Annotated in this window: 63 protein-coding genes, 3 tRNA genes and 2 pseudogenes (1 of these 68 running past the window's edge); 10 read left to right on the plus strand and 58 right to left on the minus strand. The window is 67.4% G+C overall.

Going from position 1 to position 54,785, the window contains the following annotated elements; all coding sequences use genetic code 11:
• The 6 genes and pseudogenes from ADK57_RS36115 to map all read right to left on the minus strand — a co-directional run.
• Positions 1-316 (minus strand): annotated as a pseudogene (locus tag ADK57_RS36115) (DNA-directed RNA polymerase subunit alpha); the annotation flags it as partial.
• A 140-nt stretch (positions 317-456) separates the two neighbouring features.
• The gene (gene rpsK, locus ADK57_RS36120; RefSeq protein ID WP_003956432.1) at positions 457-861 is read right to left on the minus strand and encodes a 30S ribosomal protein S11; all 405 of its coding nucleotides are present in this window, start codon (positions 859-861) and stop codon (positions 457-459) included.
• 64 nt (positions 862-925) lie between these two features.
• A complete protein-coding gene (gene rpsM / locus ADK57_RS36125) occupies positions 926-1,306 on the minus strand; it encodes a 30S ribosomal protein S13 (RefSeq protein ID WP_053753917.1) in 381 nt (126 codons plus the stop codon).
• Between the two features lie 197 nt (positions 1,307-1,503).
• Positions 1,504-1,617 carry a 50S ribosomal protein L36 gene (gene rpmJ / locus ADK57_RS36130; protein ID WP_003998809.1) on the minus strand — a complete coding sequence of 38 codons (114 nt, stop codon included), beginning with the start codon at positions 1,615-1,617 and terminating at the stop codon, positions 1,504-1,506.
• Between the two features lie 58 nt (positions 1,618-1,675).
• A complete protein-coding gene (infA, locus tag ADK57_RS36135; protein WP_003948620.1) occupies positions 1,676-1,897 on the minus strand; it encodes a translation initiation factor IF-1 in 222 nt (73 codons plus the stop codon).
• A gap of 152 nt (positions 1,898-2,049) precedes the next feature.
• Positions 2,050-2,886 (minus strand): type I methionyl aminopeptidase, encoded by an 837-nt coding sequence (gene map / locus ADK57_RS36140; RefSeq protein ID WP_053753918.1) that lies wholly within the window; start codon positions 2,884-2,886, stop codon positions 2,050-2,052.
• Between the two features lie 294 nt (positions 2,887-3,180).
• Here map and ADK57_RS36145 point away from each other — a divergent pair, with 294 nt between their 5' ends.
• The 3 genes from ADK57_RS36145 to ADK57_RS36155 all read left to right on the plus strand — a co-directional run bounded on the left by ADK57_RS36145 (position 3,181) and on the right by ADK57_RS36155 (position 5,309).
• Complete coding sequence (locus tag ADK57_RS36145) at positions 3,181-3,567, plus strand: hypothetical protein (RefSeq protein WP_053753919.1); 387 nt, start codon at positions 3,181-3,183, stop codon at positions 3,565-3,567.
• Between the two features lie 993 nt (positions 3,568-4,560).
• The gene (locus ADK57_RS51685) at positions 4,561-4,815 is read left to right on the plus strand and encodes a transposase (protein ID WP_234390522.1); all 255 of its coding nucleotides are present in this window, start codon (positions 4,561-4,563) and stop codon (positions 4,813-4,815) included.
• Entirely contained in the window at positions 4,812-5,309 is a 498-nt protein-coding gene (locus ADK57_RS36155; RefSeq protein ID WP_234390523.1) for a transposase, read from the plus strand. The genes ADK57_RS51685 and ADK57_RS36155 overlap by 4 nt, the downstream gene beginning before the upstream one ends.
• Here the strand turns inward: ADK57_RS36155 and ADK57_RS36160 are convergent.
• The 27 genes from ADK57_RS36160 to ADK57_RS36290 form a co-directional block, all read right to left on the minus strand.
• Positions 5,266-5,571, minus strand: coding sequence for a hypothetical protein (locus ADK57_RS36160; protein WP_063786063.1), 306 nt, complete (start codon positions 5,569-5,571; stop codon positions 5,266-5,268). The two genes, ADK57_RS36155 and ADK57_RS36160, sit on opposite strands and share 44 nt — an antisense overlap.
• 160 nt (positions 5,572-5,731) lie before the next feature.
• Complete coding sequence (locus ADK57_RS36165; RefSeq protein WP_234390524.1) at positions 5,732-6,931, minus strand: hypothetical protein; 1,200 nt, start codon at positions 6,929-6,931, stop codon at positions 5,732-5,734.
• An 84-nt stretch (positions 6,932-7,015) separates the two neighbouring features.
• Entirely contained in the window at positions 7,016-7,666 is a 651-nt protein-coding gene (locus tag ADK57_RS36170) for an adenylate kinase (protein ID WP_053753921.1), read from the minus strand.
• Positions 7,666-8,979 carry a preprotein translocase subunit SecY gene (gene secY, locus ADK57_RS36175; protein ID WP_053753922.1) on the minus strand — a complete coding sequence of 438 codons (1,314 nt, stop codon included), beginning with the start codon at positions 8,977-8,979 and terminating at the stop codon, positions 7,666-7,668. The genes ADK57_RS36170 and secY overlap by 1 nt, the downstream gene beginning before the upstream one ends.
• Before the next feature lie 244 nt (positions 8,980-9,223).
• A complete protein-coding gene (gene rplO / locus ADK57_RS36180) occupies positions 9,224-9,679 on the minus strand; it encodes a 50S ribosomal protein L15 (RefSeq protein ID WP_007443991.1) in 456 nt (151 codons plus the stop codon).
• Between the two features lie 2 nt (positions 9,680-9,681).
• The gene (rpmD, locus tag ADK57_RS36185) at positions 9,682-9,864 is read right to left on the minus strand and encodes a 50S ribosomal protein L30 (RefSeq protein ID WP_006376032.1); all 183 of its coding nucleotides are present in this window, start codon (positions 9,862-9,864) and stop codon (positions 9,682-9,684) included.
• A complete protein-coding gene (gene rpsE / locus ADK57_RS36190; RefSeq protein WP_007494753.1) occupies positions 9,864-10,469 on the minus strand; it encodes a 30S ribosomal protein S5 in 606 nt (201 codons plus the stop codon). Before rpsE ends, rpmD begins: the two co-directional genes overlap by 1 nt.
• Positions 10,470-10,510: 41 nt before the next feature.
• Positions 10,511-10,894, minus strand: a complete 384-nt coding sequence (rplR, locus tag ADK57_RS36195; protein ID WP_053753923.1) for a 50S ribosomal protein L18 — start codon at positions 10,892-10,894, stop codon at positions 10,511-10,513.
• A gap of 3 nt (positions 10,895-10,897) precedes the next feature.
• A complete protein-coding gene (gene rplF, locus ADK57_RS36200; protein ID WP_053753924.1) occupies positions 10,898-11,437 on the minus strand; it encodes a 50S ribosomal protein L6 in 540 nt (179 codons plus the stop codon).
• A gap of 24 nt (positions 11,438-11,461) precedes the next feature.
• Positions 11,462-11,860 carry a 30S ribosomal protein S8 gene (gene rpsH / locus ADK57_RS36205; protein WP_007494756.1) on the minus strand — a complete coding sequence of 133 codons (399 nt, stop codon included), beginning with the start codon at positions 11,858-11,860 and terminating at the stop codon, positions 11,462-11,464.
• A gap of 214 nt (positions 11,861-12,074) precedes the next feature.
• Complete coding sequence (locus ADK57_RS36210) at positions 12,075-12,260, minus strand: type Z 30S ribosomal protein S14 (RefSeq protein WP_003948630.1); 186 nt, start codon at positions 12,258-12,260, stop codon at positions 12,075-12,077.
• Between the two features lie 5 nt (positions 12,261-12,265).
• Complete coding sequence (gene rplE / locus ADK57_RS36215) at positions 12,266-12,823, minus strand: 50S ribosomal protein L5 (protein WP_053753925.1); 558 nt, start codon at positions 12,821-12,823, stop codon at positions 12,266-12,268.
• Positions 12,823-13,146, minus strand: coding sequence for a 50S ribosomal protein L24 (rplX, locus tag ADK57_RS36220; RefSeq protein ID WP_053753926.1), 324 nt, complete (start codon positions 13,144-13,146; stop codon positions 12,823-12,825). Before rplX ends, rplE begins: the two co-directional genes overlap by 1 nt.
• Before the next feature lie 2 nt (positions 13,147-13,148).
• On the minus strand, positions 13,149-13,517 hold the full coding sequence (rplN, locus tag ADK57_RS36225) for a 50S ribosomal protein L14 (RefSeq protein WP_003998823.1): 369 nt from the start codon (positions 13,515-13,517) through the stop codon (positions 13,149-13,151).
• A gap of 104 nt (positions 13,518-13,621) precedes the next feature.
• Entirely contained in the window at positions 13,622-13,909 is a 288-nt protein-coding gene (gene rpsQ, locus ADK57_RS36230) for a 30S ribosomal protein S17 (RefSeq protein WP_053753927.1), read from the minus strand.
• Positions 13,909-14,133: a 50S ribosomal protein L29 gene (rpmC, locus tag ADK57_RS36235; protein WP_003998824.1), complete on the minus strand. Its 225-nt coding sequence runs from the start codon at positions 14,131-14,133 to the stop codon at positions 13,909-13,911. Before rpmC ends, rpsQ begins: the two co-directional genes overlap by 1 nt.
• The gene (gene rplP / locus ADK57_RS36240) at positions 14,133-14,552 is read right to left on the minus strand and encodes a 50S ribosomal protein L16 (protein WP_004927269.1); all 420 of its coding nucleotides are present in this window, start codon (positions 14,550-14,552) and stop codon (positions 14,133-14,135) included. Before rplP ends, rpmC begins: the two co-directional genes overlap by 1 nt.
• Before the next feature lie 5 nt (positions 14,553-14,557).
• A complete protein-coding gene (gene rpsC, locus ADK57_RS36245) occupies positions 14,558-15,382 on the minus strand; it encodes a 30S ribosomal protein S3 (RefSeq protein ID WP_053753928.1) in 825 nt (274 codons plus the stop codon).
• The gene (gene rplV / locus ADK57_RS36250) at positions 15,382-15,729 is read right to left on the minus strand and encodes a 50S ribosomal protein L22 (RefSeq protein WP_053753929.1); all 348 of its coding nucleotides are present in this window, start codon (positions 15,727-15,729) and stop codon (positions 15,382-15,384) included. The genes rpsC and rplV overlap by 1 nt, the downstream gene beginning before the upstream one ends.
• 41 nt (positions 15,730-15,770) lie before the next feature.
• On the minus strand, positions 15,771-16,052 hold the full coding sequence (gene rpsS, locus ADK57_RS36255) for a 30S ribosomal protein S19 (protein WP_003948639.1): 282 nt from the start codon (positions 16,050-16,052) through the stop codon (positions 15,771-15,773).
• Positions 16,053-16,064: 12 nt separating this feature from the next.
• Positions 16,065-16,901 carry a 50S ribosomal protein L2 gene (rplB, locus tag ADK57_RS36260; protein ID WP_030039757.1) on the minus strand — a complete coding sequence of 279 codons (837 nt, stop codon included), beginning with the start codon at positions 16,899-16,901 and terminating at the stop codon, positions 16,065-16,067.
• Positions 16,902-16,939: 38 nt separating this feature from the next.
• Positions 16,940-17,359, minus strand: a complete 420-nt coding sequence (gene rplW / locus ADK57_RS36265) for a 50S ribosomal protein L23 (protein ID WP_053753930.1) — start codon at positions 17,357-17,359, stop codon at positions 16,940-16,942.
• Positions 17,359-18,015 carry a 50S ribosomal protein L4 gene (rplD, locus tag ADK57_RS36270; protein ID WP_030039755.1) on the minus strand — a complete coding sequence of 219 codons (657 nt, stop codon included), beginning with the start codon at positions 18,013-18,015 and terminating at the stop codon, positions 17,359-17,361. Before rplD ends, rplW begins: the two co-directional genes overlap by 1 nt.
• A 7-nt stretch (positions 18,016-18,022) precedes the next feature.
• Positions 18,023-18,667, minus strand: coding sequence for a 50S ribosomal protein L3 (rplC, locus tag ADK57_RS36275; RefSeq protein ID WP_053753931.1), 645 nt, complete (start codon positions 18,665-18,667; stop codon positions 18,023-18,025).
• A 16-nt stretch (positions 18,668-18,683) separates the two neighbouring features.
• The gene (rpsJ, locus tag ADK57_RS36280; protein ID WP_003948644.1) at positions 18,684-18,992 is read right to left on the minus strand and encodes a 30S ribosomal protein S10; all 309 of its coding nucleotides are present in this window, start codon (positions 18,990-18,992) and stop codon (positions 18,684-18,686) included.
• Between the two features lie 532 nt (positions 18,993-19,524).
• Positions 19,525-20,037 (minus strand): hypothetical protein, encoded by a 513-nt coding sequence (locus ADK57_RS36285; protein WP_053753932.1) that lies wholly within the window; start codon positions 20,035-20,037, stop codon positions 19,525-19,527.
• Between the two features lie 43 nt (positions 20,038-20,080).
• Positions 20,081-21,301, minus strand: a complete 1,221-nt coding sequence (locus ADK57_RS36290; protein ID WP_053753933.1) for an acyltransferase family protein — start codon at positions 21,299-21,301, stop codon at positions 20,081-20,083.
• 248 nt (positions 21,302-21,549) lie between these two features.
• On the opposite strand from ADK57_RS36290, the gene ADK57_RS36295 reads away from it, so the two are divergent.
• On the plus strand, positions 21,550-22,536 hold the full coding sequence (locus ADK57_RS36295; RefSeq protein ID WP_063786065.1) for a hypothetical protein: 987 nt from the start codon (positions 21,550-21,552) through the stop codon (positions 22,534-22,536).
• Between the two features lie 68 nt (positions 22,537-22,604).
• Positions 22,605-22,988, plus strand: coding sequence for a phage holin family protein (locus tag ADK57_RS36300; protein ID WP_063786067.1), 384 nt, complete (start codon positions 22,605-22,607; stop codon positions 22,986-22,988).
• Between the two features lie 93 nt (positions 22,989-23,081).
• Here ADK57_RS36300 and tuf read toward each other — a convergent pair whose 3' ends face one another.
• The 16 genes and pseudogenes from tuf to ADK57_RS36380 all read right to left on the minus strand — a co-directional run bounded on the left by tuf (position 23,082) and on the right by ADK57_RS36380 (position 42,610).
• A complete protein-coding gene (gene tuf / locus ADK57_RS36305; RefSeq protein ID WP_053753935.1) occupies positions 23,082-24,275 on the minus strand; it encodes an elongation factor Tu in 1,194 nt (397 codons plus the stop codon).
• 144 nt (positions 24,276-24,419) lie between these two features.
• Positions 24,420-26,549 (minus strand): elongation factor G, encoded by a 2,130-nt coding sequence (gene fusA, locus ADK57_RS36310; protein ID WP_053753936.1) that lies wholly within the window; start codon positions 26,547-26,549, stop codon positions 24,420-24,422.
• 39 nt (positions 26,550-26,588) lie between these two features.
• Positions 26,589-27,059 (minus strand): 30S ribosomal protein S7, encoded by a 471-nt coding sequence (gene rpsG / locus ADK57_RS36315; protein WP_005481264.1) that lies wholly within the window; start codon positions 27,057-27,059, stop codon positions 26,589-26,591.
• Between the two features lie 2 nt (positions 27,060-27,061).
• Complete coding sequence (gene rpsL, locus ADK57_RS36320; protein ID WP_003948652.1) at positions 27,062-27,433, minus strand: 30S ribosomal protein S12; 372 nt, start codon at positions 27,431-27,433, stop codon at positions 27,062-27,064.
• Between the two features lie 378 nt (positions 27,434-27,811).
• A complete protein-coding gene (locus ADK57_RS36325; protein ID WP_234390525.1) occupies positions 27,812-28,354 on the minus strand; it encodes a DUF1707 and DUF4190 domain-containing protein in 543 nt (180 codons plus the stop codon).
• 132 nt (positions 28,355-28,486) lie between these two features.
• Positions 28,487-32,386 carry a DNA-directed RNA polymerase subunit beta' gene (locus tag ADK57_RS36330; RefSeq protein ID WP_053753938.1) on the minus strand — a complete coding sequence of 1,300 codons (3,900 nt, stop codon included), beginning with the start codon at positions 32,384-32,386 and terminating at the stop codon, positions 28,487-28,489.
• A gap of 94 nt (positions 32,387-32,480) precedes the next feature.
• Positions 32,481-35,966, minus strand: coding sequence for a DNA-directed RNA polymerase subunit beta (rpoB, locus tag ADK57_RS36335; protein WP_053753939.1), 3,486 nt, complete (start codon positions 35,964-35,966; stop codon positions 32,481-32,483).
• A 614-nt stretch (positions 35,967-36,580) separates the two neighbouring features.
• Positions 36,581-36,967: a 50S ribosomal protein L7/L12 gene (gene rplL, locus ADK57_RS36340; protein WP_053753940.1), complete on the minus strand. Its 387-nt coding sequence runs from the start codon at positions 36,965-36,967 to the stop codon at positions 36,581-36,583.
• Positions 36,968-37,078: 111 nt separating this feature from the next.
• A complete protein-coding gene (gene rplJ, locus ADK57_RS36345) occupies positions 37,079-37,609 on the minus strand; it encodes a 50S ribosomal protein L10 (protein ID WP_053753941.1) in 531 nt (176 codons plus the stop codon).
• 282 nt (positions 37,610-37,891) lie between these two features.
• Positions 37,892-38,733 (minus strand): annotated as a pseudogene (locus ADK57_RS36350) (LppX_LprAFG lipoprotein).
• A 96-nt stretch (positions 38,734-38,829) separates the two neighbouring features.
• Positions 38,830-39,666, minus strand: a complete 837-nt coding sequence (locus ADK57_RS36355) for a hypothetical protein (protein ID WP_053753942.1) — start codon at positions 39,664-39,666, stop codon at positions 38,830-38,832.
• A 120-nt stretch (positions 39,667-39,786) separates the two neighbouring features.
• On the minus strand, positions 39,787-40,512 hold the full coding sequence (rplA, locus tag ADK57_RS36360; RefSeq protein WP_053753943.1) for a 50S ribosomal protein L1: 726 nt from the start codon (positions 40,510-40,512) through the stop codon (positions 39,787-39,789).
• Positions 40,513-40,588: 76 nt separating this feature from the next.
• Positions 40,589-41,023, minus strand: coding sequence for a 50S ribosomal protein L11 (gene rplK, locus ADK57_RS36365; RefSeq protein ID WP_020135826.1), 435 nt, complete (start codon positions 41,021-41,023; stop codon positions 40,589-40,591).
• Between the two features lie 171 nt (positions 41,024-41,194).
• Entirely contained in the window at positions 41,195-42,064 is an 870-nt protein-coding gene (gene nusG / locus ADK57_RS36370; protein WP_053753944.1) for a transcription termination/antitermination protein NusG, read from the minus strand.
• 77 nt (positions 42,065-42,141) lie between these two features.
• Positions 42,142-42,429: a preprotein translocase subunit SecE gene (secE, locus tag ADK57_RS36375; protein ID WP_053753945.1), complete on the minus strand. Its 288-nt coding sequence runs from the start codon at positions 42,427-42,429 to the stop codon at positions 42,142-42,144.
• A 108-nt stretch (positions 42,430-42,537) separates the two neighbouring features.
• Positions 42,538-42,610 (minus strand) — tRNA-Trp (locus ADK57_RS36380).
• Between the two features lie 283 nt (positions 42,611-42,893).
• Between ADK57_RS36380 and ADK57_RS36385 the strand changes: the two genes are divergently transcribed.
• Together ADK57_RS36385 and ADK57_RS36390 are read left to right on the plus strand one after the other, a co-directional pair.
• Positions 42,894-44,120 (plus strand): pyridoxal phosphate-dependent aminotransferase, encoded by a 1,227-nt coding sequence (locus ADK57_RS36385; RefSeq protein WP_053753946.1) that lies wholly within the window; start codon positions 42,894-42,896, stop codon positions 44,118-44,120.
• 133 nt (positions 44,121-44,253) lie between these two features.
• Positions 44,254-45,285, plus strand: coding sequence for an adenosine deaminase (locus ADK57_RS36390; RefSeq protein ID WP_053753947.1), 1,032 nt, complete (start codon positions 44,254-44,256; stop codon positions 45,283-45,285).
• A gap of 56 nt (positions 45,286-45,341) precedes the next feature.
• On the opposite strand, the gene ADK57_RS36395 is transcribed toward ADK57_RS36390, so the two are convergent.
• From ADK57_RS36395 to ADK57_RS36430, 8 genes are all read right to left on the minus strand, one after another.
• A complete protein-coding gene (locus tag ADK57_RS36395) occupies positions 45,342-46,427 on the minus strand; it encodes a UDP-N-acetylmuramate dehydrogenase (protein ID WP_267890800.1) in 1,086 nt (361 codons plus the stop codon).
• 599 nt (positions 46,428-47,026) lie between these two features.
• Positions 47,027-48,457: a DHA2 family efflux MFS transporter permease subunit gene (locus ADK57_RS36400; RefSeq protein WP_053753949.1), complete on the minus strand. Its 1,431-nt coding sequence runs from the start codon at positions 48,455-48,457 to the stop codon at positions 47,027-47,029.
• A 104-nt stretch (positions 48,458-48,561) separates the two neighbouring features.
• Positions 48,562-49,131 carry a TetR/AcrR family transcriptional regulator gene (locus ADK57_RS36405; protein ID WP_199830762.1) on the minus strand — a complete coding sequence of 190 codons (570 nt, stop codon included), beginning with the start codon at positions 49,129-49,131 and terminating at the stop codon, positions 48,562-48,564.
• A gap of 131 nt (positions 49,132-49,262) precedes the next feature.
• Positions 49,263-49,691, minus strand: a complete 429-nt coding sequence (locus ADK57_RS36410; protein ID WP_053753950.1) for a MaoC family dehydratase — start codon at positions 49,689-49,691, stop codon at positions 49,263-49,265.
• 4 nt (positions 49,692-49,695) lie between these two features.
• Complete coding sequence (locus tag ADK57_RS36415) at positions 49,696-50,148, minus strand: MaoC family dehydratase N-terminal domain-containing protein (protein WP_053753951.1); 453 nt, start codon at positions 50,146-50,148, stop codon at positions 49,696-49,698.
• A gap of 86 nt (positions 50,149-50,234) precedes the next feature.
• Positions 50,235-50,399 carry a 50S ribosomal protein L33 gene (rpmG, locus tag ADK57_RS36420; RefSeq protein WP_003948671.1) on the minus strand — a complete coding sequence of 55 codons (165 nt, stop codon included), beginning with the start codon at positions 50,397-50,399 and terminating at the stop codon, positions 50,235-50,237.
• Positions 50,400-50,487: 88 nt separating this feature from the next.
• A tRNA-Met gene (locus ADK57_RS36425) sits at positions 50,488-50,560 on the minus strand.
• A 46-nt stretch (positions 50,561-50,606) separates the two neighbouring features.
• Positions 50,607-50,679: transfer RNA gene (locus ADK57_RS36430), tRNA-Thr, on the minus strand.
• A gap of 264 nt (positions 50,680-50,943) precedes the next feature.
• On the opposite strand from ADK57_RS36430, the gene ADK57_RS36435 reads away from it, so the two are divergent.
• Entirely contained in the window at positions 50,944-52,206 is a 1,263-nt protein-coding gene (locus ADK57_RS36435; protein ID WP_053753952.1) for a hydrolase, read from the plus strand.
• A 98-nt stretch (positions 52,207-52,304) separates the two neighbouring features.
• Complete coding sequence (locus tag ADK57_RS36440; protein WP_053753957.1) at positions 52,305-52,961, plus strand: NAD(P)H-binding protein; 657 nt, start codon at positions 52,305-52,307, stop codon at positions 52,959-52,961.
• A gap of 102 nt (positions 52,962-53,063) precedes the next feature.
• Here the strand turns inward: ADK57_RS36440 and ADK57_RS36445 are convergent, their stop codons facing one another.
• Positions 53,064-53,276 carry a hypothetical protein gene (locus tag ADK57_RS36445; RefSeq protein WP_030043139.1) on the minus strand — a complete coding sequence of 71 codons (213 nt, stop codon included), beginning with the start codon at positions 53,274-53,276 and terminating at the stop codon, positions 53,064-53,066.
• A 171-nt stretch (positions 53,277-53,447) separates the two neighbouring features.
• Here ADK57_RS36445 and ADK57_RS36450 point away from each other — a divergent pair, with 171 nt between their 5' ends.
• A protein-coding gene (locus ADK57_RS36450; RefSeq protein WP_053753953.1) for a tetratricopeptide repeat protein crosses the window boundary here: on the plus strand, positions 53,448-54,785 show its 5' portion. The gene runs 2,883 nt beyond the window's last position; the window shows 1,338 of its 4,221 coding nt (coding positions 1-1,338); the start codon lies at positions 53,448-53,450; its stop codon lies off the right edge, out of view.

Raw genomic sequence — 54,785 nt, forward strand, 5'->3', positions numbered from 1 at the left:
TGACCAGACCCGGGCCCTGCTTGCGCAGGTACATCACGACCGGCTCGTCGTGCTCCGAGGAGACGACCAGCTGCTTGATGTTGAGGATCAGGTCGGTGACGTCCTCCTTGACGCCCGGCACGGTGGTGAACTCGTGCAGAACGCCGTCGATCCGGATGCTGGTGACAGCAGCGCCGGGGATCGAGGAGAGGAGCGTACGACGCAGGGAGTTGCCGAGGGTGTAGCCGAAGCCCGGCTCCAGCGGCTCGATCACGAACCGGGAGCGGAACTCGTCGACGACCTCTTCGGTCAACGAGGGACGCTGAGCAATCAGCATGTTGCGATCCTTCAGTCAGGGGCGCCCGCTATTTGACGCCCTGCTCACCGGGTGTCAGCCCGATGTTGCTGCTTCTGCAAGGGTACGGGCGGCACGCCTCCGAAGAGCCGTACCGCCCGCAACCTCAAGACAACCGAGCCTCAGACGCGGCGGCGCTTGGGCGGACGGCAGCCGTTGTGCGGGGTCGGCGTGACGTCCTGGATCGAGCCGACCTCGAGGCCGGTGGCCTGGAGGGAGCGGATCGCGGTCTCACGGCCGGAGCCGGGACCCTTGACGAACACGTCAACCTTGCGCATGCCGTGCTCCTGCGCGCGGCGGGCGGCCGACTCGGCGGCCATCTGCGCGGCGAAGGGGGTGGACTTGCGCGAGCCCTTGAAGCCGACGTGGCCGGCGGAGGCCCAGGAGATCACGTTGCCCGAGGGGTCCGTGATCGAGACGATCGTGTTGTTGAACGTGCTCTTGATGTGCGCGTGGCCGTGAGCGACGTTCTTCTTTTCCTTGCGGCGCACCTTCTTGGCAGCGCCCTGACGACCCTTGGGGGGCATCTATAACTCCTACGGGAGGTGGTCGGTCCTACAGCGAAGACCGCTGATGAGCGTCCGCTGAGGACTACTTCTTGCCCGGCTTCTTCTTACCGGCGATGGCGCGACGCGGGCCCTTGCGGGTGCGGGCGTTCGTGCTGGTGCGCTGACCGCGGACAGGCAGACCGCGACGGTGACGGAGACCCTGGTAGCAACCGATCTCCACCTTGCGGCGGATGTCGGCCTGGACCTCGCGACGGAGGTCACCCTCGGTCTTGATGTTGTTGTCGACGTACTCGCGGATCGCGACCAGCTGCTCCTCGGAGAGGTCGCGAACCCGGGTGTTCGGGTCGATGCCGGTCTCGGCCAGCGTGAGCTGGGAAAGGGTCCGGCCGATGCCGAACACGTAGGTCAGGGCGACCTCCACACGCTTTTCGCGCGGGATGTCAACACCGGAAACGCGTGCCATTCAATGGCTCCAGTTGATCTTCGGAGGTCTTCCACAGAACCGAACCCCAGCCGCCGTACCAGGTACGAACTGGGTCCCCGGCCTCCGAACCGGGGGTGTCAGGCGATCACTCGTGATCCCTGGGTCCTGCGTATGAACATGTTCAGCTCGCGTCGCGCGAATCTCTGCGATATCGATGCAGAGGGATAGGTCGTGCGTCAGCCCTGGCGCTGCTTGTGGCGCGGGTTCTCGCAGATGACCATGACCCGACCGTGACGGCGGATCACCCTGCACTTGTCGCAGATCTTCTTGACGCTCGGCTTGACCTTCATGGGGTGAGGTTCTCCGGGTCAGTGCCACCACCCCGCCGAAACGGGGCAAAGGCAAGATCTACTTGTACCGGTAGACGATCCGGCCACGCGTCAGGTCGTACGGAGACAGCTCCACCACGACCCGGTCGTCAGGGAGGATACGGATGTAGTGCATACGCATCTTGCCGCTGATGTGTGCCAGGACCTGGTGGCCGTTCTGGAGCTCGACCTTGAACATGGCGTTCGGCAGAGACTCGACGACAGTGCCCTCGATCTCGATGGCACCTTGCTTCTTGGCCACGCTTCGCCCTTCGAATCGACTACCTTGATCGACTCCCTTTGCGTCCCTTACGGGCGCATGCGGACATGCGGGTGCACGAGAGCCGACGAGTCAGTCTACGACAGCGCACCCGGAAAGACGAATCGAGGAAGTGTGCCCCATAGCAGAGATCATTAAGCGAGCGGGTCCGGAGCAGCCGTGATCCCGTACTCGGCAAGCTTCGCCTTGCCCCCGTCAGGCGCCGTCAGCACCAACGGCCCAGCCTCGGTCAGCGCCACCGAGTGCTCCCAGTGCGAGGACCATGTGCCGTCGGTCGTGATGACCGTCCAGTCGTCCTCGAGCACGTCGGTCTTGGGCGTCCCCAGCGAGACCATCGGCTCGATCGCGAGGCAGAAGCCGGGGACCAGCTTCGGCCCCTTGCCCCGCTTGCGGTCGACGTAGTTCAGCAGGTGCGGGTCCATGTGCATCTCGGTGCCGATGCCGTGGCCGCCGTAGTCCTCGATGATCCCGTACTTACCGCCGCCCGGCTTCGGCTGGCGGCGGATGTACGTCTCGATGGCCCGGGAGACGTCCACGAGCCGGCTGCCCTGCTTCATCGCCGCGATCCCGGCCCACATGGACTCTTCCGTCACCCGGGACAGCTCAAGGAGCTCCGGAGCGTGACCGGACCCCACGAAGGCCGTGTAGGCGGCGTCACCGTGCCAGCCGTCGACGATCGCGCCGCAGTCGATGGAGATGATGTCGCCGTCCTTGAGGACCACGTCCTCGGACGGGATGCCATGGACCACGACCTCGTTCACGGAGGTGCAGATCGTCGCCGGGAACCCGCCGTACCCCAGGAAGTTCGACTTCGCCCCGTGCTCGGCGAGCACCTTGCGCGCGACCTCGTCCAGGTCCTTCGTGGACGCCCCCGGCACGGCGGCCTCCCGCGTGGCCGCGTGGATGGCGGCGACGACCAGCCCCGCCTCACGCATCTTGGCGATCTGGTCGGGGGTCTTGATCTGCACCATCTGGGCTGCCGCCTCCTGCCGCGGGTTTTACGTCTACCCCCGCCACGATACGCGTCCACGCGAGCCGAAGCCGGGGTGACGGCCACCCCGGACAGGCCTAGCGCGGCCGGCCCCCGGTCGGCCCGCCAAGGTCACCGCGGCTCCAGTCACACCCGCACCTTCAACAACAAAAGTCGTTGACGAACCCAACTGGCCATTCTAGCCTCGCAGTTACCACCTGGCGATGTCGGGTGCCACCACTCAGCTCCATACACTCCGGACCGGATACACGGTCCGCAAAAACGGGGGTATTAAGTGATCAAGAGAACTCTGTCCCGCCTGGCCTCGGCCGGTGCCGCCGCCGCTCTGATCGGCCTTGCCGCAGCCTCGCCCGCCATGGCCGACGACGAGGGGCCCCTCTGGTACAGCAACCGGGGCACGGTGACGTTCAACGACGATGGTGACGACATCACGGTCTGCGACAAACTGGCTGATGGCTACGGCGTCACGGGGTACCTGGAGAGACTCAACAGCAGTGGCACCGGCCTGGTTTGGGTCATCAAGGAAGAGGACGGCGGAGACGCCGGCTGCGACCGGTCCGACAATGGCTACGACATGATAGGCAACGTCTCGCACGGTCTGGCCATCTGCTGGAACGGCAATGGCAACTGCGTCCGCTCGAACTGGTACTTCGACGAGTAGGCCCGTTCGGCACCGAGAGGTGTGAGGTCTCTACGGAGACCTCGACAGTGAGACGGTGCGCCAGAAGCTCCGGCCGGTGCAGACGATCAATCAATTCGTCTGCACCGGCCGGAGCTCTTGCCTTGACTCTGTCGGGGATCTTGGAGTTTCCCGGTACAACGACGTGATCAACGGGCATGCTCGGTGCTGTTCCGCAGGCCGATGTGGCTGTTGGGGTGTGCGTTGCCCCTCCGTTCCCGTTCCGGTGAGCAAGTCCCTTCTCTGACCGCGCAGATCGCGCGAGCGAGCAACCCGGACGGTACGACGGCGATGTGGGTGCGGGACCGGTTGGACGGGCTGTGGCACGACGAGGACTTCGCCGGCGGAAGCGGTCCGCTGCCGCATCGATTTCAAGTACGCGCCGGCCATGGAGCTGGACGATCCCGGTTTCCACCACAGTGTGCTGGCTGACGTCCGTGAGCGCCTCGCCCAGGACGATCGCGCCGACCGACTTCTCGATCTGGCGCTCGCCCGCCTGAAGGAGGCCGGACTCGTACGCGAGCGCATCGCGCAGCGCACCGACTCCACCCACGTCCTGGCCGCGGTACGCAACCCGACCCGGCTGGAACTGGTCACCGAGGCCGTCCGTGCCGCGCCGGCAGAAGTCGCCCGCACGGCCGAGCACCTGCTGGTCGGCCTGGTCGATGAGGAGTGGGGGCGCCGCTACGGCCGTCCGGTCCGCCTGGGCAAGAACCCCACCCGGCCCAAGACCAGGATCCTCGCCGCCGGCGACGACGCCTGCCGGCTGCTGGAACTCCTCCACCAGCACGAACCGGGCTACCGGCCCGGCCCGCAGGCCGAGGCCCTGCGGCAGATCGTCGTGCAGAACTACTACCGCGACGCGGCAGGCCGCCTGCGCTGGCGCACCGCCGACGACGGCGGGCTACCGCCCTCCTCCTCGGCGATCGTCTCCCCTCACGACACCACGGCGCGCTACGTCCGCCATGGGTGCCGGTGCCGGCCTGGCTTCGGGGCCGGGGCGGTCAGCCGGAGGCGTACTGTCACCGGGCGATACTGGATGCGATCCGGTATCTCGTGGACAACGGCATCAAGTGGCGGGCCATGCCCGCGGACTTCCCGCCCTGGGACCGGGTGTATGCGTTCTTCCGCCGATGGCGCGATACGGCCTGGTCAGGTAGTTCCACGACCGGCTGCGCGGACAGGTCCGCGAAACGCTGGGCCGTGACGCGGCAGCGACGGCCGGTGTGATCGACTCGCAGTCGGTCAAGGCGGACGCGGTGGTCAGGGCTGACAGCCGGGGCTTCGACGGCGGGAAACTCGTCAACGGGCGCAAGCGGCACGTCGTGGTCGACACGCGCGGTCTGCTGCCGGGTGTGATGGTCACCGCTGCGGACACCGGCGACCGTACCGCCGCCCACGTGCTGCTCGGGCAGGTCGCCGATGTGCACCACCGGCTGGAACTGGTCTGGGCTGACGGCGGCTACACCGGCAGCCTCGTCGAGCACTGCCTGGCCGCGTTCGCTCTGGTCCTGGCGACCGTCAAACGCAGCGACGACATGCGCGGCTTCGTGGTGCTGCCCAAGCGGTGGATCGTCGAGCGGTTCTTCGCCCACCTGATGCGCACCCGCAGTCTGGTGCGCGACTTCGAACGCCGCACCACCAGCGCCGAGGCGATGGTCTACTGGTCGATGCCCCTGCTCACGACGCGCCACCTTGCCCGGCCACACCCTGGGCGAGGGTGAACCGGCCCGGCTGCCGCTCGGCCGGCCAGCCCCGTGCGACCAGGCGTTTCGCCTTCGACCGCAGCGCCTCCGCCTTGGCCGGCACCGCGTCCATGCCGAACATCACGGCCAACTCCTGGCAGGCCAGCGGCCCTTGATGGAGCCGGTGCCGGTCCCCGAGCACGGTGAGGATGCGCTGATAGTCAGCCTCCTCCCGCAGCTCGTCCACCCGACGCCGAGCAACGAGCTCGCGCTGTTCAAGCAGCCCCACGACCGACGGCATCCACGACCTCCACAGGAACGGCGACACGACAGGTCACCACTCCCACAGGGTCACCAGCCTATGCCTGACCAGCGGAAACACAGTCCTCAAGCCCGGAAGGACAACAGCGTCTCAGTGTGGCCGGTCCCAGGTGCACATCCGCCTGGGACCGCAGAGACGGTCAGCGCTTGGTGAAGACCGGGGTCCAGCGGCCGACGTAGTCGCCATCGGCTTTACGGAAGCCCGAGAGCGGAGTCACCTTGTCGCCGTCCAGGCTGACCAGGATCAGCTGGTTGCGGAACTCACCCTTGCCGGGTTTGCACTGGCTGGGGTCACACCGCCAGGCGATGAGGTGGGTGTTGTCCGCCCACGCGAGAAGCTGCTGTCCGGGTACGACTGCGCTCTGCTTGGCGGTCTTCGCGTCCAGAACCGCGGAAACGATCTGGCCGTCCTTACCCCCCGCGAAGCCGCCAGTCACAAGTTTTCCGTCCGGGGACGTAGCCACCGGCGGAAAGATCAGATCAGTCTTCTGCTGCGGAAGCGACTTCAGTCTGCCGTTCACGTCGTAGTAGTTCCTGCCCGGCTGGTCGAGCCTCTGCTCCCACAGCATCTCGCCGTCACGGCTCCAGCTGAAGTCCTGACGCCCGGTGCCGGCCATGGCCGCAAGACTGTCCTTCTTGGCCGGCCGCTCACTGAATTCCGCCTGGCCGGAGTCGACATCGATGACATAGAAGCCGGTACGGCTCTGCTTCGGCCCCGGCATCTCCTGACCATCGCCACCCTCCGACGCGCCCTCCACATGCACCGGCGCGTCCTGGAAGAGGCCGTCCGGGTGGTGGCTGTACGTCGTCGCCACCAGGCGCTCGCCGTCCGGCGAGAACTGCACACCGCCAACGCCCTTGTCGACCTCGATCCAGCGCTGGACCTTGCCCGTCGACAGATTCATCAGGCCTATGCGGTTGACGGGCAGATCGCCCTCCAGCACCGCGGCCGTCTTCATCCCGGGAGCGACATCGAGCCAGGCCCAGTCGGTCTTCTCGTACCGCTTGGTCGCGGCGTTGTACAGACTCCACTCACGCGCGTTCACCGCATCCCCGTCCGGCTGCTGCACGAGCTTCGTCGTGTAGTACGCCGAGACGGCGACCTGCCCTGCGGCTATCAGCTCGCGCGGCGGGGACTGGTCCGGACGGGCCACCACGTCCGAGGCCTCGGACTGCCCTTCCGGGCCACCGCCCGTCAGGGCCAACGACACCCCGATGACTGCGGCGACCACGGCGACCACGGCGACCGCCAGGCTGCGACTCCTGCGGCGGAGCAGCGACGGCTGCTCCCGCTCGGTGGAATCGTCGGACCGTGGCAACTGTGTGAGCTTGATGGCCATACCTCCTCGGCAGAGCACTTTCGGGGTCCCCAAGAAACAAGGCAGCGGCCCCCGCCGGGGGCCGCTGCCTTCCTTTGCAAGCTGTTACGAACCGGGCAGCGCCGACATGGCCCGGTCCGTGACGTCCGCCACCTTCCCCATCGCGGAGACCGTGGTCACAAGGCCCTGGGCCTTGTAGTAGTCGATGATCGGCTCGGTCTGCGTGTGGTAGACCTCGAGCCGGGTGCGGACCGTGGCCTCGGAGTCGTCGTCGCGCTGGTACAGCTCGCCGCCGCAGACGTCGCAGACGCCTTCCTTGGTCGGCTTCTTGTACGACACGTGGAAGACGTGCGAGGAGTCGTTACGGCAGATGCGCCGGCCGGCGATCCGCTTGACGACCTCCTCCTCGGGGGCCTCCAGGTCCAGCACCGCGTCCAGCTTGATGCCCTCGGTCTGCAGCAGCTCGTCCAGCGCCTCGGCCTGCGAGACGTTCCGCGGGAAGCCGTCCAGCAGGAAGCCGTTCACGGCGTCCGGCTGCTCCATGCGGTCCTTGGCCATCGCGATGGTGACCTCGTCGGGGACGAGGTTGCCGGCGTCCATGTAGGACTTCGCGAGTTTGCCCAGGTCCGTCTGCTGGCTGATGTTGGCGCGGAACAGGTCGCCCGTGGAGATGTGCGGGACACGCAGTTTCTCGGCGAGGCGTGTGGCCTGCGTTCCCTTTCCGGCGCCAGGCGGCCCGACGAGGACGATTCGCATCAGCGGAGGAACCCTTCGTAATTGCGCTGCTGGAGCTGGCTCTCGATCTGCTTCACCGTCTCAAGACCCACACCCACGATGATCAGGATGCTGGTCCCGCCGAACGGGAAGTTCTGGTTTGCCTCAAAACCTGCCAACGCCATCGTCGGGACGAGAGCAATCAGGCCCAGATACAGCGAACCCGGCCAGGTGATCCGGTTGAGCACGTAAGAAAGGTACTCAGCGGTCGGTCGGCCAGCCCGGATGCCCGGGATGAACCCACCATACTTCTTCATGTTGTCGGCGACTTCTTCGGGGTTGAAGGAGATGGCCACGTAGAAGAAGGCGAAGAAGACAATCAGGAAGAAGTAGACCGTGATGTGTGCGGGCGCCCCCGTGTCCGCGAGGTTCCGCGTGATCCAGGTCGCCCAGCCCGCCTGGGAATTGGAGAACTGAACGATCAGCGCCGGAATGTAGAGCAGCGACGACGCGAAGATGACGGGAATCACACCCGCCTGGTTCACCTTCAGCGGGATGTACGTGGACGTACCACCGTAGGAACGGCGGCCGATCATCCGCTTCGCGTACTGCACCGGGATACGACGCTGCGCCTGCTCGACGAAGACCACCAGGCCGACCATGACCAGGCCGACGAGGATGACGGTGCCGAACTCGATCCAGCCGTCGGCCAGCGTGCCCTGCTGCTTGATGGCCCACAGGGCGGACGGGAAGGTGGCTGCGATCGAGATGAACATCAGGATCGACATGCCGTTGCCGATGCCGCGGTCGGTGATGAGCTCACCGAGCCACATGACGACGGCCGTACCGGCGGTCATGGTGATGACCATGACGACAGTGCTGAAGATCGCACGGTCCGGGACGATGGTCGACGCGGCGGTGCAACCCTGGAACAGGGCGCCGCTGCGGGCGGTGGCGACGAGGCCGGTGCCCTGGAGGATGGCAAGCGCCACGGTCAGATAGCGGGTGTACTGCGTGATCTTCGCGGTACCGGCCTGGCCCTCCTTCTTGAGGGCTTCCAGGCGCGGGATCACCACGGTCAGCAGCTGCAGGATGATGCTCGCCGTGATGTACGGCATGATCCCGAGCGCGAAGATGGTGATCTGCAGCAGCGCCCCACCGCTGAACATGTTGATCAAACCGAGGGGGCCCTGGTTCGCGGACGCCTCGTCGACGCACTGCTGAACGGACTTGTAGTCGACGCCGGGGATCGGGATATGGGTACCGATCCGGTACACCACGATGATGGCCAGCGTGAAGAGCAGCTTCTTGCGCAGGTCGGGCGTCTTGAACGCCCGGGCGAACGCGGTGAGCACGGTGCCTCCTGCGACCCCCGCGCTACTGCGTCAAGGGTGACGGTCTTGAGGTTCGACTAATAGGGACGACTTAGCTAACGGTCAACTGCCGCTCAGAGTGCCTCACAAGAAGCACTCAGTAAAAGTTGGCAGTGCAGGCCACCTTACCCGCGAGACTGCCCCCTTGGAACGACCGACCGGGGATACCCCATTTGTGGGGTATCCCCGGTCGGGATCGCTCAAGTCATCAAGACGCCTGAGGTGTTCAGACGAGCTCGGTGACGGTACCGCCGGCGGCGGTGATCTTCTCCTTGGCGGAGCCGGAGACGGCGTCGACCGTCACCTGCAGCGCCACGGAGACCTCGCCCTGGCCGAGGACCTTGACGAGGCTGTTCTTGCGAACGGCACCCTTGGCGACGAGACCCTCGACGGTGACCTCGCCACCCTCCGGGTACAGCGCGGCCAGCTTGTCGAGGTTCACGACCTGGAACTCGGTCTTGAACGGGTTCTTGAAGCCCTTCAGCTTCGGAAGACGCATGTGGAGGGGCATCTGGCCACCCTCGAAGCGCTCCGGAACCTGGTAGCGGGCCTTCGTGCCCTTGGTACCACGACCTGCCGTCTTACCCTTCGACGCCTCACCACGACCGACACGGGTCTTGGCGGTCTTGGCGCCCGGGGCGGGACGGAGGTTGTGGATCTTGAGCGGGTTGTTCTCCGCCATGATCAGTCGACCTCCTCGACCGTCACGAGGTGGCGGACGGTGTGCACCATTCCGCGGAACTCGGGGCGGTCCTCCTTGACGACCACGGTGTTGATCCCCTTGAGACCAAGGGACCGCAGAGTGTCACGGTGGTTCTGCTTGCTGCCGATGTACGACTTCGTCTGCGTGACCTTGAGGCGAGCCATTACGCACCCGCTCCCGCACGTGCACGCAGCAGAGCCGCGGGGGCGACGTCCTCGAGGGGCAGGCCACGGCGGGCCGCGACCTCCTCGGGACGCTGCAGGCCCTTGAGGGCCGCCACGGTGGCGTGCACGATGTTGATCGCGTTGTCGGAGCCGAGCGACTTCGACAGGATGTCGTGGATACCGGCGCACTCGAGCACGGCACGCACCGGACCACCGGCAATAACACCGGTACCCGGGGACGCGGGCTTGAGCAGCACGACGCCGGCAGCCTTCTCACCCTGAATCGGGTGCGGGATGGTGCCCTGGATACGGGGGACCTTGAAGAAGTGCTTCTTGGCCTCCTCAACACCCTTGGCGATGGCGGCCGGCACCTCCTTGGCCTTGCCGTAACCGACACCCACGGTGCCGTCACCGTCGCCCACCACGACCAGCGCGGTGAAGCTGAAGCGACGACCACCCTTCACAACCTTGGCGACACGGTTGATCGCGACGACGCGCTCAACGTAAGCGGTCTTCTCGGCGGCAGCTGCGCCGCCGTCACGGCCCTTCCGGTCCCGCCGCTCGCCGCCACCGGCACCGCCACCGCGGCGCTGGGGTCCAGCCATTGGAATTACCTCTCTCTGTTTCCGCTAGCTACGGAACCGGCTCAGAACTTCAGTCCGGCTTCGCGGGCGGCGTCCGCCAGGGCAGCAATGCGCCCGGCGTACTGGTTGCCACCACGGTCGAATACGACAGCCTCGACACCGGCGGCCTTGGCGCGCTCGGCGACCAGGGCGCCGACCTGCTTGGCCTGCGCGGACTTGTCGCCCTCCGCACCGCGGATCGAGGTGTCCAGGGTGGACGCCGACGCAAGGGTGTGACCCTTGAGGTCGTCGATCACCTGGGCCACGATGTGGCGGTTCGAGCGGGTCACGACCAGACGAGGACGCTCCGCCGTACCGTTGATCGACTTGCGGATCCGGATGTGGCGGCGCTTGATCGCGGCGCGCTTGTAGGCGTCGCCCTTGAGGATCTTCTGTCCGTATGCCATGGCTTACTTACCCGCCTTTCCGACCTTGCGGCGGATGACTTCGCCCTCGTACTTGACGCCCTTGGCCTTGTACGGGTCGGGCTTGCGCAGCTTGCGGATGTTGGCCGCAACCTCGCCGACCTTCTGCTTGTCGATGCCCTCGACCTGGAAGCGGGTCGGGGTCTCCACCTTGAAGGTGATTCCCTCGGGCGCCTCGACGGTGATCGGGTGGCTGTAGCCCAGAGCGAACTCGAGGTTCGATCCCTTGGCCTGTACGCGGTAACCGACACCGCTGATCTCGAGCTTCTTCACGTAACCCTGGGTCACGCCGGTGATCATGTTCGCCACCAGCGTGCGGGACAGGCCGTGCAGGGCCTTGTTCTGACGCTCGTCGTTGGGGCGGGTGACGTTGAGTACGCCATCCTCACCCTTGGCGATGTCGATCGGCGCAGCGACGGTGTGGCTCAAGGAACCCTTGGGGCCCTTGACCGAGACCGTACGGCCGTCGATGGTGACGTCCACGCCGGCGGGAACCGTGATGGGGAGCTTGCCAATACGCGACATAGCTGTTTCCTCCGTTCCCTTCCGCTACCAGACGTAGGCGAGGACTTCCCCACCCACGCCCTTCTTGCCGGCCTGCTTGTCGGTGAGGAGCCCGTGCGACGTGGAGATGATCGCCACGCCGAGGCCGCCGAGCACCTTCGGCAGGTTGGTGGACTTCGCGTAAACCCGGAGACCGGGCTTGGAGATCCGCTTGATGCCCGCGATGGAGCGCTCACGGTTCGGGCCGAACTTCAGCTCGAGGACGAGGTTCTTGCCGACCTCGGCGTCCTCGATCTTCCAGCCCGTGATGAAGCCCTCCTGCTGGAGGATCTCCGCAATGTGCGACTTGATCTTCGATGCCGGCATCGTCACGGAGTCGTGGTATGCCGAGTTCGCGTTCCGCAGACGCGTAAGCATGTCTGCGATCGGATCAGTCATGGTCATGAATTGGCCTTCGGCCTCTCTCGCCGGGGTTTCCTGGTGCGCCATCCCTCTCCCCGATCCGAGACGGGGCGGGTGCGGCGCGGTGGACCTACGGCGTAGTAAGTCGTACGGGCGACCATCAGGCGCCCAACCCTCCAAGCCTAAGCCATGAAGGGGTGGGCGCCTGACACGCCCATTGCTTACCGAGAGCTCCGGAAATCCCTGATTTGGGGGATTACCAGGAGCTCTTGGTCACGCCCGGCAGCTCGCCACGGTGAGCCATCTCACGAAGGCAGACGCGGCACAGGCCGAACTTGCGGTACACGGAGTGCGGACGACCACAGCGCTGGCAGCGCGTGTAGCCACGTACGCCGAACTTGGGCTTACGAGCAGCCTTGGCAATCAGAGCCTTCTTCGCCATCTCGCTCACGCCTCCTTGAAGGGGAAGCCGAGGTGACGAAGGAGCGCGCGGCCCTCAGCGTCGTTGGTCGCCGTGGTGACCACGGTGATGTCCATACCCCGGACGCGGTCGATCTTGTCCTGGTCGATCTCGTGGAACATGACCTGCTCGGTGAGACCGAAGGTGTAGTTGCCACGACCGTCGAACTGCTTGGGAGACAGGCCGCGGAAGTCGCGGATGCGCGGCAGCGCGAGCGACAGGGTGCGGTCCAGGAACTCCCACATGCGGTCGCCACGAAGCGTGACGTGGGCACCGATCGGCTGACCCTCACGCAGCTTGAACTGCGCGATGGACTTGCGGGCCTTGGTGATGGCCGGCTTCTGACCGGTGATGGTGGTCAGGTCACGGACGGCACCGTCCATGAGCTTCGAGTCACGGGCGGCGTCGCCGACACCCATGTTGACCACGATCTTGACGAGACCGGGGATCTGCATGACGTTCTCGTACTTGAACTCGTCACGCAGCTTGCCCGCGATCTCCTCGCGGTACTTCGTCTTCAGACGCGGAGTGGTGGTGGTAGCCATCAGATGTCCTCACCCGTCCGCTTGGCAACGCGAACCTTGTTGCCCTCATCGTCGAAGCGGTAACCGACACGCGTGACGACCTTGTTGCCGTCCTTCTCAACGACCAGCTGGACGTTGGAGACGTGGATCGGCGCCTCGGTCGTGACGATGCCACCGGCCTGCGAACCCTTGGCGGTCGGGCCGGCCTTGGTGTGCTTCTTGACCCGGTTGACACCCTCGACCAGGACACGGTCCTCGCGGGGGAAGGCCGCGATGACCTTGCCCTGCTTGCCCTTGTCCTTACCGGTGATGACCTGGACCAGGTCGCCCTTCTTGATCTTCATGCTTACAGCACCTCCGGCGCGAGCGAGATGATCTTCATGAACTTCTTCTCGCGCAGCTCACGGCCGACGGGGCCGAAGATACGGGTGCCGCGAGGGTCGCCGTCGTTCTTCAGAATGACGGCGGCGTTCTCGTCGAAGCGGATGTACGAGCCGTCCGGACGGCGGCGCTCCTTGACGGTGCGAACGATGACCGCCTTGACGACGTCACCCTTCTTCACGTTGCCACCGGGGATCGCGTCCTTGACGGTGGCGACGATGACGTCACCGATGCCCGCGTAGCGGCGACCGGAGCCACCGAGCACACGGATGCAAAGGATTTCCTTCGCACCAGTGTTGTCGGCGACACGCAGTCGCGACTCCTGCTGGATCACGTCTATCTCCTGTTTGTCTGCCGGTTCCCGGCGAGCTCCGTAAGTGACTTACGGAGCTCGCCGAGCCTGGCGGAACTGACCTGCGGGGTTTGCCCCGCAGGAAATTACTTGGCCTTCTCGAGGATCTCGACGATGCGCCAGCGCTTCGTCGCGGACAGCGGACGCGTCTCCATGAGGAGGACGCGGTCGCCGACGCCCGCAGCGTTCTGCTCGTCGTGCGCCTTGAGCTTGTTCGTACGGCGGATGACCTTGCCGTACAGCGCGTGCTTGACGCGGTCCTCGACGGCGACGACGACGGTCTTGTCCATCTTGTCGCTGACGACGAGACCCTCGCGGGTCTTGCGGAAGCCGCGGGCCTCTGCAGTCTGCTCAGTCACGTTGCTCTCACTCATCAGGCGCTCTCCACCGTCTCGATGCCCAGCTCGCGCTCACGCATCAGGGTGTAGATCCGCGCGATGTCCTTACGGACGGCCTTCAGCCGACCGTGGTTCTCGAGCTGACCCGTCGCCGCCTGGAAGCGGAGGTTGAACAGCTCTTCCTTGGCTTCGCGAAGCTTCGCCAGAAGCTCCTCGTCACCCAGTTCGCGCAGCTCGGACGCCTTGGTACCGGCCGACATCACGCTTCACCTGCCTCGCGCTTGACGATCCGGCACTTCATCGGCAGCTTGTGGGCTGCGCGAGTCAGGGCCTCACGGGCGATCTTCTCGTTGGGGTAGGACAGCTCGAACATGACCCGGCCCGGGTGCACGTTCGCGATCCACCACTCCGGCGAACCCTTACCGGAACCCATGCGGGTCTCGGCAGGCTTCTTCGTGAGCGGGCGGTCCGGGTAGATGTTGATCCAGACCTTGCCACCACGCTTGATGTGGCGGGTCATCGCGATACGGGCCGCCTCGATCTGGCGGTTGGTCACGTACGCCGGCGTGAGGGCCTGGATGCCGTACTCGCCGAACGCAACCGTCGTACCGCCCTTGGCCTGACCACGACGCTTCGGGTGGTGCTGCTTGCGGTGCTTGACCCTACGGGGGATCAGCATTTCGGTCAGGCCTCCGTTCCGGTGCTCTCAGCCGGAGCGGCGGCGGGAGCCTCGGCCTTGGGGGCCTCGGCACCGGCAGCCTGCTGCGGCTTGCGACCGCGCCGCTCGCCACCACCGCGGCCACCACGGGCCGGGCGGTCGGCACCACCGCGGGCCGGGCGGTTACCCGCACGGGCCGCAGCGTTCTCGGCACGGACCTCGGCGATGTTCTTGACGTCGCCCTTGTAGATCCAGACCTTCACACCGATGCGGCCGAAGGTCGTCTTGGCCTCGAAGAAGCCGTAGTCCACGTTCGCGCGGAGCGTGTGCAGGGGCACACGGCCCTCGCGGTAGAACTCCGAGCGGGACATCTCGGCGCCACCGAGGCGGCCACCGCACTGGATCTTGATGCCCTTGGCGCCGGCCTTCATCGTGCCCTGCATGCTCTTACGCATGGCGCGACGGAAGGAGACACGGGAGGAGAGCTGCTCGGCGACGGCCTGGGCAACCAGCTGAGCGTCGGTCTCGGGGCTCTTGACCTCGAGGATGTTCAGCTGGACCTGCTTGCCCGTGAGCTTCTCGAGGTCACCGCGGATGCGGTCGGCCTCGGCGCCACGGCGGCCGATGACGATGCCCGGACGGGCCGTGTGGATGTCCACACGGACGCGGTCACGGGTGCGCTCGATCTCCACCTTCGAGATGCCGGCGCGCTCCATGCCGGACGTCATCATCCGACGGATGGCGACGTCTTCCTTGACGTAGTCCTTGTACAGCTTGTCGGCGTACCAACGGGACTTGAAGTCCGTGGTGATGCCGAGCCGGAACCCATGCGGGTTAACCTTCTGGCCCATTACCGGGTTCCTTCCTTGCTGCTGACGACCACGGTGATGTGGCTGGTCCGCTTGCGGATCCGGTAGGCACGGCCCTGAGCACGCGGACGGAACCGCTTCAGGGTCGGACCCTCGTCGACGTACGCCTCGGAGATGACAAGGCTGTCGACATCGGTGTGGTCGTAGTTGTGCGCGGCGTTGGCGATGGCGCTGTCAAGCACCTTGCCGACCGGCACGCTCGCGGCCTGCGGGGTGAAACGCAGGACCGCCTGAGCCTCCGTGGCGTCCATGCCACGGATAAGGTCCACCACGCGGCGGGCCTTCATGGGCGTGACGCGGATGTACCGCGCCTGGGCCCTGGCTTCCATGGTTGTCCTTCCAGTGTCTGTCATGGTCATTCCACCCCGCGTTAGCGGCGCTTCGACTTCCGGTCGTCCTTGACGTGACCCCGGAAGGTGCGCGTCGGCGAGAACTCGCCGAGCTTGTGGCCGACCATCGACTCGGTGACAAACACCGGAATGTGGGTCTTGCCGTTGTGCACCGCGATCGTGTGGCCCAGCATGGCCGGGACGATCATCGAGCGACGGGACCAGGTCTTGATGACGTTCTTGGTGCCGGCTTCGTTCTGGACATCCACCTTCTTGATCAGGTGGTCGTCGACGAAGGGCCCCTTCTTGAGACTGCGCGGCATCTAAACCCGCTCCTAGCGCTTCTTGTTCGTCTTGCGGCGGCGGACGATGTACTTGTTCGAAGCCTTCTTCGGCGAACGAGTACGACCCTCCTTCTGACCCCACGGGGAGACCGGGTGGCGACCACCGGAGGTCTTGCCCTCACCACCACCGTGCGGGTGGTCAACCGGGTTCATCGCCACACCGCGAACGGTCGGGCGGACGCCCAGCCAGCGCTTACGACCGGCCTTGCCCCAGTTGATGTTGCTCTGCTCGGCGTTGCCGACCTCGCCGACCGTGGCGCGGCAGCGCTGGTCGACCAGGCGGATCTCACCGGAGGGCATACGAAGGTGGGCCATCGTGCCCTCCTTCGCCAGCAGCTGCACCGAGGCACCGGCGGAGCGGGCGAACTTGGCGCCGCCACCGGGACGGATCTCGATCGCGTGGATCGTGGTACCGACCGGGATGTTGCGCAGCGCCAGGTTGTTGCCCGGCTTGATGTCGGCCCCGGGACCGTTCTCGACGCGGTCACCCTGCTGCAGGTTGCGCGGGGCGAGGATGTAGCGCTTCTCGCCGTCGGCGTAGTGCAGCAGCGCGATGCGCGCGGTGCGGTTGGGGTCGTACTCGATGTGCGCGACCTTCGCCGGCACGCCGTCCTTGTCGTGACGACGGAAGTCGATCACTCGGTAGGCGCGCTTGTGTCCGCCACCCTGGTGGCGAACGGTCACACGACCGGCGTTGTTACGGCCGCCCTTGCTGTGCAGAGGGCGGACCAGCGACTTCTCCGGCGTGGACCGCGTGACCTCGACGAAGTCGGCGACGCTGGAGCCACGACGGCCCGGCGTAGTCGGCTTGTACTTGCGGATTCCCATTTCTCAGTCCTCGTCCGATATCGGACGATCCGACCCGCTTACGCGGTCGGACCGCCGAAGATGTCGATACGGTCGCCCTCAGCGAGGGTCACGATCGCGCGCTTGGAGCCGGCACGCTGACCGAAACCGGTCTTGGTGCGCTTGCGCTTGCCGATGCGGTTGATCGTGTTGACCCCGGTGACCTTGACCGAGAAGACCGCCTGGACGGCCTGCTTGATCTGGGTCTTGTTGGCGCCCGGGGCGACGATGAACGTGTACTTGCCCTCGTCGAGAAGCGCGTAGCTCTTCTCGGACACGACCGGCTTGAGCAGGATGTCACGGGGGTCCGTGAACGACTTGCTCACCGGGGTGACGACGGTGTTCTTGCCCTCGGCCTCGTGGCGACGCGCCTTGGCGACGCGCGCGGCCTTGGCGGCCTTGGCGGCCTTCGAGGCGATGCTCGGGTGACGCGTAGCCATCAGGCTTCGCTCCCTTCGGTGTCGGTGGCCTGCGGGCCGGACACGAAGGACTCGAAAGCGGCCTGGGTGAAGACCACGTCGTCGGAGACGATCACGTCGTACGTGTTCAGCTGGCCCGGCTCCAGGATGTGGACCTGGGGCAGGTTGCGGGCGGAGAGCCACGCGGCCTCGTCGGCGCGGTCGACGACCAGGAGCAGGTTCTTGCGCTCCGAGATCTTGCCGAACAGCGTCCGAGCGGCCTTCGTCGACGGGTTCTCACCCTCGATGACGCCGGAGACGACGTGGATGCGGTTGTGGCGGGCCCGGTCGGTGAGGGCGTGGCGCAGGGCCGCGGCCTTCATCTTCTTCGGGGTCCGCTGCGAGTAGTCACGCGGCTGCGGGCCGTGGACGACGCCACCGCCGGCGAACTGCGGCGCGCGGGTCGAACCCTGGCGCGCACGGCCGGTGCCCTTCTGGCGGTAAGGCTTCTTACCGCCACCACGGACTTCACCGCGACGCTTGGTCTTGTGCGTGCCCTGGCGGGCAGCAGCGTTCTGCGCGACGACGACCTGGTGGATCAGCGGGATGCTGATCTTCTCCACGCCGAAGATCTCCGCGGGGAGCTCGACGCTACCGGTCTTCTCGCCTGCAGGCGAAAGGATGTCAACAGTGCTCATCGGTACCTCAGGCCCCCTTGGCCGCGGTGCGGACCAGGACGAGGCCGCCGTTCGGACCGGGAACCGCGCCCTTGATGAGCAGCAGACCCTTCTCCGCGTCAACGGCGTGGACGGTCAGGTTCTGGGTGGTGACCCGCTCGTTGCCCATGCGACCCGCCATGCGGAGGCCCTTGAACACGCGGCCCGGGGTGGCGCAGCCACCGATGGAGCCGGGAGAGCGGTGCTTGCGCTGGGTGCCGTGACCGGCGCCGAGGCCCTTGAAGTTGTGACGCTTCATGACACCGGCGAAGCCCTTGCCCTTGCTCTTGCCGGTCACGTCGACCTTGATGCCGGCCTCGAACACCTCGGCGGTGATCTCCTGGCCGAGGGTGTACTCGCTGGCGTCAGCGGTACGGATCTCGACGAGGTGGCGGCGGGGAGTGACGTCGGCCTTGGCGAAGTGACCCTTGAGGGGCTTGTTCACCTTGCGCGGGTCGATCTCGCCGAAGGCGATCTGGACCGACTCGTAGCCGTCGGAGTCATTCGTACGGACCTGGGTCACGACGTTGGGGCCGGCCTTGACGACGGTGACGGGAACAACGCGGTTGTTCTCGTCCCACACCTGCGTCATGCCGAGCTTCTCGCCCAGGATGCCCTTGATCTGCTTAGCCATCTTCAGATCACCGGCCTCAGAGCTTGATCTCGATGTCGACACCGGCCGGGAGGTCGAGTCGCATCAGAGAGTCAACGGTCTTGGGGGTCGGGTCGAGGATGTCGATCAGGCGCTTGTGCGTGCGCATCTCGAAGTGCTCGCGCGAGTCCTTGTACTTGTGCGGCGACTTGATGACGCAGTACACGTTCTTCTCAGTGGGCAGCGGCACCGGGCCCGCGACCGACGCACCAGTACGCGTCACCGTCTCGACGATCTTCTTCGCCGAGGAATCGATGACCTCGTGGTCGTAGGCCTTGAGCCGGATGCGGATCTTCTGTCCCGCCATGGCTACTAGTAGTCCTGTCTCTCGTTTAACGCTCTGGAACCCGGTGTTCCGAACACTTCGCTCCTCCGACCCACGCGGTCGGGTGTGTCGCGCTGTCACTGACACAGAGGTCCCATCTCTGGAACTTCCCTGCTGGAAAGCACGACCAGGGGCGAAGACCCACCGGGTGCCTGGCCGGCGCTGCACTGACACTTCCCGAAAGATTCCCGTACGTCCGCCCCAGCGCTGCCATGTGGCAGTTGGGGCGACGAGTACTGTGGGACTCGCTTCCGGTCCTCCCGGCGGGAGGCGCGCAGCATCAACACTCGACCGAGCAACTCCGACAGTCTGCCATATGGGGCAGCGGCCTGGCCAATCGAGCCGGAGACAATACCCCGGGAGTGACGCAGGTCAAACCAAGGGCCCCCGCGGGCGGCGGACCCGGCCGGGTCCAGCGGGCAGAGCGCGGGGCCGATCGGGGCAAACGGGACGAACCGCGCGACGTGACGGCCGCGACGGACGCAGCCCACGACGCCCGGCGGCACGACGACGATCACAGCTTGCCGAAGACCACTCCGCGCCAGGTCCAGCCCGCCTTGAGGACCGCGTTCTGCAGGGGGTTCCGCAGCTCCGCGGCGTCGAAGCGGAAGGTCTCCGTCGCTTCGAGGCGACCGCTGTCCCCGCGTTCGATCGTGGAGCGGCGGGAGACGGTCCTGTCGGGCCCGCGCGAGTACGCCCCTGAAATCTTGAGCGTCGGCGGATTCCCGACCCTGGTGACCTCCCACCCTTCTTCGAGGACGCGCACCTCATGGTCCTCCTCGACCAGGCGCATGCTGATCCGGACGGCGCGAGACAGTTGCGACTCGACGAAGACGGCCTGCCAGGCGGGCTCCGCCATCCGCCACTGGGCCACCAGGTCGGCGCCCTCCGGGGCACCCTCGCGGATGACGTACGGCACATCGGACCGGTTGACGCCGAGCAGGGCTGCCCGCACCTCCTCGGCCGCGCGCGGGGCGACACCGTCATCGGGGTGCTTGGTTCCGGTCAGCTTGTCGAGGAGTCCCATGAAGTCAACCTATGCGGAGGCGAGTTGCCCCACGGTGCGGCCCTCAGCCTGCCTGCCCCGCATTCCGCAGCCGCGCGAACGACGTGTCCAGCCCGCGCTTCAACGCCTCCGCCACCGGCCGCTCCACAAACCGGTGCACCAGCCAACTCAGTACCAGGAACCCGGAGATCACGAGCACCACCAGCAACCGCGCGTCCATCGTGTCCCGCAACCGGTTGATGACCGTCGTGCCGGCCACGTAGTGGGTCAGATACAGCGGATACGTCAGCGCGCCCGCCGTCACCAGCCACCTCCACCGCACCCGGTCCGTGGCGCCGAGCGCGATCGCGACCATCGCCAGCAGAAACACCGTGAAGATCAGCACGCTCCCCCGCCACCCCGACACATGTTCGACCTCGTCGATCCGGTGCCCGAGCTCCGACTGGCCCATCAGCCACGCCATGCCGAGGATGCCCCACAGCAGCAGGTCCTGGCCGAACCGGTACATGAGGTACAGCGCGAGCCCCGCGATGAAGTACCAGGCGCCCTCCGGGTTGGCGGCCAGCTCCAGCAGACGGAAGCCGGACACCGGTGCGAGCATCGCCGCCGCACCCCACACGCAGCAGAAGACCACGACCTTGCGATACGTCAGCCCGGTGGCGACCACCACCACGAACAGCAGGTAGAAACGCAGCTCGGACCAGAGCGTCCAGTACACGCCGTCGACGTTGGCCACGCCCGAACCGGACTGCAGCATCGTGAGGTTGAGCAGTACCTCGCGCAGGCGCAGCCGCTCCCACACACCCGGTACGGCCACCAGCACGGCCGTCGTGAACAGGATCGCGAACCAGTACGCCGGGTACAGCCGGATCACCCGGGACACGAAGAACTGCCGCGGGGTGCGCCCCCAGCACGACATGCAGATCACGAAGCCGCTGATCACGAAGAAGATCTCGACGCCGATCCAGCCGTAGGAGGCGAAGCGGAACACCGTGGGCATGATGTCGGACACCGGCCGGTCCCAGATCGCGTTGCCCGGCCGGTTGACGCGGTCGGTGCCGGCGTAGTGATGCACGGCGACCATCAGGGCGGCGAGGAGACGGATGCCGTCGATGGCGTACAGCCGACGGCCCACCCGCTCCCGTACGGCGGCGTGGCGGCCCGCCCCGACGGGCTGCGGCGGTCTCCGACCGGGCACGGCGAGCGGGGGGAGCGGCTGCTGCAGCCCGCCGCCCAGGCCCGTCACCCGCATCGGGATCGTCGTTCTGCCGTCCGCGCCACGCATCGGCACCAGTCAGTCCGTCCTCATGGGAAACCCGGGAAATCTCCGGCCGGGCGGCTCCCGGCCGCCGCTCACGCTACGACCGCCACAACCACCCCACAGGGAACAGACAAGAACATTCCGTGCCACCGGCGACGCGGAGTTGCCCGAAACCTCACCCACGCGCCCCTCGGCGTTCCACAACGCTTCATCCGACGCTCATCGACAACTCCCCCGCGCGCAACCGACGTTCAGCGCATAGCCTCGCCCTCATGCCCCGCACCACCCCGCCCCGCCCGGTCGACGTGACCGCCCACTTCCCCGAGCTCGCGCCCCTGGCCCGCACGACCGTACGGCTGCACCCCCGTGCCGGCACCCCCACCGCGGCGGACAGCTCGATCGGCGGACCGCTGCTGTGGCCGGCCAGGGAGCCGTGGCCCACCTGCCCGGACCACGGCGGCCCCTCGCAGCTCGGCCACGCCCCCGAGGACGTACGGCTGCGACGGCGGATCCTGCGCGAGGCGTGGAGCCGGCCGCGCGAGGAGGGCACCCCGCTGCTGACCCCGGAGGAACGCACGGTCGTCGACCGCATCGAGCAGGCCACGCGGATCCCCCTCGACGGACCTCTCCCCATGCTGCCCGTCGCCCAGCTCCACGCCGCGGACGTCCCCGGACTCCCCCGCCCCGACGGCACCGACCTCCTGCAACTCCTGTGGTGCCCGTTCGACCACGAGGGCCACATGCCCCGCACCCGACTCCGCTGGCGCACTGCCGCCGAGACGGCCAACCCGATCCCGGCCCCGCGGACCCCCGTCCTCGGCCGCGACCGCTACCTCCCCGAACCGTGCGTACTGCACCCCGAGACGGTCACCGAGTACCCGGCCCCGCACGAGCTGCCCGAGGAACTGGCGGACCGGATCGAGGCATGGGAGGACGAGCGGGGACTGGTCTACCAGTACGACCTCGGCGTCGCCCCGGGCTGCAAGGTCGCCGGCCACGCCCCCTGGAGCTACACCGACCCGTTCCCCATGGCCTGCCCCGACTGCGGCTCGGCCGTACGGCCCCTGCTCACCCTGGACAGCAGCGAGTGGGACGGCGGCAGCACGAGCTGGCGACCGGTCGAGGACGCCGGCCGTCCCGGCCCGATGTTCCGCAGCCCGGCGCAGGCCACGGAGCTCCGCATCGGCCGGGACCACGCCCTGCAGCTCTACGTCTGCACGAGGTCGTACGACCATCCGCATCTGCAGCACATCCAGTGACGCCGATGGCCACACCGGTCGGCCCGACCTCTTGTCACACCCGGCGGCCGAACCTCGTGATCGCGCCCATGTACAAGCGAAGACGCATACTCGGCACCTTCCTCGGGGCAGCCCTCGCCGTCGCCCTGCTCCCCGGCGTCTCACTGGTTCTCCACTCGCCGCCGATGGAGCTGCTCCTCCCGGTTGCCGTCTTCCTCATCGTGAACCAGCTGATCCACACCTATCCGAGCAGCGTGCGCAACGCTCCCCCGATCGCGCTGCTGGTCTTCGGCGCGATCGGCGTCGTCCAGGACACGCTGATCTGGCTCCTCGTCTCCTGGCTCGGCTCCGACATGGACTACGGCGTCCATGTCGACGGTTTCCTGGCCGCCCTGCTCGGCGGCGTCATCGTCCGGACGGCCGTCTTCGTCTGCCTGGCACTCGGCCCGCAAACGGCACCGGATCCCGCGTAGGGCCCCGCACACAGCGAAGAGGCCCGTACGACCGAAGTCGTACGGGCCCCTTCAGGTGCTCGCGGCTGGAGCTACCAGGTCAGATCAACGGACTTACTTGTTGATCTTGGTGACCTGGCCGGCGCCCACGGTCCGGCCACCCTCACGGATGGCGAACTTCAGGCCCTCTTCCATGGCGACGGGCTGGATGAGCTCCACCTTCATCTCGGTGTTGTCACCCGGCATGACCATCTCGGTGCCCTCGGGGAGGGTCACGACGCCGGTCACGTCCGTCGTACGGAAGTAGAACTGCGGACGGTAGTTGTTGAAGAACGGCGTGTGACGGCCACCCTCGTCCTTGGACAGGATGTACGCCTGGGCCTCGAACTCCGTGTGCGGGGTGACCGAGCCGGGCTTGATGATGACCTGGCCGCGCTCGACGTCCTCGCGCTTGATGCCGCGGAGCAGCAGACCGACGTTCTCACCGGCCTGGCCCTCGTCGAGCAGCTTGCGGAACATCTCGATACCGGTGACCGTGGTGGTGGTCTTCTCCTGCTTGATGCCGATGATGTCAACGGTCTCGTTGACCTTCAGGACACCACGCTCGATACGGCCGGTGACGACCGTACCGCGACCGGTGATCGTGAAGACGTCCTCGACGGGCATGAGGAACGGCTTGTCGACGTCACGCTCGGGGGTCGGGATCGCCTCGTCGACGGCGGCCATCAGGTCCAGGACCGACTGGCCCCACTCCTTGTCGCCCTCGAGCGCCTTGAGCGCCGAGACCTTGACGACCGGCAGGTCGTCGCCCGGGAACTCGTACTCGGAGAGGAGCTCACGAACCTCGAGCTCGACGAGCTCCAGGATCTCCTCGTCGTCCACCATGTCGGCCTTGTTCAGGGCGACAACGATGTACGGAACGCCGACCTGGCGGGCCAGGAGCACGTGCTCCTTGGTCTGCGGCATCGGGCCGTCGGTGGCGGCGACCACGAGGATGGCGCCGTCCATCTGCGCCGCACCCGTGATCATGTTCTTGATGTAGTCCGCGTGACCGGGGCAGTCGACGTGGGCGTAGTGACGCGTCTCCGTCTGGTACTCGACGTGCGCGATGGAGATCGTGATACCGCGCTGGCGCTCCTCAGGAGCCTTGTCGATCTGGTCGAAGGCCGAGGCCTCGTTCAGGTCGGGGTACGCGTCGTGCAGCACCTTGGTAATGGCGGCCGTGAGGGTCGTCTTACCGTGGTCGATGTGACCGATGGTGCCGATGTTGACGTGCGGCTTAGTCCGCTCGAACTTCGCCTTCGCCACTGGGTCCTCCTGTGGAGTGGTTCTGGTACGCCTTGCTCATCGGCGCCAGGGTGATCTTTGCTGGGATGCCGCCCGCCGGGGTTTTCCCTTGCCGGGTGAGCCCCGGCGGTCGGTGTCAAGCCTAAAGCGTGTGAACGGGGTGTGTTACTCGCCCTTGGCCTTCGCGATGATCTCCTCGGCGACGTTCCGGGGAACCTCGGCGTAGGAGTCGAACTGCATCGAGTAGCTTGCGCGACCCGAGGTCTTGCTGCGGAGGTCGCCGACGTAGCCGAACATCTCCGAGAGGGGCACGAGGCCCTTCACGACACGGGCACCGGCACGCTCCTCCATGGCCTGGATCTGACCACGGCGGGAGTTGATGTCGCCGATGACCTCACCCATGTAGTCCTCGGGCGTGGTGACCTCGACGGCCATCATCGGCTCGAGCAGTACGGGGCTGGCCTTGCGCGCGGCCTCCTTGAAGGCCTGCGAACCGGCGATCTTGAACGCCAGCTCGGAGGAGTCGACCTCGTGGTAGCCACCGTCGATCAGGGTGACGCGCACGCCGGTCATCTCGTAGCCGGCGAGGATGCCGAACTGCATGGCCTCCTGCGCACCGGCGTCGACCGACGGGATGTACTCCCGCGGGATACGGCCACCGGTGACCTTGTTCACGAACTCGTACGCCGGACCGTCGGCCTCGGTGATGGGCTCGATCGCGATCTGCACCTTGGCGAACTGACCGGTACCACCGGTCTGCTTCTTGTGGGTGTAGTCCACGCGCTCGACGGCCTTGCGGATCGTCTCACGGTAGGCGACCTGCGGCTTACCAACGTTGGCCTCGACCTTGAACTCACGGCGCATACGGTCGACCAGCACCTCGAGGTGCAGCTCGCCCATACCACCGATGATGGTCTGGCCGGTCTCCTCGTCCGAGTGAACCTGGAAGGAGGGGTCCTCCTCCGCGAGACGCTGGATGGCGACACCCAGCTTCTCCTGGTCACCCTTGGACTTGGGCTCGATGGCGACCTGGATGACCGGCGCCGGGAAGTCCATGGACTCCAGGATCACCGGCTGCTTGTCGTCGCACAGCGTCTCACCGGTCGTGGTCTGCTTCAGACCCATCACGGCGATGATGTCGCCGGCGCCCACCGCCTCGATCTCCTCACGCTTGTTCGCGTGCATGCGGTAGATCTTGCCGATGCGCTCCTTCTTGCCCTTGACGGAGTTCAGCACGGCGGTGCCGGACTCCAGGCGGCCCGAGTAGACCCGGACGAAGGTGAGCTTGCCCAGGTGCGGGTCGCTCATGATCTTGAACGCGAGGGCGGACAGCGGCTCGTCCACGGACGGCTTGCGCTTGACGACCAGCTCGGGGTCCTTCACGTCGTGGCCCTCGATGGCCTCGACGTCGAGCGGGGTCGGCAGGTAACGCACGACCGCGTCGAGCAGGGGCTGGACACCCTTGTTCTTGAACGCGGTGCCACAGAACACCGGGGTGACCGTGGTGTCGTTGGACTTGCCGGAGGCGATGGTGATGCGACGGATCGCGGCGTACAGCTGCTCCTCGGTGGGCTCGACGCCCTCCAGGTACAGCTCCATGATCTCTTCGTCGTTCTCGGCGACGCCCTCGATCAGCTTGCCGCGGTACTCCTCGGCAGCCTCGGTGTGCGTGGCCGGGATGTCGACGACGTCGTACATCTCGCCCTTGGCGGCCTCGGCGGACCACACGAGCGCCTTCATGCGGACCAGGTCCACGACGCCCTTGAAGTCGGCCTCGGCGCCGATCGGAAGCTGCATGACGAGCGGCTGGGCGCCCAGGCGGTCCGAGATCATGTCCACACAGCGGTGGAACTCGGCGCCGGTACGGTCCAGCTTGTTCACGAAGCAGATGCGCGGCACGCCGTAACGGTCGGCCTGACGCCACACCGTCTCGGACTGCGGCTCAACACCGGCGACACCGTCGAACACCGTCACGGCACCGTCGAGCACACGCAGGGAACGCTCCACCTCGACGGTGAAGTCGACGTGACCCGGGGTGTCGATGATGTTGATGGTGTAGTCGTTGTCTTCCAACGGCCAGTGACAGGTGGTCGCAGCAGACGTGATCGTGATGCCACGCTCCTGCTCCTGCTCCATCCAGTCCATCGTGGCAGCGCCGTCGTGGACCTCACCGATCTTGTACGAAACGCCGGTGTAGAACAGGATCCGCTCAGTGGTGGTCGTCTTGCCCGCGTCGATGTGGGCCATGATCCCGATGTTGCGGACCTTGGCCAGGTCAAGTGAAGTGGTAGCCATAAGGCTTTCGTCTTCTCTCGGTCTCGATGTGGGTAGCGACTACCAGCGGTAGTGCGCGAAGGCCTTGTTGGACTCGGCCATCTTGTGGGTGTCCTCGCGCTTCTTCACAGCGGCACCAAGGCCGTTGGAGGCGTCGAGAAGCTCGTTGAGCAGACGCTCGGTCATGGTCTTCTCGCGACGGGCGCGGGAGTAACCGACCAGCCAGCGCAGCGCGAGCGTGTTGGCGCGACCGGGCTTGACCTCGATCGGAACCTGGTACGTCGCACCACCGACACGGCGGGACTTGACCTCGAGGGTCGGCTTGATGTTCTCCAGCGCGCGCTTCAGCGTGATGACCGGGTCATTGCTGGTCTTCTCGCGCAGGCCCTCCATGGCGCCGTACACGATGCGCTCGGCGGTGGAGCGCTTGCCGTTCAGCAGCACCTTGTTGATGAGGGAGGTCACCAGAGGAGAACCGTAGACCGGGTCGATGATGACCGGGCGCTTCGGGGCGGGGCCCTTACGAGGCATTTCTACTTCTCCTTCTTGGCGCCGTAGCGGCTGCGGGCCTGCTTGCGGTTCTTGACACCCTGGGTGTCGAGCGAACCGCGGATGATCTTGTAGCGAACACCGGGCAGGTCCTTCACACGGCCGCCGCGCACGAGCACGATGGAGTGCTCCTGCAGGTTGTGTCCCTCACCCGGAATGTAAGCGGTGACCTCGATCCCGCTGGTCAGACGCACACGCGCGACCTTACGCAGGGCCGAGTTCGGCTTCTTCGGGGTGGTCGTGAACACGCGCGTGCAGACGCCGCGACGCTGAGGGGAACCCTCGAGTGCGGGCGTCTTGTTCTTCTCGACCTTGTCCTGCCGGCCCTTCCGGACCAGCTGCTGGATCGTAGGCACTACTTCTCCGGTTTCTGTGTGCCGAATGGTGAAGCTAACCTGGAACGTCGCCGACCCACGCGGTCGGGTGTGTCGAATGCTGCAGACCCTCGCCGCCAGGCAGAAAGAGCGCAGATTACGGTGGCCAGTGACGGCTCCCTATGTGCGGTTGAAGGCACGCACGAGAGCCAGGGCACACCCCAGGCACAAGGTCTGAGCGTACCTAGCTCATACGCTGCGGTCAAAACAAATGGGGTCCGCCCGCATACCCAAGCGATGCATGTCATACCCGCGCACCGTCCGTGATCTTCGAATCGTCGATCCCCGGCATTCCCCGGCGCCGATTCCCGATCTTCGAAACGCCGCCCCACGGAAGCCGCACGCGCCGCTCTGAGCGCCTCAGCCGGACACGAGGCCCACCGCGAGCAGCAGTGTCAGTACGACGGCCCAGGCCGCGGTGTACAGCCAGCCAAGCACCAGACCGGTCAGTGCGAGCCCGTCACCACTCTCCCCCGTGCGCTGGATCTCCGCACGTGCCGAGTGCCCCAGAACCACCGCCGGGATGCCCGTGAGCCCGAACGTGGGCAGACAGAGCAGACCGCAGAGCGCCGAGCCGACCGCCTTCCCGTTCGCCCTGGGCCGCGGCTGAGGCAGAAACGTCCCCGGCACGACCACAGCGCCCGCCGGCTGCGGCACCGGCCCCTGAGGCAGGTCGGCGACCACCAACGCCAGCTCCCCGACCGTACGGGCCGCGTAGGCCCGCGCCACCCGCTGATCGAACTCGCCCTTGTCCAGCCGCCCCTCTCCGTAGCCCGCTCTGAGCACGTCGACGGCACGTTCCCGATCGGCGTGCGAGGCGAGCATGGACGGGCTGCTGTGCCCCTGCCAGGGCTGCGGAACGCCCTGTCCAGGCTGCCAGGGTTGCCACGACGGATTCGACACCGAGCACCTCCCCGATCCCCGAGGTCCCTCCATGATGCGCCGAACCGGCATTTCCGGCACAGACCGCGTCGCCGGACACGCCGAAGGGCGGCCACCCCGAAAGGTGGCCGCCCCTCAACTCAAGCTGCTCGCTTACTGGTTGTACGGACCGTAGTCGTAGTCCTCCAGCGGAACGGCCTGGCCGGAGCCCGTGCCGAACGGCGAGTAGTCGATGTCGTCGTAGCCGACGGCCGAGTACATCGCGGCCTTGGCCTCCTCGGTCGGCTCGACCCGGATGTTGCGGTAGCGGGACAGACCCGTACCGGCCGGGATGAGCTTACCGATGATGACGTTCTCCTTGAGGCCGATCAGGGAGTCGGACTTGGCGTTGATCGCCGCGTCCGTGAGGACCCTGGTCGTCTCCTGGAACGACGCCGCCGACAGCCACGACTCGGTCGCCAGCGAGGCCTTGGTGATACCCATCAGCTGCGGACGACCGGAGGCCGGGTGACCGCCCTCCTGGACCACACGACGGTTCTCGGTCTCGAACTTCGAGCGCTCGACCAGCTCGCCGGGCAGCAGCTCGGCGTCGCCGGACTCGATGATCGTCACGCGGCGGAGCATCTGCCGGATGATGATCTCGATGTGCTTGTCGTGGATCGACACACCCTGCGAGTTGTAGACCTTCTGGACCTCGCCGACCAGGTGGACCTGGACGGCACGCTGGCCCAGGATGCGCAGCACGTCGTGCGGGTTGGTGGCACCCACGGTGAGCTTCTGGCCCACCTCGACGTGCTCGCCCTCGCTGACCAGGAGTCGGGCACGCTTCGAGATCGGGAACGCCGTCTCGTCGCTGCCGTCGTCCGGGGTGACGACGATCTTCTTGGTCTTCTCGGTCTCCTCGATCCGGACGCGGCCGTTGGCCTCGGAGATCGGGGCGACACCCTTCGGCGTACGAGCCTCGAAGAGCTCGACGACACGGGGCAGACCCTGGGTGATGTCGTCACCGGCCACACCACCGGTGTGGAAGGTACGCATCGTCAGCTGGGTACCGGGCTCACCGATGGACTGGGCGGCGATGATGCCGACCGCCTCACCGATGTCGACCAGCTTGCCGGTGGCCAGCGAACGGCCGTAGCACATGGCGCAGGTGCCGACGTGGGACTCGCAGGTCAGGATCGAACGGGTCTTGACCTCCTCGACACCGTGACGCACCAGCTGGTCGATGAGGACATCGCCGAGGTCGACGTTGGCGGGCGCGATCACCTTGCCGTCGATGACGACGTCCTCGGCGAGCATGCGGGCGTAGACGCTGGTCTCGACGTCGTCCGTCTTGCGCAGCACCCCGTCGGCGCCGAGGTTGGCGATCCGCAGCTTCAGACCGCGCTCGGTGCCACAGTCCTCCTCGCGGATGATGACGTCCTGCGAGACGTCCACCAGACGACGGGTCAGGTAACCCGAGTCGGCGGTACGCAGGGCGGTGTCCGCCAGACCCTTACGGGCACCGTGCGTGGAGATGAAGTACTCCAGCACGGACAGGCCCTCACGGAAGGACGCCTTGATCGGACGCGGGATGGTCTCGTTCTTCGCGTTCGACACCAGACCGCGCATACCGGCGATCTGCCGCATCTGCATCATGTTTCCTCGGGCACCCGAGTCAACCATCATGAAGATGGGGTTCGTCTTGGGGAAGTTCGCGTTCATCGCCTCGGCGACCTCGTTGGTCGCCTTGGTCCAGATCGCGATGAGCTCCTGCGTGCGCTCTTCCTTGGTGATCAGACCGCGCTCGTACTGCTTCTGGACCTTCTCGTCCAGCGCCTCGTAGCCCTTGACGATCTCCTTCTTCGCCTCGGGAACGACGACGTCGGAGATGGCCACGGTGACACCGGAACGGGTCGCCCAGTAGAAGCCGGCCGCCTTCAGGTTGTCGAGCGTCGCCGCCACGATGACCTTGGGGTAGCGCTCGGCGAGGTCGTTGACGATCTCGGAGAGCTGCTTCTTGCCCACCGAGTAGTCGACGAACGGGTAGTCCTCGGGCAGCAGCTCGTTGAAGAGCGCGCGGCCCAGGGTGGTGCGCAGGCGGAACGTGTCCCCCTGCTGCCACTCGGGCTCGCCCTCCTCGCGCACCGGCGGCGTCCAGCCACGCGGCGGGATGGTGCCCACCGGGAAGCGGATGTCGATCGGCGACTGCAGCGCGAGCTCGCCGGCGTCGAACGCCATGATCGCCTCGGCCGTGGAGCCGAAGGACCGGCCCTCGCCCTTGGTGTCACGCAGTTCGCCGTCGGTGGTGAGGAAGAACAGACCGAGGACCATGTCCTGGGTCGGCATCGTCACCGGACGGCCGTCGGCGGGCTTGAGGATGTTGTTCGAGGACAGCATCAGGATGCGGGCCTCGGCCTGCGCCTCCGCGGACAGCGGAAGGTGCACGGCCATCTGGTCACCGTCGAAGTCCGCGTTGAACGCGGTGCAGACGAGCGGGTGGATCTGGATGGCCTTGCCCTCGACCAGCTGCGGCTCGAAGGCCTGGATGCCGAGGCGGTGCAGGGTGGGAGCACGGTTCAGCAGAACCGGGTGCTCGGCGATGACCTCTTCGAGGACGTCGTACACGACCGTGCGGCCGCGCTCCACCATGCGCTTGGCGCTCTTGATGTTCTGCGCGTGGTTCAGGTCGACCAGGCGCTTCATCACGAACGGCTTGAAGAGCTCCAGCGCCATCGCCTTCGGCAGACCGCACTGGTGCAGCTTCAGCTGCGGACCGACGACGATCACGGAACGCGCGGAGTAGTCCACACGCTTGCCGAGCAGGTTCTGACGGAATCGACCCTGCTTGCCCTTGAGCATGTCGGACAGCGACTTCAGCGGACGGTTGCCGGGGCCCGTGACCGGGCGACCACGACGGCCGTTGTCGAAGAGCGCGTCGACGGCCTCCTGAAGCATGCGCTTCTCGTTGTTCACGATGATCTCGGGCGCACCGAGGTCGAGAAGCCGCTTCAGACGGTTGTTCCGGTTGATCACACGGCGGTACAGGTCGTTCAGGTCGGAGGTCGCGAAGCGGCCACCGTCCAGCTGCACCATCGGGCGAAGGTCCGGCGGGATGACCGGGACGCAGTCGAGAACCATGCCCTTGGGGCTGTTGGAGGTCTGCAGGAACGCAGACACGACCTTCAGCCGCTTCAGGGCGCGGGTCTTCTTCTGGCCCTTGCCGGTACGGATGATCTCGCGGAGACGCTCGGCCTCCTCGTCGAGGTCGAAGGACTCCAGGCGCTTCTGCAGCGCCGCGGCACCCATCGAACCGTCGAAGTACGTGCCGAAGCGGTCACGCAGCTCGCGGTAGAGCAGCTCGTCGCCCTCGAGGTCCTGGACCTTGAGGTTCTTGAACCGGGTCCACACCTCGTCGAGACGGTCGATCTCGCGCTGCGAACGGTCGCGCAGCTGCTTCATCTCCCGCTCGGCACCTTCGCGCACCTTGCGGCGCACGTCGGCCTTGGCGCCCTCGGCCTCCAGCTCGGCCAGGTCGGTCTCGAGCTTCTTGGCGCGGGCCTCCAGGTCGGAGTCGCGACGGTTCTCGACCTGCTGCCGCTCGACGGAGACGTGCGCCTCCAGGGAGGGCAGGTCGCGGGTGCGGCGCTCCTCGTCGACGTACGTGATCATGTACGCCGCGAAGTAGATGACCTTCTCCAGGTCCTTCGGGGCGAGGTCGAGCAGGTAGCCCAGCCGCGACGGAACGCCCTTGAAGTACCAGATGTGCGTGACGGGCGCGGCGAGCTCGATGTGGCCCATCCGCTCACGGCGCACCTTGGCGCGCGTGACCTCGACGCCACAGCGCTCACAGATGATGCCCTTGAAGCGGACGCGCTTGTACTTGCCGCAGTAGCACTCCCAGTCCCGGGTCGGACCGAAGATCTTCTCGCAGAAGAGTCCGTCCTTTTCGGGCTTGAGCGTGCGGTAGTTGATCGTCTCGGGCTTCTTGACCTCGCCGTGGCTCCACTGACGGATGTCGTCAGCGGTTGCCAGACCGATCCGGAGCTCGTCGAAGAAGTTGACGTCGAGCACTATGCGTCAATCCCTCTCAGGGTTGTAAGTCATGGGGTCTGATACGGGGGTCCTGGGGCCGGAGGCCTTCATGACGAAGGCCTCCGAACTCCCGTCAGACCTCTTCGACGCTGCTCGGCTCACGCCGGGACAGGTCGATGCCAAGCTCCTCCGCAGCGCGGAAGACGTCCTCGTCGGTGTCGCGCATCTCGATGGACATGCCGTCCGAGGACAGCACCTCCACGTTGAGGCACAGGGACTGCATCTCCTTGATGAGCACCTTGAAGGACTCGGGGATGCCGGGCTCGGGAATGTTCTCGCCCTTGACGATGGCCTCGTAGACCTTCACGCGGCCGGTGACGTCGTCGGACTTGATGGTCAGCAGCTCCTGGAGGGCGTAAGCGGCGCCGTATGCCTCCAGCGCCCACACCTCCATCTCACCGAAGCGCTGGCCACCGAACTGGGCCTTACCACCCAGCGGCTGCTGGGTGATCATCGAGTACGGGCCGGTCGACCGGGCGTGCAGCTTGTCGTCGACCAGGTGGTGCAGCTTGAGGATGTACATGTACCCGATGGAGATCGGGTCCGGGAACGGCTCGCCGGAGCGGCCGTCGAACAGCCTCGCCTTACCGGTCGGCTGCACCATGCGCTCGCCGTCGCGGTTCGGGATGGTGTGGTTCAGCAGACCCGCGAGCTCGTCCTCACGCGCACCGTCGAAGACGGGCGTCGCGACGTTCGTGCCCGGGTCGACCTGGTCGGCACCGATCACCTGGAGGCGCTGCGCCCAGTCCTCGCCGAGCCCGGAGACGTCCCAGCCGCGGCTGGCGAGCCAGCCGAGGTGGATCTCCAGGACCTGTCCCGGGTTCATTCGGGACGGCACACCCAGCGGGTTCAGGATGATGTCGACCGGGGTCCCGTCCTCGAGGAACGGCATGTCCTCGATGGGCAGGATCTTGGAGATGACGCCCTTGTTGCCGTGACGGCCGGCGAGCTTGTCACCGTCGGTGATCTTGCGCTTCTGCGCCACGTACACGCGCACCAGCTGGTTCACACCGGGGGGAAGCTCGTCGCCCTCCTCGCGGTCGAAGACGCGGACGCCGATGACCTTGCCGATCTCGCCGTGCGGCACCTTCAGCGAGGTGTCACGGACCTCACGGGCCTTCTCACCGAAGATCGCACGCAGCAGGCGCTCCTCCGGGGTCAGCTCGGTCTCACCCTTGGGCGTGACCTTGCCGACCAGGATGTCGCCGGCGACGACCTCGGCACCGATGCGGATGATGCCGCGCTCGTCGAGGTCGGCGAGGACCTCCTCGGAGACGTTCGGGATGTCCCGGGTGATCTCCTCGGGGCCGAGCTTGGTGTCACGGGCGTCGACCTCGTGCTCCTCGATGTGGATCGAGGAGAGGACGTCGTCCTGTACGAGGCGCTGCGACAGGATGATCGCGTCCTCGTAGTTGTGACCCTCCCACGGCATGAACGCCACGAGCAGGTTCTTGCCCAGCGCCATCTCGCCGTTCTCGGTGGCCGGACCGTCGGCCAGGACCTGGCCCTCGATGATCCGGTCGCCCTCGTTGACGATGACCTTCTGGTTGACCGAGGTGCCCTGGTTGGAGCGGGCGAACTTGGCCAGGCGGTACGTGATGTACGTGCCGTCGTCGTTGGCGGTGGTGATGTAGTCCGCGGAGACCTCCTGGACCACACCCGCCTTCTCGGCCTTGACCACGTCGCCGGCGTCGACGGCGGAGCGATACTCCATGCCGGTGCCGACGAGCGGGGACTCGGACTTGATGAGCGGCACGGCCTGACGCATCATGTTCGCGCCCATGAGGGCACGGTTGGCGTCGTCGTGCTCGAGGAACGGGATCATGGCGGTCGCGACCGACACCATCTGGCGCGGCGAGACGTCCATGTAGTCCACGTCGTCACCGGGGACGTAGTCGACCTCGCCGCCACGGCGGCGGACCAGGACGCGGTTCTCGGTGAAGCGCAGGTCGTCGTTGAGCTCGGCGTTGGCCTGCGCGATGACGAAGCGGTCCTCTTCGTCGGCCGTCAGGTAGTCGACCTCGTCGGTGACCTGGCCGTCGACGACCTTGCGGTACGGCGTCTCCACGAAACCGAACGCGTTGACACGGCCGTAGGAGGCGAGCGAGCCGATCAGGCCGATGTTCGGGCCTTCAGGGGTCTCGATCGGGCACATGCGGCCGTAGTGGGACGGGTGCACGTCACGGACCTCGAAGCCGGCCCGCTCACGGGAGAGACCACCCGGGCCAAGAGCCGACAGACGGCGCTTGTGGGTGAGACCCGACAGCGGGTTGTTCTGGTCCATGAACTGCGACAGCTGGCTGGTGCCGAAGAACTCCTTGATGGAGGCGACGACCGGCCGGATGTTGATCAGGGTCTGCGGCGTGATCGCCTCGACGTCCTGAGTCGTCATGCGCTCGCGGACGACTCGCTCCATACGCGCCAGACCCGTACGGACCTGGTTCTGGATGAGCTCGCCGACGCTGCGCAGACGACGGTTGCCGAAGTGGTCGATGTCGTCGGTCTCGACGACGATCGTCGTGCCGTTGTCGGCGGCCGTCTCGGTCTCGCCGGCGTGCAGCTTCACCAGGTACTTGATCGTCGAGATGACGTCCTCGACGGTCAGGACACCCGCGTTCAGCGGAGCGTCCCCACCCAGCTTCTTGTTGACCTTGTAGCGGCCGACCTTGGCGAGGTCGTAGCGCTTGGGGTTGAAGTAGAGGTTCTCGAGCAGGGTCTGCGCGGCCTCACGCGTCGGGGGCTCGCCCGGACGCAGCTTGCGGTAGATGTCGAGCAGCGCGTCGTCCTGGCCCTGGGTGTGGTCCTTCTCCAGGGTGGCGCGCATCGACTCGTACTCGCCGAACTCCTCGAGGATCTGCTCGGTGGTCCAGCCGAGAGCCTTGAGCAGGACGGTGACGGACTGCTTGCGCTTGCGGTCGATGCGCACACCGACCATGTCGCGCTTGTCGATCTCCATCTCCAGCCAGGCACCCCGGGACGGGATGATCTTGGCGGAGAAGATGTCCTTGTCGGACGTCTTGTCGATGGAGGAGTCGAAGTAGACGCCGGGCGAGCGGACCAGCTGCGACACCACGACACGCTCGGTGCCGTTGATGACGAAGGTGCCCTTGCCGGTCATGAGCGGGAAGTCGCCCATGAAGACGGTCTGGGACTTGATCTCGCCGGTCTCGTTGTTGGTGAACTCGGCGGTGACGAAGAGCGGGGCCGCGTACGTGAAGTCGCGGTCCTTGCACTCGTCGATGCTGTTCTTCGGCGGCTCGAAACGGTGGTCGCGGAATGTCAGCGACATCGACCCGGAGAAGTCCTCGATCGGAGAGATCTCCTCGAAGATCTCCTCCAGACCGGACTTGGTGGGGACGTCCTGACCGGACTCCAGAGCCGCCTCGACACGAGCCTTCCACGCGTCGTTGCCGAGCAGCCAGTCGAAGCTCTCGGTTTGCAGCGCAAGAAGGTTCGGAACCTCGAGGGGCTCCTTGATCTTTGCAAAGGAGATGCGCAGCGGGGCGGTGCTGGCGCCGTTGTTCGTATTCGCGGTCGAGGCAGTGCGCGAGGCGGCCAAGAGGGGGTCCTTCCGAGGGCTCGGACTCACTACGCGCGTACCGGTCCCTCTCCCGGACACAGAGACAGACGGTTCCTTCTCCAGCTCAATAGGCCAGGTCAGAGACGGTCTGATCGTCGGTGCTCAAGCGAGGGCATGCCCCTGGTGACGGGCAGGAGGCAGCTAACAGGCAGCGCAAAGGGTCAGTGTAGCCATTTGGCACACTGATGTCCAGTCCGGGTTTTTGAGACCCTCGTTGTTCTCAACACCTTCGGCAAGCCCACGTCCTCAACGCACGTTGATACTGCCCTCTTCGTCGCCGATCCATGCCTCGGATTCGGATCCTTGTGGCGACGCGTCCTGAGAATTGCGCGCTGCGTGCGGTTCGTCAAGGCCCTCCTTGCCCGAACCGGGTGCTGCGCTCGTCACGTGCAGCCTGCACCGGGGGCGCCCGGAGACACGACGAAGATCACCATACTCCGCACGAACCTCGGTGCAAGGCAGCCGCCGCCCGGCTCCCCGGAACGCCGAAGAGCGACCACCCGGATGGATGATCGCTCTTCGGTGCGTCAGCGTTACAGCCCTCTCAGAGGGACTGTGTCAGCCTGCAAAGAGTCCCTGCGGACTCCGTGGGGTCACTTGACCTCGACGGAGGCGCCGGCGCCCTTGAGGGCCTCGGCAGCCTTCTCGGCGGCCTCCTTGGCGACCTTCTCGACGACGGGCTTCGGGGCGCCGTCCACGAGGTCCTTGGCCTCCTTCAGACCCAGGGAGGTCAGCTCACGCACGACCTTGATGACCTGGATCTTCTTGTCGCCGGCACCGGTGAGGATGACGTCGAACTCGTCCTGCTCCTCAGCGGCCTCGACGGCGGCGGCCGGACCGGCCGGACCGGCAACGGCGACCGCGGCGGCGGCGGTGACGTCGAACTTCTCCTCGAAGGCCTTAACGAACTCGGAGAGCTCGATGAGGGTGAGGTTCTCGAACTGCGCGAGCAGCTCTTCCTGGGACAGCTTCGTCGCCATTTTGGGCGATCCTTCCATTCAATTCGGCAGGTGCCGGATGTACATGTCGGCGGGCGTACGTTCGGCCCGCGTCGACCACCGCGTCAGGCGGCGGTCACTGTGCGAGCCGAATTACTCGGCACCGCCCTGCTCGTCCTGCTTGGCGCGAAGAGCGTCCACGGTGCGGACGAGCTTCGACGGAAGCGCCTGGAAGAGCTGCGCAGCCTGAGTCTGCTTGCCCTTGAAGGCACCCGCCAGCTTGGAGAGCAGAACCTCGCGGGACTCGAGGTCCGCAAGCTTCTTGATCTCGTCGGCGGACAGCGCCTTGCCGTCAAGGACACCGCCCTTGATGACGAGGTTCGGGTTGTCCTTGGCGAAGTCACGAAGACCCTTCGCCGACTCCACCGGGTCACCGGTGACGAAGGCGACCGCCGTCGGACCGTTGAACAGGTCGTCGAGCGTAGAGATCCCGGCCTCGTTGGCCGCAATCTTGGTCAGCGTGTTCTTCACCACGGCGTACTGGGCGTTCTCACCGAGCGAACGACGCAGCGTCTTGAGCTGCGCCACGGTGAGACCCCGGTACTCGGTCAGCACGGCGGCGTTCGAGCTGCGGAACTGCTCCGCGAGCTCGGCTACCGCGGCAGCCTTGTCGGGCCTTGCCATGAGCGTCGGCCTCCTTCCGGGTGATGACGACCGCTCAAAAGGAGGCTGGGAAAACGAAACGCCCCGGCGCAGGCGCACGGGGCGTGGCTCGACCGGCATTCACAGCGAGAGCAGCGAACTCCGGGAGCACATCCACATTCACCTGCGCGGGTCGTCCGCAGTTCAGCGGATCCTTCGGCCACCGCACCCTCTTACGAGCACACGGCAACGACCAGCGGTCTTTGGCTTCTGTAGGAGAGTACGCGACCGGATCGCCGTCGAGCAAATCCGGTCGTACGGGGCTCAGGCCGCCGCGTCCTCCTGGGATTCCATGGGATCCAGGGAATCCAGGGAATCCATCATCTCGGCGATGTCGACGGTGTCCTGCGCCGGCGGGGCCGTGACCGTTACCGGCTCGTTGACGTCGAGGAGCGTGATGGTCATGTCGAGCGGGCCCTTGCCGGCGTCGCCTCGTATGCGGAACTGCCTGGTGTGGTCGTCGCCGTCGATCCACATGTCCATCGTGGCCTCGTCGACGCCCAGCGCCATGAACTGGTCGAGGCCCTTGATCAGTCGCTCGCGGCTCGCCTCGTCCTTCGCCGAGTCACGAGCGGCACGCAGGTCGCGGCCGGGACCGTGCCCTTGTAGTGCGTGGTCCGGGTGCCGTCGACCGTCTCGGTGCCGACCTCCTGAAGGTCCTTGGAGCCGTTCAGGATGGTGGACTGGGTGGCCGGGTCCCCTTCGGCCTGGCGGGGCAGTGCACCGTAGGAGTTGTTGTCGGCCGCGCCGCCGCCCAGCGTCGCCATGTCGAACCTGATCCAGCTCTTGCCGTCCACCTCCTCGGCGGCCGCGGCTCCCCCGCCCATGTACATGACCTTGTCGACGAACCGGATCTCCGCGACGCGGTCGCCGCCCCCTTGGTCGAGCGCCGCCATCTTCATGCTCATGGCGACGGTGGGCTTCATGCGCATCGCGGCCTCGGCCCTGACCCGGCCCTGCTCCGGGACCCTGCCGGTCATCCGGTGGCGGAAGGACGTGATGTCGTCCGTGTTCTTCGCCGCCTCGGCGACTGCCGCCGCCGGGGTCATCCTCGGCGACTCCTCCGACTCCTTCCCGCAACCCACCACACCGGCGGCAAGGAGCAGCGCGGCGAGCCCGGCACCTGTCGCCCGGCGGCGCGCGGAGGGACGCGAGCGGGCTCGTGAATTCCCTGTGACTCAGGGGGTGTTGCCGACCCCGCCCTACTTCTCCAGGAGCTCCTTGAAGTCCTCGGTGTCGTCGGCTGGAGGCTTCCGTACGGAGACCCGCACGCCGTAGTCGCTGTAGTACGCGGTCTGGGTCAGCTCACCGGTGGCCGTCCGGCCCTTCTCGACCTTCTTGACCAGGAGGTCCCGGTCGTCGACCCAGATGTCGACGGTCTGCGTGGTCACGCCGGCCCCTTCGAGCTGCCTTCTCAGCTCCGCGTCGGCGACGTCGCCCACCTCGACCGTGCCGGAGTAGTGCGTGGTGGCCTGTCCGCTCACCGTCTCCGCGCCGACCTTGCGGACGTCCTCGGAGTCCAGGAGCAGTTTGACCGACTGGTTCGGGGTGGTGTTCCGCATCTGGTCCGCGAGGTTCGCGCCACCCCCGCCGAGCGCCTCGAGATCCTCGTAGACGTACTTGAGCCAGTGCCTGCCGTCGGCCTTCTCGGCGAACGCGTCGCCCATCCGCGCGTAGTAGGCGTCGGACAGATAGCGGGCCTCCATCGATGTGACGCCGAGGCCGCGCATCGTCTCGGCCGTCGTGCCGCCGGTGTACGTGATGGTCAGGGTGCCGGTGAGCGCGCCGCCCCAGTCCAGGGCGCCGTCGGCCTCGACGGACAGCTGGGTGCCCATGACCGTCGTGGACCGCACCCTGGCGGACCCGGCCCGGTCCGTGGACCGCTCGGCCAGGCGCAGGGCCGGGAAGAACTCGGAGGTCGCTGCGCGGTCCTTCTCGGGCTTCGGGGAGGATTCGAAGGCGGTACAGGCGGTCAGCGGCGTCAGCGCGGCCGCCGCTGCGACCGAGCAGGCGCAGCGGCGCCCCGTCGTCCACTTCATACGTCCCCCTGGGCCATTGCCGTGTTCGCACGCTAACCCAGGGCACGGCCCCCTCACACAGGAACGGGCCCCGCACCGTGAAGGTGCGGGGCCCGTCGCCGACTGGGCGAGCCGTCAGGCTCAGACCGCCGCCGGGTCCTCCTCGACGAGGAGGTTGCGGGTGCGGTTCGGGTCGAGCGGAATGCCGGGGCCGATCGTGGTGCTGATCGCGGCCTTCTTGATGTAGCGACCCTTGGCGGCGGACGGCTTCAGACGGAGGATCTCCTCCAGGGCCGCGCCGTAGTTCTCCACCAGCTTGGTGTCGTCGAAGGACGCCTTGCCGATGATGAAGTGCAGGTTCGAGTGCTTGTCGACGCGGAACTCGATCTTGCCGCCCTTGATGTCGTTGACAGCCTTGACGACGTCCGGGGTGACGGTGCCGGTCTTGGGGTTCGGCATGAGACCACGGGGACCGAGCACGCGGCCGAGGCGGCCGACCTTGCCCATGAGGTCCGGGGTGGCGACGACGGCGTCGAAGTCCAGACGGCCCTTCGACACCTCGTCGATGAGCTCGTCGGAGCCGACGATGTCGGCGCCCGCGGCGAGTGCGGCCTCGGCACGGTCACCGGTCGCGAAGACCAGGACCCGGGCGGTCTTACCGGTGCCGTGCGGGAGGTTCACGGTGCCACGGACCATCTGGTCGGCCTTGCGCGGGTCGACACCCAGACGGAAGGCGACCTCGACGGTGCCGTCGAACTTGGTCGTGGAGGTCTCCTTGGCGAGACGGACGGCCTCGAGCGGGGCGTACAGCTTTTCCCGGTCGATCTTGGCGTCCGCAGCGCGGAGAGACTTGCTGCGCTTGCTCACTACTGCTCCTGATGTGTTCTGAGGAGTCGTGGTACGGGCCGAGCAGGCCCTGCCACTTCTTCTGCGGGGGTTGGGCTCAGCCCTCGACCGTGACGCCCATGGAACGCGCGGTACCGGCGATGATCTTCGCGGCGGCGTCCAGGTCGTTGGCGTTGAGGTCGGGGAGCTTGGTCGTGGCGATCTCGCGGACCTGCGCCTGGGTGATCTTGGCGACCTTGGTCTTGTGCGGCTCGCCGGAGCCCTTCTCGATGCCCGCGGCCTTGAGGATCATCTTGGCGGCCGGCGGCGTCTTGGTGATGAAGGTGAAGGAACGGTCCTCGTAGACCGTGATCTCCACCGGGATCACCCAGCCACGCTGCGACTCGGTCGCGGCGTTGTAGGCCTTGCAGAACTCCATGATGTTGACGCCGTGCTGACCCAGCGCGGGGCCGACCGGCGGAGCCGGGTTGGCGGCACCGGCCTGGATCTGGAGCTTGATGAGCCCCGTGACCTTCTTCTTCTTGGGAGGCATGGCTCTCCGGGTCCTTTCGATTCGGGTCTACCTCCACCCGGGTCGCGTCCCGGATGAAGGCATACCGCACAACGATAACGGGTATAGATGCGCGGCCAAAAACCGAGCAGGTCAGACGGGCTTCTGACAGCCCCTCTGACCTGCTCGGACGCGGTGGGTCCAGAAAGAAAACTAGTTCTTCTGGATCTGGTCGAAGGAGAGCTCGACCGGCGTCTCGCGGCCGAAGATCTCCACGAGGCCCTTGACCTTCTTCGAGTCGGGGTTGATCTCGTTGATGGTCGCCTGCAGCGTGGCGAACGGGCCGTCGGTGACGGTGACCGAGTCGCCGACCTCGAAGTCCAGCACCTGGACCTCGACCTTGCGCTGCGGAGCCGGCTTGCCCTCGGCCTCGGCGGCCTCGCGGGCGGCCTTCTCCTCGGCCTCCGGGGCGAGCATCTTGACGATCTCGTCCAGGGTCAGCGGGTACGGGTCGTAGGCGTTGCCCACGAAGCCGGTCACGCCGGGGGTGTTGCGGACGACGCCCCAGGACTCGTTCGTCAGGTCCATGCGCACCAGCACATAGCCGGGGAGCTTGTTCTGACGGATGGTCTTGCGCTCGCCGTTCTTGATCTGCGCGACCTCTTCCTGGGGCACCTCGGCCTGGAAGATGAAGTCCTCGACGTTCAGCGAGACGGCGCGCTGTTCGAGGTTGGTCTTCACGCGGTTCTCGTAACCGGCGTACGTGTGGATGACGTACCACTCGCCGGGGAGGGTGCGCAGTTCCTCGCGCAGGGCGGCGACGGGGTCGACCGGCTCGGCCGGCTCCTCCTCGACGTCCTCTTCCTCTTCCTCTTCCTCTTCGGCGACGGCCTCGTCCTCGGCTGCCCCTTCGTCGGCGGACTCGTCCTCGACGTGTACGGCGGCTTCCTCGGCGGGCTCACCAGCGTCGGCGTCGGCAGCCTCGACCTCGTCCAGATCCTCGTCCGCGCCCTCGACGATGTCGAGTTCGTCTTCCACGGACTCGTCCGGCTCGACGGCCTCGTTCAGGTTCGGGTCAGACACGGTGGCTGCTTCTTCCTGGATACATGGGGGTGGAACACGCGAAAGGGGCGCCGGTGACGGCGCCCTTCGCTCTTGGCTCAGCCAAAGACGTACTTGGCGGCATGGTCGAGTCCATAGTCAATCACGGTGACCAGCCCGATCATGATGACGACGAAGACGATCACGACGGTCGTGTACGTCGTCAGCTGGCTCCGCGTAGGCCAGACGACCTTGCGGAGCTCGGCGATAATCTGACGATAGAAGAGAGCGAGGCGCTTCAGCGGGCCCTTCTTGGCACGCTTTCCGCCCTTACGAGTCTTCTTCTTGGACTCCGGCGCCTCGTCCTCGGCATCAGGCATGTCGATGGAGCCCACGGCGTCCGTCACTCGTCCTCACCTGATTCCGGGTCGTGGCCGTGCCGCGCCCGGTCTGAGCCGCACGGCGGTGCATTGCTGTACGTACATGCGCACACATCCTGGCGAAGGAGTGTGTAGCAGGGCCGGAGGGACTTGAACCCCCAACCGCTGGTTTTGGAGACCAGTGCTCTACCAATTGAGCTACGACCCTTTGTGCGTTCCCCAACGTACCGCATTCGACCGAGTGCTCGGTGTGCACCGATTGAGCGCAGCCCGCTGAAGGCCAACGAGGTGAGAGTGTACGTGTTCTGTGGCCCCTCGTCGAACAGAAAGCGCCCGTAGGGGCCTTGTGGACGGAAGAACGGCGGAAGATCGACTGAAGATCGCCCTGGCCGCGGCCGGGATCCGGACGGGTGTTCAGGGGTTTGCCCGCACATGTTCAGTCTGTGAAACCCGCGTGCCGGGGTGGTTTCCGGTCTGAAACGATGGGCCCCATGAGCGCTGCAACCCCTCCCACCGCGCGCCGGGTCTCCGCCCGAGTCGGCGCGATCTCCGAGTCCGCCACCCTCGCCGTGGATGCCAAGGCCAAGGCCCTGAAGGCCGCCGGGCGGCCGGTGATCGGCTTCGGCGCCGGTGAGCCCGACTTCCCGACCCCGGACTACATCGTCGAGGCGGCCGTCGAGGCCTGCAAGAACCCGAAGTACCACCGCTACACCCCGGCCGGTGGTCTGCCCGAGCTGAAGGCCGCGATCGCCGCGAAGACGCTGCGCGACTCGAACTACGAGGTCGACCCGTCGCAGATCCTCGTCACCAACGGCGGCAAGCAGGCCATCTACGAGGCCTTCGCCGCGATCCTCGACCCGGGCGACGAGGTCATCGTCCCGGCGCCGTACTGGACGACGTACCCGGAGTCGATCCGGCTGGCCGGCGGTGTCCCCGTCGACGTCGTCGCCGACGAGACGACCGGCTACCGCGTCAGCGTGGAGCAGCTGGAGGCGGCCCGCACCGAGAAGACGAAGGTCGTCCTCTTCGTGTCCCCCTCGAATCCGACCGGCGCGGTCTACAGCGCCGAGGACGCCGAGGCGATCGGCCGCTGGGCCGTCGAGCACGGCCTGTGGGTGATGACGGACGAGATCTACGAGCACCTCGTCTACGGCGACGCGAAGTTCACGTCCCTGCCCGCGATCCTGCCGGAGCTGCGGGACAAGTGCATCGTGGTCAACGGTGTCGCGAAGACGTACGCCATGACGGGCTGGCGGGTCGGATGGATCATCGGCCCGAAGGACGTGGTCAAGGCCGCGACGAACCTCCAGTCGCACGCCACGTCGAACGTGTCGAACGTGGCGCAGGTCGCGGCCCTGGCCGCGGTGTCGGGTGACCTGGATGCCGTCGCCAAGATGCGGGAGGCCTTCGACCGCCGCCGCAAGACCATCGTGCGGATGCTCAACGAGATCGACGGCGTGCTCTGCCCCGAGCCCGAGGGCGCCTTCTACGCGTACCCCTCGGTGAAGGGCCTGCTCGGCAAGGAGATCCGTGGCAAGCGCCCGCAGGACACGGTCGAGCTGGCCGCGCTGATCCTGGAGGAGGCCGAGGTCGCGGTCGTCCCGGGCGAGGCCTTCGGTACGCCGGGCTATCTGCGGCTGTCGTACGCCCTGGGTGACGAGGACCTCGTCGAGGGTGTCAGCCGGATCCAGAAGCTGCTGGCGGAGGCACGGGACTGAGTTCCGTCCCGGTAGTTCTGCCTCAGGGACCACCTCCGAATTTTCGGAGGTGGTCCCTGTTTGTTTGTGCGAGCAAGACCACTAAAGGGGAAAGCGCTACCGGGACGGCGGTGGCGTACGGCAGGATCCTGGGATGGAGCGTGTACGTGATGTCTCTGAGCTGCCGAAAGCCCATCTGCACCTGCACTTCACCGGTTCGATGCGGCCCGCCACCGTGCTGGAGCTGGCCGACAAGTACGGGGTGCGCCTGCCCGAGGCGCTCAGCGAGGCCCTGACCAGCGGGGAACCGCCGAAGCTGCGAGCGACGGACGAGCGGGGCTGGTTCCGCTTCCAACGCCTGTACGACGCGGCGCGCTCGTGCCTCAGAGAGCCCGATGACATTCGGCGCCTGGTGCGGGAGGCCGCGGAGGAGGACCTGAACGACGGCTCGGGCTGGCTGGAGATCCAGGTTGACCCGACGTCGTACGCGCCCAGGTTGGGGGGACTGATCCCGGCCCTCGAAGTCATCCTGGACGCGGTGGAGACGACGTCCCGCGAGACCGGCCTCGGCATGCGCGTCCTGGTCGCCGCGAACCGTATGAAGCACCCTCTGGACGCGCGCACGCTGGCCCGCCTGGCGGTGCGGTACGCCGACCGGGGTGTGGTCGGCTTCGGGTTGTCCAACGACGAACGCCGGGGCATGGCCAGGGACTTCGACCGTGCCTTCGCCATCGCGCGGGAGGGCGGTCTGCTGTCGGCTCCCCACGGGGGCGAGCTGACGGGGCCGTACTCCGTACGGGACTGCCTGGACGACCTGGATGCGAACCGGCTGGGGCACGGTGTCCGGGCGGCGGAGGACCCGCGGCTGCTGAAGCGGCTGGCGGACCGGGGTGTGACGTGTGAGGTGTGCCCGGCGTCGAACGTGGCCCTTGGCGTCTACGAGAAGCCGGAGGACGTCCCGCTGCGGACGCTGTTCGAGGCCGGTGTGCCGATGGCGCTGGGTGCCGACGACCCGCTGCTCTTCGGCTCCCGTCTGGCGGCCCAGTACGAGATCGCCCGCTTGCACCACGCCTTCACGGACCAGGAGCTGGCGGAACTGGCCCGGCAGTCCATTCGCGGCTCGGCGGCGCCCGAGGACACGAAGGTGAAGCTGCTGGCGGGGGTGGACGACTGGCTGGCCGGCTGACGGGGCCGCGCGGCGGGGCCGCCCGGCGGGGCCGCCTGGCGGGGCCGCCTGGCGGGCTACAGGCTGACGCCGACCGTCACCGGCTCGTTGACCAGCGTGACGCCGAAGGCGTCGCGGACGCCGGTGACCACCTCGCGAGCCAGCGTGAGGAGGTCTTCGGTGGTCGCCGCACCCCGGTTGGTGAGGGCGAGCGTGTGCTTGGTGGAGATGCGGGCCGGGCCGGTGCCGTACCCCTTGGTGAAGCCCGCCTTGTCGATCAGCCAGGCGGCGGAGGTCTTGGTGCGGCCCTCCCCCGCGGGGTACGCGGGCGGCTCCACGTCGTCGCCGAGTCGCTCCCGCACGCGCGTGTGGAACGCGGCGAACTCCTCCTCGGTGAGGATCGGGTTGGTGAAGAAGGATCCGGCCGACCAGGTGTCGTGGTCCTCGGGGTCCAGCACCATGCCCTTGCCGGAGCGCAGCTTCAGGACGGTCTCGCGGGCGTCGGCGAGGGGCACGCGGTCGCCGGGTTCCACGCCGAGGGCCCGGGCCGTCTCGGCGTACTTGACCGGAGCGGACAGTCCGTTCGCGTCCTCCAGCTCGAAGCGGACGCGCAGGACGACGAATCGCTCGGGGTCGGCCTTGAAGCGGCTGTGTCGGTACGAGAAGGCGCACTCGGCGTTCGGGATCGTGACCGTCTCGTGCGTGGTCCGGTCGTAGGCGATCACCTCGGTGATCGTCGAGGAGACCTCCTGGCCGTACGCCCCCACGTTCTGGATGGGGGTCGCGCCGGCGGAGCCGGGGATGCCGGCCAGGCACTCGATGCCGGCGAGTCCGGCCTCCACGGTGCGGGCGACCGCGTCGGTCCACACCTCGCCGGCGGCCAGCTCGAGCCGGGTGCCGTCGAGGGCGAAGCCCTTCGTGGCGATGACGAGCGCGGTGCCCGCGAAGCCCTTGTCGCCGATGACCAGGTTCGATCCGCCGCCGATGACCAGCAGGGGCGTCCCGCTTTCGTCGGCCTCGCGGACGGCGGCGACCACCTCGGCGTCGGTCGTCGCGGTGACCAGGCGGGTCGCGGGACCGCCCAGCCGGAAGGTGGTCAGGGGGGCGAGGGGGGCGTCGTGGAGTTCCTGCACGCGCTCAAGAGTACGAGACGGGGCTGACAGCTTCGGTTGCGTGCGGGCGTGCGGGCTGGGTGGGGGTTCGCGTTGCGCCTTGTGTTGTGGTGGGGTCGGGGCCGTGTCGGGGGGTGTCCGTCCTCGGAACGGCGCGGAATCGGCTTCTTACGGGGGCGAACGCGTTGACGCGCCAACCGCTGCGGGCGGACCCCCCCCGACACGTCCCCTTCCCGCCGTACGCGAGTGCGGGTCCGTGCACCTTGCGACGCCGGTGGCGGCCGGGCGAGCGCACCACCTCTCGAACCGTCGAGTTGGGTGGTGGTGGGTAGAGGCCATCCTCAGCCCCCCGCCCACAGGGGCACAGCCCCCAAGGCGACGCCCACCTCTCGACCCACCGACACGGGCGGTACGTAAAGGCCATCCCCAACCCCCACCCACCCACCCACAGGGGCGCAGCCCCCAGGGCGACGCCCACCTCTCGGCCGACCGAGTCGGGTGGTGGGTGGGCATAGGCCGGGGGTCTGGGGGCGGAGCCCCCAGGAGGCGCCGGCACGGGCGTGGGGTGACTGGGGACGCCGGGTACCTGGATCTGCCCACGCGCGCGTACGGCCCCGCCTCGGTGGCAGGGCCGTACGCGCGCGTGCCGTTCAGGAACTCACGGTCTCCAGCACCGGCGCCGACGCGCCCTCGATCCGCGCCGCCGGTCGCCGTCGCGGAATCAGCAGCGCAGCAACCCCGGCGAGGGCGACCACCGCGGCGCCGGTCACCAGCGCCGGCTGCAGCCCGTCGACGAAGGCCTGCCCGCTCTCGTAGCCACCCTGGGCGGAGAAGATCGACGCCATGACGGCGATGCCGAGCGCGCCACCGACCTCGCGCAGGGCGTTGTTGGCCCCGGAGGCGATGCCCTGTTCGTGGGCACGGACGCTGGACATCACCAAGCTGGAGGCGGGGGCGAAGAACAGGGCCATACCGATGCCGCTGATGATCAGGCCGGGCAACTGGGCGCCGTAGGAGGCGTCGGCGGTGACCACGGAGGCCATCCAGGCGAGGCCGGCAGCCTGGAAGAAGAGGCCGGCGGCGACGACGGGCCGGCCGCCGATGCGGTCGGAGAGGATGCCGGCGATCGGGGCGACGAGCATCGGCATGCCGGTCCAGGGCAGCATGCGCAGGCCGGCCTCGGTGGGCGAGTAGCCGAGCACGCCCTGCATGTACTGGCTGAGCAGGAAGATCGAGCCGAACATCCCGAGGAACATCAGCAGGCTCGCGACGTTGATGCCGGTGAAGGCGCGGGACCGGAAGAGCCTCATCGGCAGCATGGGGTTCTTGTTGTGGATGCCGTGGTGTACGAAGCCGGCGAGCAGCGCGGTGCCCGCGAACAGACCGGTCAGGACGAGAGGGCTGGTCCAGCCGTCGACGGGGCTGCGGACCAGGCCGTAGACGATCCCGAAGAGGCCGCCGCTGGCGAGCAGGGTGCCGGGGATGTCGAGCCGGGCGCCGGTGCCGTGGGACTCGGCGAGGCGGAGGCGGGCCAGCGGCAGGAGGGCGATGCCCAGCGGGACGTTCAGCCAGAAGATCCACTGCCAGGAGATGTGTTCGGTGAGGCTGCCGCCGATGAGCGGACCGGAGGCGACGGCGAGTCCGTTGACGGCGCCCCAGATGCCGTACGCCATCCCGCGCTTGGCGGCGGGCACGGCTGCGGTGAGGAGGGTGAGCGTCAACGGCATCATGATCGCCGCGCCTACACCCTGGACCGCGCGGGCCGCGATGAGGGAGTCGATACCGGGCGCCATGGCCGCGGCGGCGGACGCTGCGGTGAAGACGGCCGTGCCGATGATGAAGAGCCGGCGGCGGCCGAAGCGGTCGCCGAGCGCCGCGCCGAACATGAGGAAGACGGCGAAGGTGAGCGTGTAGGCGCTCACCGTCCATTCCAGGTCGTCCAGCGCTCCCCCGAGGTCCTTGCGGATGGAGGGCAGGGCGGTGGTGACGACGAGGTTGTCGAGGGCCGCCATGAACCCGGCGACGCTGGTGATGACGAGGGCCCAGACGGCTCCCCCGCGACGTGCGGCCTGCTGTGACATCTCTCCCCCAGAGAGTGATCGATGGGTGATCACCAAGATCGGTTAGTTATTGATGACTAACTTTCGTGCGCATGAAAAGGCGCCCATGACGCCCATCTCGTGTCCTAGTGCTCCAGTCGGCCCTTGATCCGCGCCGACGGATAGAGCCCTTCCCAGACCCGGTGCTCGGGCGGGAAGCCCATGGCCACCAGGCAGTTGACGAGCATTCCGTACGCCAGGAAAGTCGTCGTCTCGTTGACGTCGGCACCGAGCGGCAGGTGGACGGTGTCCCACAGCCGCATCCAGCCGGCCCGCACCGCCTCACCGAACTCGTGCTCACCGGCCTCCTCGGCGGCGGCCACGGCGACGTACATCTGCATCTGCATCATCAGCCGTTCGGGCCGCTCCGCGATGACCTTGGTGTACGCGTTCGCCATGGCATGCAGGGCATCTTCGCCCTCGAGCCCCTCGGCAGCCTCCCCGAAGGTGCGGATCGTGTCCTCCACGCACCGCTCGGCCGCCGCGAGGAAGATCGCCTTCTTGTCCGGGAAGAGCCGGAAGAGGTACGGCTGCGAGACGCCGACCCGCTTGGCGATCACCTCGGTCGAGGTGCCGTGGTACCCACCACGGGCGAACTCGACCGTCGCCGCACGGATGACGCTCTCACGCCTCTCTTCTGCGCTCATCCTGACCATGCAAGTAAGTTAGTACTCAATCACTAACTACGTCAAGGGTGCCGGACTTCAACCCATGCGTAGCGAGAAGGGACTGCCTATACGTAAGGGGCGCCCCGCAATGGAGGACGCCCCTTACTGTTGCTCCAGCCTCAGGCCAGCCGCACGACCGCCCGCGACATCCCCAGCACCTTCTGCCCGGCGCTGGTCGCGATGAGGTCCACGCGGACCGTGTTGTCGTCGAGCTTGGCGGCGACCTTGCCGCCGACCTCGATGGTGGCGCCCTGGTCGTCGTTCGGGACGACGACGGGCTTGGTGAAGCGGACGCCGTACTCGACGACCGAGCCCGGGTCGCCGGCCCAGTCGGTGACCACGCGGATCGCCTCGGCCATGGTGAACATGCCGTGCGCGATGACGTCCGGCAGCCCGACCTGCTTGGCGAACTTCTCGTTCCAGTGGATCGGGTTGAAGTCCCCGGAGGCGCCCGCGTACTGGACGAGGGTGGCACGGGTGACGGAGAAGGTCTGGGCGGGCAGCTCGGTGCCGACCTCGACGTCGGTGTACGCGATCTTGGCCGTCATCTGCTCACGCCTCCTCGGCCGCGCGGGCCACGAGCTTGGTCCAGGCGGTCACGACGTGCTCGCCGGCCTCGTCGTGGACCTCGCCGCGAATGTCCAGGATGTCGTTGCCCGCCATGGACTTGACGGCCTCGATGGTCGAGGTGACCGTGAGCCGGTCGCCGGCGCGCACGGGGCGGACGTAGGCGAACTTCTGGTCGCCGTGCACCACCCGGCTGTAGTCGAGGCCGAGCTGCGGGTCCTGGACGACCTGCCCGGCCGCCTTGAAGGTGATCGAGAAGACGAACGTCGGCGGGGCGATCACATCGGGGTGACCGAGCGCCTTGGCGGCCTCCGGATCCGTGTACGCCGGGTTGGCGTCCCCCACCGCCTCCGCGAACTCACGGATCTTCTCCCGGCCCACTTCATAGGGGTCGGTGGGCGGGTAGCTCCGCCCCACGAAGGACTGGTCGAGCGCCATGGCTCGGCACCTCCTGAAGTCTGCTGTACCGAAACGACGTGAGGCCGCCCCCCGACTGCGGGGGCGGCCTCACGTACGAGCCTGATTTATCGCGTTTCGCGGTGCGCGGTGTGCGCGTTGCAACGCGGGCAGTGCTTCTTCATCTCCAGTCGGTCCGGGTTGTTACGCCGGTTCTTCTTGGTGATGTAGTTCCGCTCCTTGCACTCCACGCAGGCCAGCGTGATCTTCGGGCGGACGTCGGTGGCAGCCACAGGAGTGCTCCTTGACGAACGGATGGGACGATTAACGCATAGAAGAGTAGCCGATCGAAGGACCGACCCCACAATCGGCTACTGTCAGTAGCGGTGACCGGACTTGAACCGGTGACACAGCGATTATGAGCCGCTTGCTCTACCGACTGAGCTACACCGCTGAGATGCGATCGGGCCCCGCCTGGCGGCGGGAACCTCTCACACCAGAGCCCCAATACGGAATCGAACCGTAGACCTTCTCCTTACCATGGAGACGCTCTGCCGACTGAGCTATTGGGGCGAGCGATGAAGACATTACACGCTCGGCCGCCGTTCACCCAAATCCGTTTCGCGGCCCCCGTCGCACCCCGATCCGCGGTTCCCTCAGCGGCCTCGGAGGCCCCTCCCGTACGGCGGACCACACCGGTACGACTATTGCGCTCCTCCCCGGAGCGAGCGGGTCGTCACCCTAGGCTCGACTCACTCTGCGTGATCTTGCCTCCTCACGTCCCTATGCCCCTGTCCCCATGTCGCCGATGGCCAGCCCCCGAGCCCCTGGAGCGTGATGCCCGACAGCCAGCCGCAGCCGCCCCACTCCTCGTCGGGTTCGGCGTCCGAGCGGTCCGAGGGGACGTCCCTCCTGTTGTGCGGGGCGCAGCTCACCGACGGCCGGAACGTGGACGTACGGCTGGGCGGCGGGCGCATCGAGGCGGTCGGTACGGCGGGCAGCCTCGCGGCGGGCGGGGCACGCGCGCGTGGCGCGCGCTTGGACCTCGGTGGCTATCTCCTCCTGCCGGCCCCGGCCGAGCCGCACGCCCACGGCGACACCGCGCTGTCCGCCGACGGCGAGGGGCCGGCCTCGTACGACGCCGAGGATGTCCAGCGCAGGGCCACCGAGGCCGCCCTGCTGCAACTCGGGCACGGGGCCACCGCCATGCGGGCTCACGTGCGCGTGGGCGACGTCCAGGGGCTCGGCGCGCTGGCCGCCGTATTGCAGGCACGGCGTGCGCTGCGCGGGCTCACCGAGCTGACGACCGTGGCGATGCCGAGGGTGCTGACCGGGGTGGCCGGGGCCGACGGACTCGCGATGCTGCGGGACGCGGTGAAGATGGGAGCCTCCGTGGTGGGCGGCTGTCCTGATCTCGACCCCGATCCGACGGGCTATGTGCAGGCGGTCCTGGATGTCGCCTCCGAACACGGCTGCCCCGTGGACCTGCACACCGACGCCACCGACCCGGCCCGCCTGTCCCGGCTCGCGGCCATGGCCGGCGGACTGCGCCCCGGAGTGGCCCTCGCGCCGTGCGGCGGCCTGGGGCGCCTGCCCGCCGAGGTGGCGGCCCGCACCGCGGACCAGCTCGCGGCGGCCGGCGTGGCGGTGGTGTGCCTGCCGCAGGGCGGTTGCGGTGGCGTCGAACGGCGGGGCACGGCCCCGGTACGGCTGCTGCGCGCGGCCGGAGTGCGGGTGGCGGCGGGAAGCGGTGCGCTGAGGGACGTCTCGAACCCCGTGGGGCGCGGTGACCCGCTGGAGGCGGCCTACCTGTTGGCCTCCCGCTACGGCCTGCGCCCCGAGGAGGCCTACGACGCGGTGAGTGCGTCGGCCCGGGCGGTGCTGGGTCTGCCGGAGGTACGCGTGGAGGCCGGATTCCCGGCCGAGTTGCTCGCGGTACGCGGTGACGGGCTGGCGGGGGCGCTCTCGCTCGCGTACAGCCGGATCGTGGTGCACCGTGGGCGTGTGGTGGCGCGGACGAGCGCGGTACGGGAGTACTGCAACACGGCCGCGACGGCGGAGTTGGGGCTGCCTCGGCAGGGGCGGGGGCAGTTGTCGTAAGGGGCGCGGTCGCCGGGAGGTTCGCCTCGCGCGTACGCCCCTGAGGTGTGGCCGGAGTCGTGCGGCGGATGCGGCTGTGCGGGCGTACGGTCGGAAGCATGCGCATTGTCATCGCTGGTGGTCATGGTCAGATCGCGCTGCGGCTGGAGCGGCTGCTCGCCGCGCGCGGAGACGAGGTCGCGGGGATCATCCGTCGCGCCGAACAGGGCGACGACCTGCGGGAGGCCGGTGCCGAACCGGTCCTGCTGGATCTGGAATCGGCCTCGGTCGAGGAGGTCGCGGCGTATCTGCAGGGCGCGGACGCGGCGGTCTTCGCGGCGGGTGCGGGACCGGGCAGCGGGGTGGCCCGCAAGGACTCGGTGGACAAGGCCGCGGCGGTGCTGTTCGCGGACGCGGCGGTCCGGGCGGGTGTACGGCGTTTCGTGGTCGTGTCGTCCATGGGCGCGGATCCGGCGCACGAGGGCGACGAGGTCTTCGACGTCTACCTGCGCGCCAAGGGCGAGGCGGACGCGTACGTGAGCCGTCTGGACGCCCTGGACTGGACGATTCTGCGCCCCGGTTCGCTGACGAACGACGCCGGCACCGGTCTCGTACGACTGGAGGCGCGCACCGGCCGGGGCCCGGTGCCGAGGGACGACGTGGCCGCCGTACTGGCGGAGTTGGTGGACTCCCCGGCGACGGCCGGACTGACCCTGGAGCTGATCAGCGGGCCCGCGCCGGTGTCGGTGGCGGTGAAGTCGGTGGCCGGGAACTGAGGGCGGCCGAAGGGGTGCCGGCCGCGCGGAAGGCGCTGTTGCGGCGAATGTACGAGATGTTCTCCACCGACGAGCGGGACGTCTTCCTCGCGTGAATCCCGCCTAGAACAGGGGCAGCTGCCCGGGGAAGACGGGCACTGCGTACCCGTCCAACGTCGGCTGCGCGGCTCCGAGTTCCGCCTGCCGCCGGGAACCGGGGCACGAGACGAGCTCGCCGCTCTCCCGCGCGCCGGGCGGGTCGTGCCGGGCGAAGCGGCCGGCGACGACAGCGATCTCACGACGGCATTCGGGGCAGTGTCTGCGGCGGGTGGACATGGGATCAGTGTGCCCTGAGCGGTCTTCGCCGTTGCCGAAGCGGGAGGCGAAGGCAGAAGGGCGAATCGTGCCGATACGGGTGCCGGGGGCGGACCGCGGTTCTAGCATTCTGTGCCTCGGGGTCGACTGTCAGGGGTTCCGGTTCCGGGGCACTGTGTACGGGGGTGCGGTGTGGCCGAAGACGGTCGGTTCGATGTCTTTCTCTCCTATGCGTTCGGGGACGGGCGGTGGCCCGTCGCGCTGGCGGAGAACCTGGAGCGGCTGGGGCTCGACGTGTGGCTCGCCGGATGGGAGATGGTTCCGGGGCAGCGGATAGCCACGCGTCTGCAGGACGGGTTGGCGAGGGCCGATGTCCTGGTCGCCGTGGTGAGCCCGAAATGGGTGGAGTCCGAGTGGTGCGACGAGGAGTTCGCCGCTGCCATCGGGGCGTCGGCGGACGGACGCCAGCGCGTGATTCCGGTGCTGTGGGGGGAGGCGGAACTCCCGCCCTTCGTCGTTTCGCGGCTGTATGTCGACTTTCGTACGGTGGCGACGCCGGCGCAGTACGAGGAGCGGGTACGAGAACTGGCCGAGGGGGTACGCGGGCGACCGTCGATGACGAGGCCGGCCCGCACCGGTGAGGTCGTCGCACCCGACGGGCTGGCGTACCGGCCGGACGGGCCGATCCAGGCGGAGTTACGGATCGGGGCCGACTCGGTGGTGTTCTCCGCCGGCGGCACGGAGGTGGCCGCGGCCTCGCTCGACGGTGCCGAGCCCGACCAGCAGCTGGAGGAGCTGCTCTGGGGCCTGGGGCGGGCTCGGGAGCGGGTGCGGGGCGGACACATCACGCGGGAGGCGCCCGCGGTCCAGGAGACGCGGGTGTCCGGCGGGGTGGACGGCGCGCTGGGCGCCGTAGGACGGGCTCTGGGTGAGCGGTTCGCCGGCGGTGAGGTGGGGGGCGCCTTGAAGCGCGTGGCGGCGCTGGCGCGTGACTGCCACGCGCCCCTGCGTATCGGGCTCCAGGTGGACGAGCCCCGGTGGCGGGACCTGCCTTGGGAGACGCTGGTCGTGCCCGGGGACGGGCGGCCGTTGGTGCTGTCCGAGCAGGTCGAGCTGTATCGGAAGGTCGAGAGGGAGACCGCGCCGGTGGTGGCGGTGCGGGTGGCCGGGCCGCTGCGGATTCTGGCGGTGGTGGCCAGTCCGGAGCATGGCAGGGGTGAACTCCTTGACTATGAAAGGGAGTTGGCGCGGATCCTGAACGCCGTGGATCCTGCGCGAGCCAGGCAGGGCGCGTATGTCCGGGTGCTGAACTGGGGCAGCGTGCACGAGATTCGCGCCGCGCTGTTGGAGGAGCGGTTCCACGTTCTGCATCTGTCGTGTCATGCCGGGCCGGGCGTGCTGTACCTGGAGAGCGACGACGGTGGCGTGGACACCGTGGACGCCGGCCGCTTCATGGACGAGGTGTTGCCGACGGGGCACGGAGTTCCGTTGGTGGTGTTGGCGGGGTGTTCCACCGCGTTGGCGCCGGAG

This window comes from Streptomyces sp. MMG1533 (assembly GCF_001279775.1).
GTDB lineage: Bacteria > Actinomycetota > Actinomycetes > Streptomycetales > Streptomycetaceae > Streptomyces.

Excerpts from the sequence above, each read along its gene's own strand:
- rpsK (WP_003956432.1), bottom strand. The coding sequence starts at position 861 with ATGCCCCCCAAGGGTCGTCAGGGCGCTGCCAAGAAGGTGCGCCGCAAG.
- rpsM (WP_053753917.1), bottom strand. The coding sequence starts at position 1,306 with ATGGCACGCGTTTCCGGTGTTGACATCCCGCGCGAAAAGCGTGTGGAG.
- rpmJ (WP_003998809.1), bottom strand. The coding sequence starts at position 1,617 with ATGAAGGTCAAGCCGAGCGTCAAGAAGATCTGCGACAAGTGCAGGGTG.
- map (WP_053753918.1), bottom strand. The coding sequence starts at position 2,886 with ATGGTGCAGATCAAGACCCCCGACCAGATCGCCAAGATGCGTGAGGCG.
- ADK57_RS36160 (WP_063786063.1), bottom strand. The coding sequence starts at position 5,571 with ATGCCGTCGGTCGTGGGGCTGCTTGAACAGCGCGAGCTCGTTGCTCGG.
- ADK57_RS36165 (WP_234390524.1), bottom strand. The coding sequence starts at position 6,931 with ATGGCCATCAAGCTCACACAGTTGCCACGGTCCGACGATTCCACCGAG.
- ADK57_RS36170 (WP_053753921.1), bottom strand. The coding sequence starts at position 7,666 with ATGCGAATCGTCCTCGTCGGGCCGCCTGGCGCCGGAAAGGGAACGCAG.
- rplO (WP_007443991.1), bottom strand. The coding sequence starts at position 9,679 with ATGGCGGAGAACAACCCGCTCAAGATCCACAACCTCCGTCCCGCCCCG.
- rpmD (WP_006376032.1), bottom strand. The coding sequence starts at position 9,864 with ATGGCTCGCCTCAAGGTCACGCAGACGAAGTCGTACATCGGCAGCAAG.
- rpsE (WP_007494753.1), bottom strand. The coding sequence starts at position 10,469 with ATGGCTGGACCCCAGCGCCGCGGTGGCGGTGCCGGTGGCGGCGAGCGG.
- rplR (WP_053753923.1), bottom strand. The coding sequence starts at position 10,894 with ATGGCATACGGACAGAAGATCCTCAAGGGCGACGCCTACAAGCGCGCC.
- rplF (WP_053753924.1), bottom strand. The coding sequence starts at position 11,437 with ATGTCGCGTATTGGCAAGCTCCCCATCACGGTTCCCGCCGGCGTGGAC.
- rpsH (WP_007494756.1), bottom strand. The coding sequence starts at position 11,860 with ATGACCATGACTGATCCGATCGCAGACATGCTTACGCGTCTGCGGAAC.
- ADK57_RS36210 (WP_003948630.1), bottom strand. The coding sequence starts at position 12,260 with ATGGCGAAGAAGGCTCTGATTGCCAAGGCTGCTCGTAAGCCCAAGTTC.
- rplE (WP_053753925.1), bottom strand. The coding sequence starts at position 12,823 with ATGGCTACCACCACCACTCCGCGTCTGAAGACGAAGTACCGCGAGGAG.
- rplX (WP_053753926.1), bottom strand. The coding sequence starts at position 13,146 with ATGAAGATCAAGAAGGGCGACCTGGTCCAGGTCATCACCGGTAAGGAC.
- rpsQ (WP_053753927.1), bottom strand. The coding sequence starts at position 13,909 with ATGAGTGAGAGCAACGTGACTGAGCAGACTGCAGAGGCCCGCGGCTTC.
- rpmC (WP_003998824.1), bottom strand. The coding sequence starts at position 14,133 with ATGTCGGCCGGTACCAAGGCGTCCGAGCTGCGCGAACTGGGTGACGAG.
- rplP (WP_004927269.1), bottom strand. The coding sequence starts at position 14,552 with ATGCTGATCCCCCGTAGGGTCAAGCACCGCAAGCAGCACCACCCGAAG.
- rpsC (WP_053753928.1), bottom strand. The coding sequence starts at position 15,382 with ATGGGCCAGAAGGTTAACCCGCATGGGTTCCGGCTCGGCATCACCACG.
- rplV (WP_053753929.1), bottom strand. The coding sequence starts at position 15,729 with ATGGAAGCCAGGGCCCAGGCGCGGTACATCCGCGTCACGCCCATGAAG.
- rpsS (WP_003948639.1), bottom strand. The coding sequence starts at position 16,052 with ATGCCGCGCAGTCTCAAGAAGGGGCCCTTCGTCGACGACCACCTGATC.
- rplB (WP_030039757.1), bottom strand. The coding sequence starts at position 16,901 with ATGGGAATCCGCAAGTACAAGCCGACTACGCCGGGCCGTCGTGGCTCC.
- rplW (WP_053753930.1), bottom strand. The coding sequence starts at position 17,359 with ATGGCTACGCGTCACCCGAGCATCGCCTCGAAGGCCGCCAAGGCCGCC.
- rplD (WP_030039755.1), bottom strand. The coding sequence starts at position 18,015 with ATGAGCACTGTTGACATCCTTTCGCCTGCAGGCGAGAAGACCGGTAGC.
- rplC (WP_053753931.1), bottom strand. The coding sequence starts at position 18,667 with ATGGCTAAGCAGATCAAGGGCATCCTGGGCGAGAAGCTCGGCATGACG.
- rpsJ (WP_003948644.1), bottom strand. The coding sequence starts at position 18,992 with ATGGCGGGACAGAAGATCCGCATCCGGCTCAAGGCCTACGACCACGAG.
- ADK57_RS36285 (WP_053753932.1), bottom strand. The coding sequence starts at position 20,037 with ATGGGACTCCTCGACAAGCTGACCGGAACCAAGCACCCCGATGACGGT.
- ADK57_RS36290 (WP_053753933.1), bottom strand. The coding sequence starts at position 21,301 with ATGCGTGGCGCGGACGGCAGAACGACGATCCCGATGCGGGTGACGGGC.
- ADK57_RS36295 (WP_063786065.1), top strand. The coding sequence starts at position 21,550 with ATGCCCCGCACCACCCCGCCCCGCCCGGTCGACGTGACCGCCCACTTC.
- ADK57_RS36300 (WP_063786067.1), top strand. The coding sequence starts at position 22,605 with ATGTACAAGCGAAGACGCATACTCGGCACCTTCCTCGGGGCAGCCCTC.
- fusA (WP_053753936.1), bottom strand. The coding sequence starts at position 26,549 with ATGGCTACCACTTCACTTGACCTGGCCAAGGTCCGCAACATCGGGATC.
- rpsG (WP_005481264.1), bottom strand. The coding sequence starts at position 27,059 with ATGCCTCGTAAGGGCCCCGCCCCGAAGCGCCCGGTCATCATCGACCCG.
- rplL (WP_053753940.1), bottom strand. The coding sequence starts at position 36,967 with ATGGCGACGAAGCTGTCCCAGGAAGAGCTGCTCGCGCAGTTCGAGAAC.
- rplJ (WP_053753941.1), bottom strand. The coding sequence starts at position 37,609 with ATGGCAAGGCCCGACAAGGCTGCCGCGGTAGCCGAGCTCGCGGAGCAG.
- ADK57_RS36355 (WP_053753942.1), bottom strand. The coding sequence starts at position 39,666 with ATGAAGTGGACGACGGGGCGCCGCTGCGCCTGCTCGGTCGCAGCGGCG.
- rplK (WP_020135826.1), bottom strand. The coding sequence starts at position 41,023 with ATGCCTCCCAAGAAGAAGAAGGTCACGGGGCTCATCAAGCTCCAGATC.
- ADK57_RS36385 (WP_053753946.1), top strand. The coding sequence starts at position 42,894 with ATGAGCGCTGCAACCCCTCCCACCGCGCGCCGGGTCTCCGCCCGAGTC.
- ADK57_RS36390 (WP_053753947.1), top strand. The coding sequence starts at position 44,254 with ATGGAGCGTGTACGTGATGTCTCTGAGCTGCCGAAAGCCCATCTGCAC.
- ADK57_RS36400 (WP_053753949.1), bottom strand. The coding sequence starts at position 48,457 with ATGTCACAGCAGGCCGCACGTCGCGGGGGAGCCGTCTGGGCCCTCGTC.
- ADK57_RS36405 (WP_199830762.1), bottom strand. The coding sequence starts at position 49,131 with ATGGTCAGGATGAGCGCAGAAGAGAGGCGTGAGAGCGTCATCCGTGCG.
- ADK57_RS36410 (WP_053753950.1), bottom strand. The coding sequence starts at position 49,691 with ATGACGGCCAAGATCGCGTACACCGACGTCGAGGTCGGCACCGAGCTG.
- ADK57_RS36415 (WP_053753951.1), bottom strand. The coding sequence starts at position 50,148 with ATGGCGCTCGACCAGTCCTTCGTGGGGCGGAGCTACCCGCCCACCGAC.
- ADK57_RS36435 (WP_053753952.1), top strand. The coding sequence starts at position 50,944 with ATGCCCGACAGCCAGCCGCAGCCGCCCCACTCCTCGTCGGGTTCGGCG.
- ADK57_RS36440 (WP_053753957.1), top strand. The coding sequence starts at position 52,305 with ATGCGCATTGTCATCGCTGGTGGTCATGGTCAGATCGCGCTGCGGCTG.
- ADK57_RS36445 (WP_030043139.1), bottom strand. The coding sequence starts at position 53,276 with ATGTCCACCCGCCGCAGACACTGCCCCGAATGCCGTCGTGAGATCGCT.